We start from the raw sequence: 53,929 nt of genomic DNA, 5'->3' as shown, positions 1-53,929 counted from the left end.
ATAAGGCTTGTCATTTGCAAAATGGGTCTCATTTCCACCACTGAATACGGCTAAAATATGATACAATAGTTCCTATATGTTAAAGTAGCAAAAGATTGATCTGTCCAATAATCAGGAACAGATTCTTAAACGCGAAAGGAAGACCATGGCAAGTAGAGCAAGCAAGAATAAACAACAAAAATCAGGCCTTATGCGCCAAATTTTCGACACCCTCATCTTCATCATTCTCATCGGTGCTATCATCATTTCCCGCTTAATTTTTTGGCAAGCTGTCACCGTTGAAGGGCATTCCATGGATCCTACCTTAGCAGAAGGTCAATACTTGATTGTCTTCAATCAGAATCACATTGATCGCTTTGATATCGTCGTTGCATCCGAAACCGATGAAAATGGAAAAGAAAAGAAAATTGTCAAGCGGGTCATCGGGATGCCAGGAGATCAATTAGAATTCAAACAAGATACCCTCTTTATCAACGGAAAAGAAGTTGCTGAAGACTACCTAGCTGATTATCAAGCAGCTTTTCAAGCAGATAAACTACAGGATACCTATTCCTACAGCCAATATTTCCAAAATCTAGCCCAAGCGTCCCCAGCTTTTACAGCCAATCGTGAAGGTCAGGCAGATTTTACCGTAACAGTTCCGGAAGGGGAATACTACCTTTTGGGAGATGACCGAATTGTCTCAAAAGATAGCCGTGATGTAGGTGGTTTCAAGGCTGATCAAATTGTCGGAGAAGTCGTTCTCCGTTTCTGGCCTATCACTGACTTTAAAGTACTACATGAATAAGACACTAAGCTGAAAAAAAGAGGCTGAGACAATAAGTCTCAGTCTCTTTTTTCAAGGATATTTCGCTTTTACCCATGAAAGGGACTCTATGGAACACTACTTTTCTGGTCGAGTAGACCGTGTTATTTTTGAAAATCCAAATAATTTTTATAAAATTCTGTTGGTTGATTTAGATGAAACAGACTCAGATTATGTTGGCTCTGAGTTGATTGTCACCGGTACCTTTGCAACCATCGTTGAAGGCAGTGCTTATCGTTTTTACGGGCAATTAGTTCAACACCCTCGCTATGGAGAACAAGTGACTACCAGTCGCTATGAGCGGGAAAAGCCAAGTCCACAAGGACTGATCAAATTCTTTTCGGGACCTCAATTTAAGGGAATCGGAAAACAAACCGCTAAGCGTATTCTGGACATCTATCGCTCTGAGAACCCCATCGATGAGATCCTCAACAATCCTCAACGGCTGGAAGAAGTAAAGGGGTTATCTAAAACCAATCGGCTGGCTCTCGTTCAAACTCTGAAAATCAATTATGGTCTAGAGCAGGCCTTGGCCCGCTTAGCAGACTTGGGAATTCCTAATCGACTGGCTGTAGAAATTTATGATACCTATCAAGAAGCAACCCTAACTGTTATCCAAGAAAATCCCTACCAAATGGTTGAAGATATCCGGGGTATTGGCTTCGTCATGGCCGACCAAGTCGCTGAACGCTTAGGAATTGAAACCAACTCTCCCGAACGCTTTCGAGCAGGGATTATCCACAGCCTTTTCCAACACTGTATGGAATCTGGGGATACCTTCTTAGAGGCGGCTCCGCTACTGGAAAAAACCTTGGTGCTGCTGGAAGAAGCGCGGCAAGAACCGATTGATCCCCAGGTCATCGCCCAAGAGTTAACCCGCCTGTTAGAGGAGGATAAAATCCAAAATATAGGGACTAAGATTTTTGGCAATTCTCTCTTCTTCGCAGAAGAAGGTATTGCCAATCATCTCCTGAGACTCTTAGAGACTCAAGATCAAAAAGAAGCAGCAAAGAAAGACGAGCACGTTCAAGACTTGATTGAAGAAGTCGAAAACGAGTTAGGAATCCAGTACGACAGCATCCAAAAAACAGCCATTGTAAAAGCGATTCAGGAACCTATCTTTATTCTCAGCGGGGGTCCCGGAACCGGAAAAACAACTGTTTTGAACGGAATCATTTCCGTCTATGCCAAACTTCACAACATTAACCTAAATTCCAAAGATCTCCCTATCCTGCTAGCCGCCCCCACCGGTCGAGCTGCCCGTCGGATGAATGAATTAACTGGACTACCCGCAGCAACCATCCATCGCCATTTAGGGATGGTTGCTGATGATGAAGTCAGTCATCTGGAGGAGTACTTGGATACGGATTTTATCATTGTTGATGAATTCTCCATGGTCGACACCTGGTTGGCACACCAGCTCTTCCAAAATTTAGCCAATCATACTAAGATTCTATTGGTCGGCGATGCCGACCAACTCCCCTCCGTCAGTCCTGGACAGGTCTTAGCAGATTTGCAAACAGTTGAAGCTATTCCTAAAATTCACCTCGAAAAAATCTACCGTCAAGACCAAGATTCAACGATTGTCCATTTGGCCAATGACATCAAACACGGAAGACTACCAGAAGATTTTCCACAAAAAAAAGCAGACCGCTCTTACTTTGAAACTCAAGCCGAATATATCCCACAAATGATTGAGAAGATTGTCCAAGCGGCACTAAGAAGTGGTATTGAGGCCGCCGATATTCAAGTCTTAGCCCCTATGTATCGAGGAGTAGCTGGTATCGATGCCATTAATCAGCTCATGCAAAATCTCCTCAATCCCCTAAAAAAAGGACAACAAAGTTTTGAAGCTACTGACTCTCAATACCGATTGGGAGACAAGGTTATCCACTTAGTCAATGATGCAGAAGCTAATGTTTTTAATGGTGATATCGGAACCATCACAGAATTAATTCCAGCCCAGTATAGTGATAGTGAGCAAGATGAACTACGGATGGACTTTGACGGCAGTGAAATCAACTACCCGCGCAAAGAATGGTATAAAATCCGTCTGGCCTACGCCATGAGTATTCATAAATCACAAGGTAGTGAGTTTCCTGTGGTCCTCCTTCCGCTAACCCAAGCCAATCGTCGGATGTTGCAACGTAATCTGCTCTATACAGCCATCACACGTGCCAAAAGCAAACTCATTCTTTTAGGACAATCCACAGCCTATACTTATGCTGTGGAAAACGAAGGAACCCAACGCCAGACCTACCTTTCCCCAAGGTTTTCCACAGATTATCCACAAGTTGTCCACAGAACTGTGGATAACTCTGTGGATACAGTGGAAGAAGAACAGCCAATTTTGGAAAACCATCGTTTAACAGAGGAAAATTGGGAAAACATTGATCCTCTAATTGGCTTAACCGAGGCCGACCTAACTGAATTTTTTAAGATAGATCAAACCGCTACAAAGTAAAGACTCCCTATTTTACAAAGGAGCCTCGCTTGTAGCGGTTTCTTCTTTATCAATCCATAAATCTTCTTCCTGCTCTTTTCCCAAATTGGTCAAAGTTATCCCCAATAGACGGATAGCGGTCTGACTTTGCTCAATGGAATCATACAGTTCTAAGGCAGCAGCCAAAAGCTCCTCTTCCTTAGATAGAGGACGATCTAAAGTCATACGCCTGGTTAGGGTCTCAAAGTCCTCCCAGCGAATTTTTAAAACAACAGTTCTACCTTGGACATTCTCAGCCTCTAAAGTAGCCGCTAAACTTCTGGCCAAACTCTGTAACTCCTGGCGAACATCCGCCTCTTGTCGTAGAAACTTGCTGTAGGTTTTTTCCTTGCCATAGGACTTGCGGATTCTATTCGGTTTAACAGGGCTAGTATGAATCCCTCTAGCTCTCCGATAGAGATCATAACCAAAGCGTCCAAAGCGATCAATCAGAGTCATTTCAGAGAGCTCTAAAAGGTCCGCACCTGTCTCCACTCCCATATTTCGAAGTCGCTCGGCACTCTTTTTTCCCACTCCGTGAAATTTTTCAATTGCTAAAGGAGCCAAGAAATCAAGAGCCTCCCCTGGCTTAACTACCGTCAAGCCCCGTGGCTTTTGATAATCACTAGCCAGCTTGGCTAGAAATTTGTTATAGGAGACACCTGCCGAACAAGTCAGCCTCAACTCCCTCCAAATATCCTCTTGAATCAAGCGAGCTACCTTAACCGCTGAGGATGTCCCAATCTTATTGATTGTCACATCTAAATACGCCTCATCAATGCTCATAGGCTCAATCAAATCTGTATAACGATAAAAAATCTCTCTTACCTGCTGTCCAATCTTCCTATATTTAGCATAGTCTCCTTGGATAAAAATTGCTTGGGGACAAAGTTGATAAGCTTCCTTGGCACTCATAGCTGAGTGAATACCAAAACGTCTGGCTTCATAATTAGCGGTTGAAACAACTCCTCTTCCCCCCGTAATCCGTGGGTCCCGAGCAATGACCACAGGCTTTCCTCTTAGAGTGGGATTATCCCTCTCTTCAACAGCAGCGAAAAAAGCATCCATGTCTATATGGATAATTTTGCGGGACTGATCATCTAACAGTGGAAATATGAGCATAATCCTTAACCTCCTTTCGTAAGCTAAGACAGAACTAATACAGTTTTTCTTTTTAAACAAAACTGTATTACATCAGAAACCCCTTTCAAAGCACATTTCTAGTATTGAAAACGATTACTTTGTGTTATAATCTAATTGTAATTATAACAGTTCTCGAACTGCTTGAAAAATCGATCGATGTTCCCAATGACTTGTCAAAATCCTGTCAGCTAATCGATTGATTTTTCGATGTGTCGCAAGACTAGAAAGATGATGAGGTACCCTAGATGGTCGTAAAAACAACCGTTGACACTCAAGACATTTTTGAACAAGCCTGGGAAGGCTTTAAAGGAACAGACTGGAAAGAGAAAGTCAGTGTATCCCGCTTCGTACAAGCCAACTACACTCCTTATGATGGAGATGAAAGCTTCTTGGCAGGACCAACTGAACGCTCCCTCCACATTAAGAAAATCATTGAAGAAACAAAGGCTGGTTATGAAGCAACTCGTTTCCCAATGGATACTGATCGGGTAGCATCTATTGCAGATATTCCTGCAGGTTATATTGATAAAGACAATGAGTTGATTGTTGGTCTCCAAAACTCTGAATTATTCCGTCTTAGCTTTATGCCAAAAGGTGGAATTCGGATGGCTGAAACAACTCTTCGTGAAAATGGTTATGAGCCAGATCCACACCTACATGAAATCTTCACTAAATATGCGACTACTGTAAATGACGGTATTTTCCGTGCTTATACAACGAATATCCGTCGTGCACGTCATGCCCACACTGTTACAGGTCTTCCAGATGCCTACTCCCGTGGACGAATTATCGGGGTTTATGCACGTCTTGCCCTATACGGAGCAGACTTCCTTATGGCTGAAAAAGTGGATGACTGGAATGCTTTAACAGAGATTGATGAAGAAACTATCCGTCTTCGTGAAGAAGTCAATCTTCAATACCAAGCTCTCAAAGAGGTCGTTGCCCTTGGAGATCTCTATGGCGTTGATGTTCGTCGTCCTGCTATGGATACAAAAGAAGCTATCCAATGGACTAACATTGCCTTCATGGCAGCAGCTCGCGTCATTAATGGTGCAGCTACTTCCCTCGGACGTGTTCCAATCGTTTTAGATATTTATGCAGAACGTGACTTGGCACGCGGTACTTATACCGAATCCGAAATACAAGAATTTGTAGACGACTTTGTCCTCAAACTACGGACTGTGAAATTCGCTCGTACCAAAGCCTATGACCAACTGTACTCAGGTGACCCAACCTTCATCACTACATCAATGGCGGGTATGGGAGCAGATGGTCGCCACCGGGTAACCAAGATGGACTACCGTTTCTTGAACACTTTGGACAATATTGGAAACTCACCAGAGCCAAACTTGACTGTACTTTGGACCGATCAGTTACCATATAGCTTCCGTCGCTACTGTATGGACATGAGTCATAAACACTCCTCTATCCAGTACGAAGGGGTGACCACAATGGCTAAAGAAGGCTATGGCGAAATGAGCTGTATTTCTTGTTGTGTGTCTCCTTTGGATCCTGAAAACGAAAACCAAAGCCACAATATCCAATACTTTGGTGCGCGTGTTAACGTCCTCAAAGCCCTTCTCACAGGTCTCAATGGTGGTTTCGATGATGTTCATAAGGACTACAAAGTCTTCGACATTGAACCTATCCGTGATGAAATTCTTGATTTCGATAAAGTCAAAGCAAACTTTGAAGAATCTCTTGACTGGCTCACCGATACTTATGTGGATGCTCTCAATATTATCCACTATATGACAGATAAATACAACTATGAAGCAGCTCAAATGGCCTTCTTGCCAACTCATCAAGGGGCTAACATGGGATTTGGTATCTGTGGTTTCGCCAATACTGTTGACTCCCTTTCTGCTATCAAGTATGCAACTGTTAAACCAATCCGTGATGAAAATGGCTACATCTACGACTATGAAACAATCGGAGATTATCCACGTTACGGTGAAGACGATGACCGAGTTGATGCAATCGCTGAATGGCTTTTAGAAGCCTTCCATAGCCGCTTAGCTAGCCACAAACTCTACAAGAATGCTGAAGCAACTGTATCCTTGTTAACAATCACTTCAAACGTAGCCTACTCCAAACAAACAGGTCACTCACCTGTTCACCGTGGAGTCTACCTCAACGAAGATGGCACTGTCAACACAAGTGAACTTGAGTTCTTCTCACCAGGTGCCAATCCATCTCCAAAATCAAAAGGCGGCTGGCTACAAAACTTGAACTCCTTGTCAAAACTTGAATTTGCTCACGCCAATGACGGTATCTCTCTCACAACCCAAGTATCTCCACGAGCACTCGGTAAAACTCGTGATGAGCAAGTAGACAACTTGGTTACAATCCTTGATGCCTACTTTGAAAATGGCGGGCAACATGTCAACCTAAACGTAATGGACCTCTCCGATGTTTATGACAAGATTATGGCAGGTGAAGATGTCATCGTTCGTATCTCTGGTTACTGTGTAAATACAAAATACCTCACTCCAGAGCAAAAAACAGAATTAACCCAACGTGTCTTCCACGAAGTTCTTTCTATGGATGATGCCTTGAATTAAGCAAGTGCCACTCAATGAGGCTGGGATATATCCCAGCCTCATTTTTAGCTTCCTATTACCAAAGAAAAAAGCGGGCAAGGGCCACGCTTTCGATATTGCTTAGAAATGTCCCTGACGAATCAAATCCATTAGGGCATTCCGATCTTGAATCCATTGAGCTCGCTGATCCTGCCAATAGGTTCGATTCGATAAAAAAATGACAGCTTCCTGAGTTGCTCGGTTTAACAGTAGAAAAGTCCCTGTATAACCCGTATGATCAATCCAAGCTCCCTCTCGTCTCCAGGCCAAACTACGAGGATTGTCTGGATCAGAACCGTGAATCTGATCTAAGTACGGACTCTCTTCCCTCAACTGACTTTCAACATATACCTGTAAATCAGATAAGGTTGAAAACAAACCTGCACTCCCTGTATGAGGCCCTAAAACCCGAGCCTTGGGGTCATGTACCTGTCCCGAGTAATCCCCTTTAACAGTTGGGACAGCCCCTTGTCGGGGTCCCATACTAGTATTCTGCAACCCAAGAGGAGCACACACACGCTCCATTACGAGGGTCTCAAAATCTTTCCCTAAAAGAGCCTCTAAATAAAAGCCTAGTAAAATATAATTCACATCTGAATAGAGATAACGTGAGTCTGGTCGTAGCTGTAACTGGAGCATGGCCTGTCGGAGCTGCTCCCTATCCATAGAATCTCGATTGGGAATAAAAGGATCTAGGCCAGAAGTATGCGTCAGTAAATCAACAACTCGCAAATGCTTATGAGCAAATTCAGGAAGCTGTGATTGTATCCGATCTTCCAAGTGCAAGTGACCTTCTTTCAAAGATTGAAGCACCAAGGTACCAACTCCCAAAACCTTTGTCACACTTGCTAGATCATACACTAAATGCTCCTGACTCACAATCCCAGAGTCAGGATTTGCCAATCCCACATAAAACTCTTGCCACTGTTCCTCACGAAAGATGCCTATACTCGCTCCTGGATAAACTTGTTGAGAGAGATGCTCCTGGATTTTTGAGGCAAATTGCTTATTCATAGGCTTGAATCCATAATTCCAACTGATTGTACGGATCTTCCGTCAAGAAGAAATTCTCCCGTTTCGGAACAAATGTTTCCTGATCTGTAAAGATCTCCTTCAAACGGGGTAAATCCCAAGACTGCTGGAAGAGGCGTAGCTGATAGAGGTCCCAAGTTTCACCTGCAGCAGCCGTCAGATACTCACCTTGTTCCTCATGAAACACAAAGGTAACAGACCAATCTAATTGTTGATAAAAAGCCTGCGATTTCTTCTTGTCCATTCCGTTAATATGAATCTCTTCTAAGATAACCTGGTCTAATTTTTCAGGTCCAGGCTTAAAAACTTCGGGATAATCCGCTACTTCAACCTCTTGGAGATCAGTTACCCTTTGTTCAGCATGAATTAGAATTCGATCCCCTTCAGGTGAGGTCGCCAGATAAGCCCAACCTCTAGGACCTTTGTATAATTGATCAATCTGTAGTCCCCTCGCCAATCCTGCCTCAACCGCTCGTGGATCTTCTACTCGAAAGACTAATAAATCTAACTTTTTCTTTCCCTTTGGCTGTAAGGCACGATTTGAAGGGAGTTCTTCAATTTCTAAACACGTTACTTTCCGAGCATCCCCTAAGCTAGCCAAACCAGCATCCTCTAGTAACACCGTTAGGCCGATCTTCTCGACATAAAATTCAAAATTTAAGCGACGATTATTTGTCTTTAGTACAGGTACAAGCCTATCTTTATTCATGTTTTCCTCCACAATAACTCTTGTTATTTTAAAAGAATTTTTAAAAAAAGACAAGTAATTATACAAAAAGAGATCAAGGCAAACGGCCTCGACCTCTTTTCAACATGGAAATCAGCTCATTAACCCTCTCATCGGGTGTGGCTCTCCATTATAGATAAATCATTTTAAAGACAGCGACAGCAATAATGGATGCCACAATAGGTGCTACAACCGGCACCCAAGCATACCACCACTTAGAATCTTGCTTAGCTTCACCAAGAACACTTGTTGGTAACAAGAAGTGTAATAAACGTGGACCTAAATCACGAGCAGGATTCAAGGCTGGACCAGTAGGACCTCCAAGAGCTGCAACCAAGGCCATTACAAGGAAACCAATAGCAATGTGAGCTACTGCTAAACTTCCAGCTGTATAAGGGCTAGCAGCTGTTTCAGCCATTGTCTGATCAAATCCATTATCGATCAATTTACCAACCAATTCTGCTCCAAAGAAGTTCTTAGTAAGTCCCAAAGCCCCAAAGAAAAGAACGAAGGAACCAATGAACTCGTTAATAAAACCATTAATCATAGAAGCTTTTTGAGAGGCTTTAGTACCATCATCCAAAGCTGAAATTGTTGAGAAAGAACCTAAAACGGCATTTGGATTTGTAGTTTTCTTGAAGTATGGGTTATAGGCAATAACCACCAACAACTGACCAAACATTGCACCAAGAACTTGAGCCAAGATGTATGGTGCTACATGAGCCCATGGGAAAAGTCCACTAACTGCCAATCCTAGCGTGAAAGCAGGATTAATATGGTTCCCAGATACATTCCCAAACATCATAGCTGGCATCATTACAGCCAAACCATAACCTAAGGCAATCACAATCCAACCAGAATTATTTCCCTTAGTTCCCTTCAAATCCACATTGGCAACAGCACCATTTCCTAGCACAAGCAAAAACGCTGTCGCAATAAACTCGGTTAGGTATTTGATACCCCAAGATACATCCATTGTCATTAGTCTCCTTTTTTCAATTAAGTATACTTGAAGATTATAACAACTATCCCTTGAAATGTAAAGCTAATCTGAAAAAAGCGGAAAATGAAAATTCGTTTTCATTGACAATTTTTCATTAGTTTCTTAGGTTCGATTCAAACACTCAAAAAGAGGCTGGACTCACGTCCCAGCCTCTTTTTAGGTGGCCCTTATTCCTGACCTCCGTAATTGATTGGAAGATTATTCGTATTTCACACTCAAAATCTGACCCAATCAACCCGCGGTGGAGGAGAAGAAAAGCTCTTTCTCCTCCACCTTTCAATCATTTATGATTATAAGGAATCTTCTTCCCGTTTTTTAGCGGCCAATCCAAGACCTGCTAATCCTGCCAATCCTCCAGCTAGAAGGAGACCTGCAGAATCGCTAGTACCTGTATTTGGAAGAACCTTAACCTCAGCTTCTTGAGGAGCTGCCTCAACAACTGGGGCTTCTGGTGGGCAAACTTCTGCCACCTTGGTACCTTTGCGGACAAGACGAGTCACTGCCGCAACCGTCTCAACTGTCTCATGAGCTGTAACCTCACCTGTCTCAGGATCAAGAGTATAAGTAATCCGCTTGATTTCTTTACCAGCTACACCCTCAACTTCAACACAGATTTGACCCAATGGAAGTGTCGGATCTTCGACGACTTTCTCCTCAAATGGAATCTCAACAACTGTCTCAACTGGTTTTAGACCAACGCGAATCAACTGATCAACTGCTTCTTTCAAAACAGATCCATCTGGATGGCGGACTCCCTCTTGACCTTCTTGCTCTACAAGACGCTTACCAGCTTCCAGAGTCACATCACCTTTATAGATAACCTTAAAGGCGATTGGGCTAGTTTGACCAACACCACGTTTCACCACACGGTTCACTGCCTCGACCCGTTCAACCAGTGGCTCTTGGGCAGTCACTTGACCTGTTTGAATATTCAAGACATAACGAGTTGTCCGTGTCTCTTTACCAACGCGACCCTCAACAAGCACAACTTCTTTATCTGTTGGCAACATCTTCGGATCTTCTTGGTAAACAGTCTCAAAGCCTAACTCAGTCTCAACCACCAATGGCTTCACGCCAACTCGAACAAGCTGAGTAACTGGTTGAGTAGTTCGCTCTACTGTTTCTGGTTGAGCGACAGCCTGACCAGTTGCTGTATCCAAGACATACACTGTCGTATAGGTATCAAGACCTAACTGACCTGCCTGTGCCACCGACTGCTTGCCAGCTTCCATCTCAAGGTCTTCTTGGTAGACAGTTGCAAAGGCTACATCTGCTGTTCTTGTAGAAGGTTGTACACCAACTTCAATCACTTCCGCCACTGCTTTCATCGTCAAGGATTCGGTTTCTGGTTGAGCGGTAACTTCACCTGTCGCTGAATCCAAGACATACAAGACTGTATAAGTCTTCTGACCAGTCTGACCTTCAACCAAGGTACGACGGCTATTCGCTACCATATCCTTAGCTTCTAGGTAGCGAGTTGAGTAAGCTACCGTTTCAGTCCGTTGACTTGGACGAATTCCCACAGCTACAACCTGAGCGACCACTTCCTTGATGATGCTGCCGTTTGGATGGCGAAGACCAGCTTGGCCAGCAATCCGAACACTCTTCTCACCTGCTGCTAGACTAGCGTCTGCTACATAGTGGGTTGCAAATGGAAGTGTTGTCGTTTGACCAACACCACGCTTAATGACACGGTCAACCGCTGCTGTTTCTACAACAACTGGTGCCAAGGCTTTCACCTTACCAGTCGCAAGATCCAAGCTATAAGCCGTTGTGCTGACACGTTGACCAGCTTGACCGGCTTGCACCACAACTTCTGGATCAGTCGCTAACATGCTAGCATCATCTTGATAAACTGTTTGGTTCTTCAGAACCTCTGTCACCACCAGTGGTTTCGTACCCACTTGAATCATAGCTGGAAGCATTTCTCGTGTCACGCTACCATTTGGATGACGAAGACCAGCTTGACCGGCTACTAGAACTTGTTGCTGACCAGCTTCCAAGTCTGTTGTTGCCAAGTAAACTGTCGTAAATGGAATTTCTGTGTTTTGACCAACACCACGTTTGATCACTTGATCACGGGCTGCTGTTGCTTCCACTACTGGTGTTTGAGCTGTAACCAAACCTGTTTTCTCATCGAGAACATAGGTTGTTGTTGTACGTCTCTGACCTGCTTGTCCAGCTTGAACCAAGACTTCTGAATCAGTCGCTAACATGCTGGCATCTTCTTGGTAAACCGTTTGGTATGGAAGTGCTTCTACAACTACTAGCGGTTTCACACCGACTTGAACCAACTCAGCTACTGCTTCTTTCAAGACACTGCCATTTGGATGGCGAAGACCAGCCTGACCAGCTACTAGAACTTGCTTCTGACCAGCTTCTAGCTCTGCTGTTGCCAAGTAAACTGTCGTAAATGGAATAGCAGTCTCTTGACCAACACCACGCTTAATCACTTGATCACGGGCTACCACTTCTTCAACTACTGGGGTCTGAGCTGTAACCAAACCTGTTTTCTCATCGAGAACATAGGTTGTTGTTGTACGTCTTTGACCAGCTTGTCCAGCTTGAACCAAAACTTCACCATCTGTCGCCTTCATCTGGCTATCTTCTTGGTAAACCGTTTGATATGGAAGTGTTTCTACAACTACAAGAGGTTTCACACCGACTTGAACCAATTCAGCCACCGCTTCTTTGGTGATGCTTCCATTTGGATGGCGAACGCCCTCAACTCCAGCTGATACAACTTGCTTCTGACCTGCCTCTAGGCTAGTTGTAGCCAAGTAAACTGTCTTGAATGGCAAGCTACTGTCTTGACCTGTACCACGGCGAATCACTCGATTCACTGCTGAAACAAGAACTTCTGTTGGAGCATTGTCGCTGATTTGACCAGTCTTGCTGTCCAAGCTATAGGTTGTTGTAACCGTCTTCTGACCGTCTTTACCTTCTGTGACAACCACTTCTGGATCGGTTGCCTTCATGCTGGCATCATCTTGATAAACCGTCTCAAAGGCAATAGTCGTCACTTCAACTTTTGGTTTCACACCCACTTGGATAACCTGGTTCACAGGAAGCAGGGTCACTTGACCATTTGGATGACGGATACCTTCAACCCCAGCAGTCACTACCTGTTGTTTACCAGCTTCTAAATCTGAACTTGCCAAATAGAGAGTCTCAAAGGCAATCTTGCTTTCTTGACCAACACCACGGCGAATAACCCGATTCACTGCTGCTACAACTTCTTCAGTTGGAGCATTTGGTGTCACAGCTCCTGTCTTTTCATCCAAGCTGTAAGTTGTCGTAACCGTCTTTTGACCCTCTTTACCTTCTGTGACAACCACTTCCGGATCGGTTGCCTTCATGCTGGCATCATCTTGATAAACCGTCTCAAAGGCAATAGCAGTCACTTCAACTTTTGGCTTGGTTCCAACTTGAACAACCTGAGTGACAGGAGCTTGAGAAACTGTACCATTTGGGTGGCGAACACCTTCAACTCCAGCAGTCACTACTTCTTGTTTACCAGACTCAAGTCCCTCATTGGCCATATATCTTGTTTCAAAGGCAATCTTGCTTTCTTGACCAACACCACGACGAACAACCCGGTTCACTGCTGCTACAACTTCTTCCGTTGGAGCATTTGGTGTCACAGCTCCTGTCTTTTCATCCAAGCTATAAGTTGTTGTAACGGTCTTTTGACCCTCTTTACCTTCTGTGACAACCACTTCTGGATCTGTCGCCTTCATATTTGGATCTTCTTCATAAGTCGTCTCAAAGGCAAGCGCAGTCACTTCAACTTTTGGCTTGGTTCCAACTTGAACGACTTTTGTAACAGGTTCTTGAGAAACTGTACCATTCGGCTGACGGACACCTTCCACACCTTCTGTCACAACTTCTTGTTGGCCAGCTTCCAAATTCTCATTGGCTACATAAGTGGTTTCAAAGGCAATCTTGCTTTCTTGACCGACACCACGACGAACAACTCGGTTCACTGCTGCTACAACTTCTTCAGTTGGGGCATTTGGTGTTACAGTTCCTGTCTTTTCATCCAAGCTATAAGTTGTCGTAACCGTCTTCTGACCGTCTTTTCCTTCTGTGACAACCACTTCTGGATCTGTCGCCTTCATATTTGGATCTTCTTCATAAGTCGTCTCAAAGGCAATAGCAGTCACTTCAACTTTTGGTTTTGTTCCAACTTGAACAACCTTAGTCACAGGCTCCTTAAGAACTTCTCCATTTGGATGGCGTGTTCCTTCCACACCTTCTGTCACAACTTCTTGTTGACCCGCTTCCAAATTCTCATTGGCTACATAAGTCGTTTCAAAAGCAATCTTGCTTTCTTGACCAACACCACGGCGAACAACACGATCCACTGCTGCTACAACTTCTTCAGTTGGGGTATTTGGAGTGACAGTTCCTGTCTTCTCATCCAAACGATACGTTGTAGTCGTTGTCTTTTGACCCGCTTTTCCTTCCGTGACAACCACTTCTGGATCAGTAGGGTTCATACTTGGATCATCTTGATAAACTGTCTTAAACTCGATTGTTTCTGTTACAACAGTTGGCTTCGTACCAACTTTGACAATCTTCGCAACCGGTTCTTTGGTAACAACTGGCTCACCCTTGGTTTCAACAATCTCTTTACCTTCTTTTTTGTAGGTAGTCGTGACTGTCTGTTCACCGTCTACACCCTCACGCTCTGTCACCTGAGTATTGACTTCTAGGCTTTCATCTGCCTTGTATTCTGTTGTAAACGGAATTGCAGAAGTTTCAACTTTAGGCTCTGGTACCTTAGGACCTTCAATTTCCTCAATCGTTTCCTGGAATGTCTTGGCATCAAAGCTTACAGTACCAGTCGTTGTATTCCGAACAATAGCATCACCTGATAGAGGATAGAAGAAACGGTTGTAGTTCCCTGTATTGGCTGTACCAATCGTTGGGTTAACATTACTATAGCGAATTTTTTCTGTAACTGCTTGCGCTACAAATTCTACTCTATTTTTTTGACCGATACGGACTTTCTGACTAGAAGACCAGTACCAATCAGAACCATTATCTGACTTATAATACGGAACTGTTTGCCCATTTACTTTAAGGCTATTTGGCAATAGTTTAAAGTTAGCCGAATAACCAATCCCAAACACAAAGGGAACCTCTGTCGTCCGTCCAGCCGCAATTGTTGGCGTATAATCAAATTCAAAGCGGATATTATCTGTTGTCGGCGTATGGGCACTCTTTATCACATAACCCTTAAAGTCCGAAATCGTTCCGCCCGGTTTATCAGAGAAACTCTGAGCCTGACTATAGACCTGAACTTCACCTGGCTGTGCTGCCCGTAACACTGCAGAACGGAAAGCCGAAGCCCCTGCTGGCTGCTCCTTGTCAGTCGCTGTTTCAACACTATCTGAGTTTGCAGCTCCAGATGTAGCTTCTACATTCGCAGTTTCTTTCACAGACTCTTCTGTCGTTTCAACAACAGACGTCTCCGGAGCAAGTGTAGCTTCTACTTCTGAAGCCGTAGGACTTGCTGGTAATACAGGCTCTGCCACATATACAGTTGCCTCTTGAGGGGCCATCGATTCTACAGCAACAGCAGCTTCCGTAGAGGCTGATGCTGGTGTAGAATCTGTGTCTACTGGTGCAGCACTATCTGCTTGAACATTTTGCCCTGCAAAAAGGAAAGTCCCTAATAGTACAGATGCTGTACCATAAGAGTACTTCCGAAGCGAGAAGCGCTGAACCTGACGGTTAAACGTATATTTCTTCATATGTGTAATATACTCTCCTTCTATCCATTGATTGGTGATGCAATATAAAATTGGAGCCTAAGCTGGCAATTCTACAGTCTACTTTATAATAACATTTGATACTCATTCTGTAAATAATTTATCTTTAAACAAGGATATAAGTGCCATCTTATTCAACTCCGACTTAGAAGAAAAGGAGTCTATTCGCCTCACAAACAAAAAACAGCTAGGAAAATTTCCTAGCTGGTCTAGCTTAAAAGCGTTTATATCCTAGAGCATCCTGTGCTGCAAGATTCAATAAACTCCATTGACGATCAAATCCTGGTTGGAAGAAGAAGTCAGCTTCTGCTAAATCTTCCAAAGTCATTTTCTGAGCAATGGCTAGAGACAAGACATTTCCTTGAGCCGTTACATCTTGACGAGATAACACAGATCCCCCTAAAATTTGATGAGTTTGTGGATGGAACGTTAAGCTCACAAAAACTTCTGGGTTGTCTGACTCAGGAATATAGGCTGGACGTACACGATCAGCATAGAAGCTAGTTGCAAATTCTACACCTACACGGCCAGCTGTATACTGGTTCAAACCAGATGTCGCAAATTTATAACCAAAAATACCTAGGGCTGATGATCCAACAACACCTTTGTAAGCACGGGCTGGTTTTTGATCAAACAAAGTATTGGCTAGGTAGAAAGCAGAACGACGAGTCGTTGTTGCCAAAGCGATTGGAAGAGCTTGATTAGCTGGAATTGATGGTTGTAACGTCGCATCTCCAACTGCATAGATATCTTCTACATTTGTACGAAGGTAGGCATCTGTTTTGATGTAGCCACGCTCATCCAACTCCAAAGTACCTTTCAACCAAGCTGTATTCGGATAAACACCAACAGCTACAATCACGAGATCTGCTGGTACTTCACCTTTATCTGTTTTAACTGCACGAACGGCTCCATCACCAATAAAGGCTTCAACACTTGCACCCATATGCAAGTTCACACCGGCATCCACAAAAGCCCGCTCCAAAATCTCAGTTGATTCTGCATTGAGGTAGTTCCCCAACGGACGCTCAAGCATGTCAATCAAAGTAACGGATTTACCAGCTTGAGTGAAGACCTGAGTCGCTTCCACCCCAATATAGCCAGAACCAATTACAACAACATTCTTGATAGTGTCATCTTTTTGAGCAGCATTGATCTTGCTCGCCCAGTCATAACCGTGCATCAAGTAGATGTTTTCTAAATCTTTACCAGGAAGATTCAACTCAATCGACTCAACCCCTACACTAAGGATCAATTTATCGTAAGCAACAGACTCTTCTGCACCTGCAGCTAAATTCTTAACTGTAATTGTTTTAGCTTCTGGTTGGATCGCTGTTACCTGGTGATTGTTCACCACGCGACCTCCACGCGCTTCCAACTCTTCAGGTGAGAAGTTGCGAACAGTATCCTGACCTAGAGTTTTGCCTTCTAAAAACAATTCCATTCCACAGGACATGAATGAAACAAAATCCCCTGCTTCATAAATCGTCACATCCACATTCTCATACTTATCAAGAATACGAATAGCTGATTCATGACCACCGTGGGAAGCACCAACAATGACAACTTTTTTCTTAGACATAAAATATTCCTTCCTTTCTATTTCCATCCTACATAAATGTTCGAAAAGTCACAAACATTTAGCTTGGAAATTTTATCTTTTTTCTTTTTATTCAAAAACATGGTAAAATAAAGCCACATATTAAAAAAGAAACGAGAATAACCTTATGATGAATATGCAAAGTATTATGAAGCAAGCACAAAAAATGCAAAAGGATATGGAGAAAAAACAAGCTGAATTAGCTGCCAAGGACTTCACCGCTTCATCTGTACAAGATTTAGTCACTGCTACACTATCTGGAGATCGTAAGGTCAAGGCCATTCAATTCAATCCCGCTGTAGTTGACCCAGAAGATTTAGAGACTTTGGCCGATATGACTGCCCAAGCAATCAACAAAGCTTTAGAACAAATTGATCAGGAAACACAACGCAACATGGGGGCTTTAGCTGGAAAACTGCCTTTCTAAAAAGTAGTCTCATTCTTCAATATCTACCCGATACAACTAGCAATAGGGGTAGCCACCCATCTGGTTAGGACATCTTGTCCTAGCCTTTTTATTTTTTAAGAAAACCTAAGCTTTCCTTAAGAATTTCTTTAGAATTAGCTTACAGTTGCTTAATAAAAATACTCTATACTCACTATAGATTAAAGAAAAGAGGTTCAAATACTATGCCAACAGAATTTTATAGAATTCCGGAAAATAAAAAACTCGCTTCTCTCGTACTAGTCAGTGGTAGTCTCTTCCTTCTCGGACAAGTTCCCCAAGTACAAGCAGATGAGATCGAGTCCGAAAGTTCTGCTACACAAGTCACCATCCTAGAAAAGCCAGCTGAAGCTGTGACAGAGAATCTTGACCAGCTTGAAGAAGCTGTTTTCTACCAAGAAACTCCTCAAAGTAATCCCCAAGGAGAAACACAGTCTCTCGCCACCCCATTGCCACCGATGGAAGTCGTCGTTCAGCCAAAAACAACTAGTCCACAAGAAATTGCGGCTTCTCTCCCAACGAATCTCAAAAAAGAAGTTCATGTCCCAGAATCCTATCTAAAAGCAGCTCAGAGCCCTGGGCCTTTCACTGCTGGAGTAAATGAAGTTATCCCTTATGAAGCTTTTGGGGGTGATGGAATGCTAACCCGCTTAATTCTCACAGCCGCAGACCAAGCACCTTGGTCCGACAATGGTTCGGCTATGAACCCAGCTCTAGCTCCACTAGACCAACTCGAAAAAGGTCGTTACTTCTACGCCCTACATTTAGAAGGGGCTGCTAAAGATAAAGTTGGAGCAGAACTTCTCAACGTATTACAACAACAAGCACAGATCCCTTATCAAGGACAAGTAACTATTTATGACTCTAAGAACGGCATGGCTGATCTTACCAAAGTTATTGCTAGCCAAGCTGTCCGTGTCACCTTCCAACCACTGCTATTGCCAGAAGACCTGCGTAACGCCGTACTTGGGAACACCAAAAACAAGGTGCATATTCCTCAAGATTACCTTAAAAAAGCCCAGTTCCCTGGCCCATTCACAGCTGGTGTCAACCAAATAATCCCTCTCGAAGCCTTTGGGGGTGATGGAATGTTGACCCGTCTGATTCTTACAGCCGCAGATCAAGCACCTTGGTCTGATAATGGCACTGCTATGAATCCAACTTTGGCAATTGCTGCAAATCTACCAACTGGACAGTATTTCTACAGTGTATCCCTCACTAAAGCAGGTAAAGGTCTTATGGACCAGGAACTCCTTACTTTCCTCAAACAATATCAGGATGGAAACCTTTCTGCAACCATTACAATCTATGGATCCAAAGATGGAAAAGTGGATCCTGCACAAGTCCTAGCAACCAAGGAGGTCTCACTATACCTTGAAAAGATGCCTCACACTATGCACTCTGCCCCTTCTTCTCAAGCCCCTGAGCACCTCGTTGTACCATCAAGCATGACTAAAAACCTAGTAGAGAACCTTTCTAATACTACTAAGTCCATGCATATGGCTTCGTCCAGGGCTACTTCCTCCCAAAATAAGAATCCAAATCAAGTGATGAATCCTGAGCAGAAACTCCCATCAACAGGAGAAACAAGTTCAGCTTCACTTAGCTTACTAGGACTCTTGGGCTTGCTTAGCGGTTTTCATTTCCTTAAGAAATCCCCCTTCACAAAAAATAAGCAAAACTAAAGCAAGTACTGATTGGAGCTAGCCTATCCTCTTTGGCAAATAGTGTTATACTAAAACTAGTATAGGGCTATTTGCCTTTTCTTATCGCGGCCATTTTAGAAAGGAAAGCTATGACACATACCATCTTACTCGTTGATGACGAACCCGAAATTATTGACATCAACCAACGTTATCTCCTTCAAGCTGGCTATTGTGTGTACACCGCAACAAATGGTCAAGAAGCACTCCAGCTTTATAAACAACACACGATTCATCTTATCATCAGTGATATTATGATGCCAGAAATGGATGGCTACGACTTTATTTCAGAAGTCCTTCATCTAAATGAAGAGCAGGCCTTTCTATTTATCACTGCTAAGGTTTCCGAAAGAGATAAAATCTACTCCCTTAGCATCGGAGCAGATGATTTTATCACCAAACCTTTCAGCCCTAGGGAACTTGTCCTACGCGTCACCAATATTTTGAAGAGACTCTATGGGCGAAACAAGCCTGCTGAATCCATTCTTCAAATAGGAGATCTTTCCATTAACCCTATGACCCACGAAGTCTTTGTAAACCAGCACCCTCTCATCCTCCCCAATAAATCTTTTAATCTCTTATGGCTACTAGCCACTCAAAAACAACGTGTTTTTTCAAAATCGGAATTATATGAAAAAATTTGGGGAGAAGAATATCTTCAGGATACCAACACCTTGAATGTCCATATTCACTCTCTGCGTCAAGATATTGCTAAATTCAGTACCCCCAACACACCTAAAATTACAACAGTCTGGGGCCTAGGCTATAAGTTAGAGGAATAATATGACTTTAAAACAACACTTACTCATCGGCCATCTTGTCACCTTACTTCTGACACTGATTGGCGTTTTTATCGGCATTAATTACATGCTTATCGAGCAAGAAGAAAGCTTGACCATTATGGTTATCGTATCCATCGCGAGTTTACTAGGACTACTTCCAAGTCTCTTCATCAACCAAAAAGTCCTCCGCTCGCTCCAGCTCTTGGTCAACAAAATGCAAGCCATTTCATCAGGGCAGTTTCAAACCACATCCCAAATTTCATCCCCTCTTGAATTTCATCAATTAGATACAAAGTTCAATCATATGGCTCAAGATTTACAAATGACCTTTCAATCTCTCAAAGAAAGTGAGCAAGAGAAAGCATTGATGGTCAGCCAATTAGCCCACGATATCAAAACCCCCTTGACTTCTATTCAAGCCAGTATTGAAGGCATCCTAGACGGTATCATCCAAGGCGATGAAGTTCCCCACTACTTAAATACAATGCACCAACAAACCAAACGTCTCAATCATCTAGTGGATAAATTGGACTATCTTTCCTTGGCGATTGAAGAAAATCCAGCACCTCCACAAACCGAAGCCGTCTACCTTGATCAGGTCATTGTCGCCATCTTAGCCGAACACCGCTTGCAGCTAGAGCAGGAAAAACGTGAAGTTTCCATTCAAATGGATCCCGAATCAGCTCATATCCATAGCCACTATCACAAGCTCTATCGCATTTTAGATAATCTTATCCACAATGCTCTAAAATACTCAGCTCAGGCTAGTCCCCTGCACATTCAAGGTCAGCTACAGGGCCATACCCTAACCATTCACATTATCGATCAAGGTCAAGGCATTGCTCCAGAAGATCTCCCTCATATCTTCAAACGGTTTTATCGTGTGGAAAGCTCACGTAATATGAAAACTGGAGGTCATGGACTCGGATTAGCCATCGCTCAAGAACTCGCCCAACAACTAGGAGGTCACATCCAAGTCAAGAGCCAATTAGGAGTAGGAAGCCAATTCACCCTTGTTCTTCCCATTTCATGATTCCTAAAGCCTATTCCCATGCTGATACCGCAAGAATAGCAAATTCTCTCATCCTTCCAATAATGAGCAACTATTAAAAAATGGCTTAGGATGCTATCAAAAGATAGCATCCTAAGCCGTTTTAAAGTAGCAGCACCCTCCGATTAGCTACATGCACAACAGGTACTAAAAAAGAGGCCTGGCCTCTTCTTACGTTGCTCTTCCAAATAGTCGAGCCCAAAAACCCTTTTGGGTCTGCTCTTCAGCCTTTTTCTTCGCTGCGTCTAATTCCAACTTCAAGGTGTCCTTGTCATTCATCGCTTGTAGTGTCAATTGTTGTTGCTGGTCTAACTGCTTATCTTTTTCAGCAATCTGGGAGTCCTTCGTCCGAAGCTGTTCATCTTTGGACTTCAACTGCTCATGCAAGCGTTCAATTTCTCTCTCTTGGCGTATGATTTCTTCGTTTTTCTCGTCAACCAGGATTTGTAGGATTTCTTTTTCTTTGGCATCTTCACTAATAGGCTCATCTTCAAAGATGGTTTTCTCATAGTGTTTTTCTAGTTTAATCAAGCCGCTTTTCGTAACAACCGTCACACCTCTTTCATTCTTGGACAAATCCTCCGGTGGTAGAGTTTTAATACGATCATTGACGGCTTGGCGGCTGACTCCTACAATTTCAGCAATTTCCCGTACAGTTTTCTCAATCGCCATATTACCCTCATTGTACTTTTACTTTTTCTTTTTTGGTATCTAAATCTTAACACATCCCACTTGGACTGTCAAATAATCCGAAGTTTCTTCAAACCTATGATACAATGGCTATATGAAGCATTTTGAAACTATTGTATTAGGTGGCGGACCTGCGGGGATGATGGCCACCATCGCGAGTGCCTACTATGGCCAACAAACCCTTCTCATCGAAAAAAATCGTCGCCTAGGAAAGAAGCTAGCTGGAACTGGTGGCGGCCGCTGTAATGTCACCAATAACGGGACTTTAGAAGATCTCATTACCAACATCCCTGGTAATGGCCGTTTTCTATACAGCGTCTTTTCCCAATTTGATAACCACGACATTATTCGTTTTTTTGAAGAAGAAGGAGTGGAACTTAAGGTCGAAGATCATGGGCGGGTCTTCCCCAAAAGCGATAAATCACGGACCATTATTGAAGCTTTGGAGAAAAAAATCAAGACACTAGGGGCTTCCATTCTGACCCAAACGGAAATTGTGTCGGTTAAGAAAAAAGACCAGCTTTTTCATCTACGATCCGCTGATCAAGAGTGGACTTGCCAACGTCTAATTGTCACAACCGGTGGAAAAGCCTACCCTTCCACAGGATCCACTGGATTCGGTCATGACATCGCTCGCCACTTCCAGCATCATATCACGGAATTAGAAGCTGCCGAGAGTCCTGTTCTAACCGATTTTCCCCATAAAGAGTTACAAGGAATTTCTCTCGATGAGGTCATCCTTAAACTAGGCAAGCGAGAAATTCGTCACGACCTCCTCTTTACCCATTTTGGTCTGTCTGGCCCAGCCGCTTTACGAATGTCATCCTTCATCAAGGGCGGAGAAACCATTGAAATTGATCTACTCCCTGATCACTCCAAGGAAGAACTGCTCTCTCTCTTGGAGCAGAACCGAGATAAGCAAGCCAAGAATTTCTTCAAAACGCTCTTACCCGAACGGGTGGCCCTCTTCTTACTTGGAAATCTAGCCGAACTGCCTATCAAACAAATCCCTTCCAAAGAATGGGAGCAGGTTCTACTAAAAGTCAAAGGCCTCCAGGTTCCCGTAACAGGGAAAATGTCTCTAGCTAAGTCCTTTGTAACCAAGGGGGGAGTTGACCTTAAAGAAATCAACCCTAAGACCCTCGAAAGCAAGCTTATCCCAGGCTTGCACTTTGCCGGTGAAGTCATGGATATCAATGCCCATACGGGAGGCTTCAATATTACCAGTGCTCTTGCCACCGGTTGGGTAGCTGGTAGTTCCATCTCCTACGACTAAAACCTAAAAAACAGATGTTTCAAGGTGCTGATGAGGGCACCACATGAGACATCTGTTTTTTGATACTACTCCTCTGACATCGCCTGTTCCCGAAGAACTGGAAAGGCCAAACTTGGTTTCGCATTCAAATCCCAAGAAGCCAAACGTCCTTTATTCCATTCGCTCACACTCGCATAGGCAATCATTCCTGCATTATCACCACACAAGCGTAGAGGAGGAATCACCACCGGAATATCCTGTATTTCCTCAGCTAGACGCTGACGTAAACCGGTATTGGCTGCGACACCACCTGCAACAACCAACATCTTCACAGGGTACTTCTCTAAAGCTTTTTTCGTTTTTCCGATTAAGATATCCAAAACCGCTGCTTGAAAACTTGCTGCAAGATCCACTTGACTGAGTTCTTGCCCCTTTTGTTGTGCATTATGATAAAGATTGATAAAGGCTGATTTTAAACCTGAAAAAGAAAACTCCAAATTATCTTCTTGCAACATCGCTCGAGGAAAATTGTAAACATCTCGACCTTGATGAGCCAACTCATCAATCTGTCGACCCGCTGGGTAAGAAAGACCCATCACACGTCCCACCTTATCGTAGGCTTCACCGACAGCATCATCGCGCGTTTCGCCTACAATATGGTATTCCCCTGGCTCTGTTACATAGACCAATTCCGTATGGCCACCACTGACCAAAAGAGCTAGTAATGGAAATTCTAAGTCTACCTGGTCCTGCGCTGCCATGAGGTGACCGGCCATGTGGTTCACAGGAATCAAAGGAATCCCATGCGCCCACGCAAAGGCTTTAGCCGCAGATAGCCCGACTAACAGAGCTCCAACTAAACCTGGACCATAGGTCACTGCGACAGCATCTACATCTGTTGCTTCAATCGCAGCTTCCTGTAAAGCCTCCTCTATACAGACCGTAATAATCTCCACATGGTGACGACTCGCAACTTCGGGCACCACACCACCAAAGCGTTTATGACTCTCAATTTGGCTGGCAATGATGTTAGATACGAGTTCTCCATCTTTTAACACAGCCACACTGGTTTCATCACAAGAAGTCTCAAACGCCAGAATAATCGTTTCTTTCATGAAACTCTCCTTTCATCACTAAGGCATCCTCGAGTGGATTCTGGTAATAGGCTGGACGTCGACCTACTTCCACAAATCCTACAGATTCATAAAGCCTACGAGCAACTTGATTCGACTCCCTTACCTCTAAAAAATAGGGTTGTCCCTTGGGAAGCGAGTCCAACAGACGCCGAGCAAGGCCGCGGCCACGATAGGTCGGTAAAACCCCCACTTGTAGAATCTCTCGCTCCCCTGTCAAGTCTTGGAACACACAAAGCGCCACCAAATCGGCTCCTTCTCGTAGAACATAGAAATGAATATCCTCACGCTCCAAATCCTGAGCAATCATTTTCTGAGTCCAGGGAGCCCCCTTCGGATACACCTGATTTAAAAAATCAAATATCTGCTGACTAGATAATGACTTCATACGCGTCGAATATAGGACTCCCCGTGGTCCTCAACTCCCTGCTTCTCCAGCCATTGCTCCTCTGCCTCTACCCGTTTTAAATAATTAGGAACGAGAGCATGAGGTAAGATCGGCTGTGCATCTGATACCTGAGCTAGAACCCCTGCATCCGGTAGGGTAGCGCGAATCCTTGCATGGGGCAAGGTCTGATGAATCAGCTCTTCAAAAGCCGCAACCTCGCCAACAAAAGTGACCTCAGACCAATCCTTAACTAGCTCTAAAACAGATTCTATCGCATAATAGCCTTCTTCATGCAACACCGTATCCCCCTGATAGAAACCAGCATATACATGGTTACGCCGAGCATCCACTAAAGACACAACCGGCTTCAGTAGATCTGCTGGAACTAGTGCTCTTAAACTCGAAACTGCGACTAGCTCAATTCCAAGCGTCTGAGCCAATACTTTGGCTGTCGTCACGGCAATACGCACCCCTGTATAAGAACCGGGGCCATAAGCTACCACAATCCGATTCAAGTCCGCCGGTTTTACATCACAAGATTGGCATAAAAAATCGATGGTCGGCATCAAGGTAATACTGTGATTTTTCTTCATGGCCAAGGTGACTTGTCCGACCATTTTATCACCATCCAACAAGGCTACCGACAAAGCTTGATTGGAGGTATCCATGGCTAAAACTTTCATATGATTCTATCGTCCTTACTTGATTATCCCTTTTATTTTATGATATAATCAGCATTATTGCAACGAAACAAAATCTAATTATACTGAGAGGAAGGAGTTGGTTCTTCTGTATATCGCTCCTTCCTTTTCCTATGAAATTCGCAATACTAGAAAGGATAACCTATGATTTTTAAAGTCTATTACCAAGAAGTCAAAGATCGGAGTCCCCGTCGAGAAACTACCCGCTCTCTCTATCTAGACATCGATGCGCAGACAGAATTAGAAGGCCGCATCAAAGCACGGCAATTAGTAGAAGCCAATACCGCCTATAATATTGAGTTGATTGAAGCTCTCTCCGAGAATCACCTAGCCTACGAGCAAGAAAATGAACACTTCGCATTAACGGAGTTCCCATCATGAGCTACCAGCTAAAAAAAGAGGAAGTAGGAGTCTTTGCCATTGGTGGACTCGGAGAAATTGGGAAAAACACCTATGGTATTGAGTACCAAGATGAGATCCTCATTGTTGACGCTGGAATCAAATTTCCCGAAGATGATTTACTCGGTATTGACTACGTCATTCCAGACTACTCCTATATCGTCGACAATATCGATCGTGTCAAAGGAGTCTTAATCACTCATGGTCACGAAGATCACATCGGAGGTATTCCTTTCCTCCTCAAACAAGCCAACATTCCTATCTATGCAGGACCTTTGGCACTGGCTCTTATTCGCGGAAAATTAGAAGAACATGGATTGCTACGGGACGCTAAGCTCTTTGAAATCAATCACAATAGTGAGCTACAATTCAAGCACCTCAAAGCTACTTTCTTCCGTACAACCCACTCCATTCCAGAGCCACTAGGAATTGTTATTCACAGTCCACAAGGTAAGATTGTTTGTACCGGTGACTTCAAATTTGATTTCACCCCTGTCGGTGAGCCTGCTGATTTGCATCGAATGGCTGCCATCGGAGAATCTGGAGTCTTGGTCTTACTCTCTGATTCGACCAATGCCGAGATTCCAACCTTTACAAACTCTGAAAAAGTGGTGGGACAATCCATCATGAAAATCATCGAAGACATTGAGGGACGTATTATTTTTGCTTCCTTTGCTTCCAACATTTTCCGACTCCAGCAAGCTGCTGAAGCTGCTGTCAAAACCGGTCGTAAAATTGTTGTCTTTGGTCGTTCGATGGAGAAAGCAATTCTTAACGGAATTGAGTTAGGATACATCAAAGTTCCCAAAGGAACCTTTATTGAACCTAACGAAATCAAGGAATATCCAGCAGAAGAAATCCTCATCATGTGTACCGGTAGTCAAGGAGAATCCATGGCTGCCCTATCACGAATCGCGAATGGAACCCACCGTCAAGTACAACTTCAACCTGGAGATACCGTGATTTTCTCCTCCAGTCCTATTCCTGGAAATACAACCAGCGTGAATAAATTGATCAACAAGATCATTGAAGCTGGAGTTGATGTTGTTCATGGAAAAATCAATAACATCCATACTTCCGGACACGGTGGTCAACAGGAGCAAAAGCTCATGCTTCGCTTGATTAAACCGAAATACTTTATGCCCGTACACGGTGAGTACCGCATGCAAAAAATCCATGCCCAACTAGCTGTTGACACAGGCGTAGAAAAAGATAATGTCTTTATCATGAAAAACGGAGATGTGCTCGCTCTAACGGCCAACTCTGCTCGTATCGCTGGCCATTTCAATGCTCAAGATATTTACGTAGATGGAAACCGAATCGGGGAAATCGGAGCCGCCGTACTTCGTGATCGCAAAGACTTATCAGAGGATGGTGTTGTCTTAGCTGTTGCAACTGTTGACTTCAAGAGCAAGATGATTCTAGCAGGTCCAGATATCCTTAGCCGTGGTTTCATCTATATGCGTGAATCAGGTGATCTAATTCGCCAAAGCCAACGCATTCTCTTCAACGCTATTCGTATCGCCTTGAAGAATAAAGAAGCCAGCATTCAATCCGTTAATGGTGCGATTGTCAATGCGCTAAGACCTTTCCTTTATGAAAACACAGAACGGGAACCAATTATTATCCCAATGGTCTTAACACCAGACGACGAAAAGCAGTGAGTTCAACTCACTGCTTTTTAGCTTTCTAAACAGGTAATCACCTGCTCCAGAGCGTCTACTTGGACGTCAACTCCAAAAGGAAGGATACAGCGTGGGGTCGCATGCCCGATATTGAGATTGGCCAAAATTGGAAAATCTGGATTATCGATGACATCTACCAAGATTTGATGATACTCCTCCATATAGATCTGATCCTGTGGTTTTCCAAAAAGAAGTCCCGTGACAACCTCAAAAAGACCATAATCCTTCAAGGTCCGAAGCATCTTCTCAAAGTCCTTTGGACTAGGTTTTTCCTCACTGGTTTCCAAGAGAAGGATTTTCCCCGACCAATCCTCCAAACTTGGGAAGAGTTGGTATTTTTGACAAAGTTCTACCTGATCTGGGAAGCGACCACCCTCAAGTATTTCATAGAGAGACTCGAGACACCCTCCAAGGATGGAGCCCGTAAAAGTACTCGGACCTTGCAAGTGGAGAAAACCTTGATTTGGCTGAGAAGGCATGGCTTTCCCCAGACCAGCGGGACTGAAGTCTTCCCTTTCTTGATACCAAAGCGTGCTTGGACGAATCTCTTCAATCTTCCCTTTTTCCACAAGTTCTTCAAAATAAGAACGCGTATAGGGGAGCATATCATCGGCTAATTCACAGACGTCTGGCAGAAAAGCTTGCCCATAAAAAGTCTGTAAGCCGAGCTGATGCAACATGAGGTGGTTGATAGTCGTATCCGAAAATCCTAAGAAAATTTTAGGAGATAAGACCTGCTTGAGTTGATCGTCTGCCAAAAGATACGGGAGCAGGCGATACGTATCGAAACCTCCAATGGCACAAAGGATCATATCCAATGAAGGGTCTGCAAATGCATCCAACAAATCTTGAGCACGCGCCTCTGGATGTTGGTCTAAGTAATCCACTCCCTTCAAAGCATTGGGCAAAGTCACAACTTCTATACCTAAATTTTGCAAGCGACGCAAGCCTAGCTCCAGTTCATGTGCAATAAAATCCTCCCCGAGTATCCCACTCGAAAGGCTCACAATTCCAATTTTCTTTACTCTCATCTCGAAATCCTCCAACTCATAAAACTCATTTCAAAACAGCATTAATCAATATCTGTCTCTCCTCCTTCAAAAGTAGAGACCTGCTGCACAACTACCTTCAGTTCCTCTAAGCCATACTCTTTTTGGCGATGTACAATTTCTTGAACATCGGCGGCTGTTAACTTAGGACCTATCACAATCAGCCGCAGTTCTTTCTTCTCATCATCAAAACGTTGGCTTAAGACGCTTTGTTCAGGCAATTGATGTTCCACAAACAATCGAATATTCTCCTCAACCATCCGTTTATCTGTCGCAACTTTAGCTGGGATAGCTAACAACAAACTTAGTCCCATCACTATAACGTATACCGCGTAAGTTAACGTGCAACGTTTTCCAGTCTGCTTAAAAGCTTGAGACACAAGATAATGACCTAATAGAATAAAGAAAACATTGATACCAAATAAATAAAGACTTCCCTTTACATAGGCTAACTGACCAGTTGCAATCCCATAACCAGCTGCACAAAGCGGGGGAACCAAAGAGGTCGCAAGAGCCACACCAACCGCAAGATGATGGACTTCCGTCCGACGAACTCCAATAGCCCCGACGATTCCACCGATAAAAGCCACTAGAACATTCCCAATAGTTGGAGCCACCTGACTCTCTAACTCTGAACCAGCTAGCTTCAGCGGAGACAAGCAAAAATAGAAAACAGCCAGAAGGACAGCAACTACCACTTGTATAAATACCAACCAGCAGGAGCGTCTGATAAGAGAGAGATCTACATACGATAAACCAACACCTATGCCAATAATTGATGGCATTAAGGGGGATAGGAGCTTAGCACCCAAAATCATCGGTATTGCATTTAAATTCAACCCGATACAGCCCACCAATACTGCAGCTACTAATAGAACCCAGTGTTGCTTTTCAAACACTAAATCCGACTTTAGCCTCTCTAGGTAGTCCCTCTCTATTTTTCTATGCTCCATCCTCTAACCTCTTAGCTTTCAAAGAAAGGCCTAGCAATGACACTAGACCCTCAGATTCTTAATACATCTCTAAGTAATTCTCAATCTCCCATTGCGAAACATAAGTTGCATAGCTTGCCCATTCAATCCGCTTAGCTTCTAAGAAATTGGTATAGATATGCTCTCCCATAGCTGCCTTCACCACTTCATCTTCCGTCAAAGCCTTAAGAGCATTATGAAGAGTCGACGGTAAATCCGTAATTCCCGCTTCCTTACGCTCTTCTGGTGACATGGTATAAATATTGGACTCAATTGGTTCTGGAGCCTCAATACGGTTGGCAATCCCATCCAAGCCTACTTCCAATAGCACTGCCATAGCAATATATGGATTTGCCATTGGATCTACTGAACGAAGTTCCAAACGAGTTCCCATCCCACGACTTGCCGGTACCCGTACTAATGGCGAACGATTACGACCTGCCCAAGCAATATAAACAGGAGCTTCATAACCTGGAACTAAACGTTTGTAGGAATTAACGGTCGGATTCATCACAGCAGTATAATGATAAGCATGTTTCAACAAGCCGCCTAAGAAGTAGTAGGCTGTTTGCGATAGCTGCATACCATTTGGATCTTCTGGATCAAAGAAGGCATTTTGACCATCCGGTCCGAATAGAGACATATTGCAGTGCATTCCAGAACCCGCAATCCCATGCTTAGGTTTTGCCATAAAGGTTGCATACATACCGTGTTTCCGAGCAATCGTCTTAACAACTAGCTTAAAAAGCTGAATTTTATCACAAGCTCGTAGAACATCGTCATATTTAAAGTCAATCTCATGCTGACCAACTGCTACCTCATGGTGACTTGCTTCTACTTCAAAGCCCATCTTGGTTAAAACATTGACGATCTCCCGACGGGTATTATCTGCCAAGTCTGTTGGGGCTAAATCAAAGTAGCCTCCCTTATCATTGACTTCCAAAGTGGGTTTCCCTTGTTCATCCATTTTAAAGAGGAAGAACTCTGGCTCTGGTCCCAAATTGAAAGAAGAGAAACCAGCTTCTTGCATCTGTTTCAAAGATTTTTTCAAATTAGAACGAGGATCTCCTGCAAATGGTTCGCCTTCAGTGGTATAAACATCACAAATCAAACCACCAACACTACCATTCTCATCTCCCCATGGGAAAACAATCCACGTATCCAAATCTGGATAGAGGTACATATCTGACTCATTGATCCGTACAAAACCTTCGATTGAAGATCCATCGAACATAGCTTTATTGCTGAGAACCTTATCTAATTGTTCATCTGTGGCTGGAATCTCAACATTCTTCATTGTTCCCAGGATATCCGTAAACATCAGACGGATAAAGGTAACATTCTTTTCTTTTACTTCTCGACGAATTTGCTCTGCGGTAACAGACATAGGAAACTCCTTCTTATAAATGGTTAGGTCCTAAAGAGTGAAAAGTGCCGCCTCCGGAAGCAAATGGCCCTTCGCGCACAATATCTCGATGTAGTGCTTTGCGAACAGCCTTATCGCTCATCTTCTGACGTGACTTTTGTTCACGTTGATGAAAGCGATCTTTAATCTCCGCAATGGAATAGCCCTCCGCTAGCAAATCTTTGATTTCCAATAAGCGATCCATATCATTTAATGAAAAAAGACGACGATTCCCCTCGTTTCGCTCTGGTTTAACCAAACCATGCTCTTCGTAATAACGGATTTGACGATCCGTGAGATCCGTCAATTTTCTTACACTCGACATAGGAAAAACAGCAAGATGGCGACGTAATTCTTTTTCTTTCATCATTCGAACCTTTCTGTTATCCATTATAAAACCAGGCAAGACATCTGTCAAGATGTCATGTCAGTTTTTCTAACTTGTTCTTTTTAGTAGTATGCTCCGTATTCGATTAATATCATAATTCACCAAAATCGCCACAAATACACCAAAAAAAGTTTCCAAAACTCTAGTAAAAACATAGAGCACCGATTCACCAGATGGAATCGATAAACTAATAATCAAGAAAGCCGCGGAACCTCCAATAATCGCACCACCTGTATTTGTCGCCACACAAGTCATGATTGTCAACATGACCCCTATCGGAACACCTAAAAGAAGAACCCAAGAATTCCCTGGAAAAGCCCGCTCTAAAACAAAATAAAAGAGGGCATAGAATCCACCAATACTATTCGCAATCACACGGGACATCCCAAAATGAACACTCTGATTAAAATCCTCCCGCAAACTAAAAATTGCTGTTAAAGCTGCAATCTGCATACCGTCCCATCCAAACCAATGAAAACAGAGCAAGACTAGAAAAACCGATAAACCGGTTTTAAAAGTCCGCATACCTAGACGAAATTTCTTAGGATCAAAACGGTAACGTTTAAAATAACGAAGTATATTCATAAATGATTTACCCAAAGTAAAAAGTTGGGGGACTACCGTCCTCCCAACCTTAGCGATCATTCTTATTTTTCAGTCAAGGCTGCCAAACCTGGAAGTACTTTTCCTTCAAGCAATTCCATTGAAGCACCACCACCAGTTGAAATCCATGAGAATTTATCTGCACGGCCAAGATTGATTGCTGCTGCAGCAGAATCACCACCACCGATAATTGATTTCACTTCTGGCTGTTTCACAATGGCATCCATAACACCGATAGTACCTGCTTGGAAATCAGGGTTTTCAAAAACACCCATTGGTCCATTCCAGACAACTGTCTTAGCCCCTGTCAAAGCCTCGTCAAATTTAGCAATAGACTTAGGACCAATATCCAAACCAAGGAAGCCTTCAGAAACAGCTTCACCTTCTGTATCACGAACTTCTGTATAATCTGCAAAAGCATTTGCTTCTTTAGAGTCTACTGGCAAGATCAATTTACCGTTTGCTTTTTCAAGAAGAGCTTTTGCCACATCCAACTTATCTTCTTCAACAAGTGAATTTCCAATTTCAATCCCTTGTGCTTTGAAGAATGTGTAAGTCATTCCACCACCGATCAAGACTTTGTCAGCTTTTTCAAGCAAGTTTTCGATAACACCAATCTTATCTGAAACTTTTGATCCACCAAGAATTGCTACGAATGGACGGACTGGATTATCCACTGCCTCTTGAATATAAGCAATCTCATTTTCCAAAAGGAAACCTGCTACTGCTTGCTCAACGTTCGCAGAGATACCAACGTTTGAAGCATGTGCACGGTGTGCTGTACCAAAAGCATCATTTACAAAGATGCCATCTCCAAGAGAAGCCCAGTATTGACCCAATTCAGCATCATTTTTAGATTCTTTTTTACCGTCTACATCTTCAAAACGAGTATTTTCAACTAGAAGAACTTGACCATCTTCCAAAGCATTGATAGCTGCTTCTAATTCAGCTCCACGAGTTGCACCAGGAATAAAGACAACTTCTTGACCCAATTTTTCAGCAAGTGCTGCAGCAACCGGTGCCAATGATTTTCCTTCTTTATCTGCTTCTTCTTTTACACGACCAAGGTGAGAGAACAAGATTGCACGTCCACCTTGTTCAAGAATATACTTGATTGTTGGAAGAGCAGCTGTGATACGGTTATCATTTGTAATAACGCCATCTTTCAAAGGCACGTTAAAGTCCACACGAACAAGAACCTTCTTGCCCTTCAATTCAACGTCTTTTACAGTCATTTTTGCCATGATACAAAAACCCCTTTAAATTTTTTATACCTTTCCATTATACCACACTTGCTCTCATTGTGAGAAAGAAAACAAAAAACTTATCTAGGATTTACCTTCAAAAAAACTCTACTCAAATCCCAGTCGCAAAAGATAAGCTTTCTCATCCTTACATGCTCTCCCCTCACCTTTTAGCACCATCCCTTTACTTAATCGCACACTCAAAAAAAGCCCGCCAAGGGCGGACTTCTCACTCATTGATTATTTTGCAAGTTTTGCAAAGTACTCAAGTGTACGAACCAATTGAGCAGTGTAAGACATTTCGTTGTCATACCATGAAACAACTTTCACCAATTGCTCACCATCAACGTCAAGAACTTTTGTTTGAGTTGCGTCGAACAATGAACCGTATGACATACCTACGATGTCTGAAGAAACGATTTGATCTTCAGTATATCCGTATGACTCATTTGCAGCTGCTTTCATTGCTGCATTCACTTCATCAGCAGTTACGTTCTTATCAAGAACAGCTACCAACTCAGTAACAGATCCTGTTGGAACTGGTACACGTTGTGCAGCACCGTCAAGTTTACCATTCAATTCTGGAATAACAAGACCGATCGCTTTAGCCGCACCAGTTGAGTTTGGTACGATGTTTGCTGCTGCTGCGCGAGCACGACGAAGGTCACCACCACGGTGTGGACCGTCAAGAACCATTTGGTCTCCTGTGTAACCGTGGATTGTAGTCATCAAACCTTGTTTCACGCCAAAGTTATCGTGAAGAGCTTTAGCCATTGGAGCCAAGCAGTTTGTAGTACATGAAGCACCAGAGATAACTGTTTCACTTCCATCAAGAATGTCGTGGTTTGTGTTGAAGACAACAGTTTTCACGTCATTTCCACCTGGGGCAGTGATAACAACTTTCTTCGCTCCACCTTTAAGGTGTTTTTCAGCAGCTTCTTTGCTTGCAAAGAATCCAGTTGCTTCAAGAACGATCTCAACGCCATCGTTAGCCCAGTCAATTTGCTCTGGGTCACGCTCAGCAGATACTTTAACGAACTTACCGTTTACATCAAATCCACCATCTTTAACTTCAACAGTACCGTTGAAACGACCTTGAGTTGTATCGTATTTCAACAAGTGTGCAAGCATAACTGGATCTGTAAGGTCGTTGATACGTACTACTTCAACACCTTCTACTTCTTGAATACGACGGAAAGCAAGGCGTCCGATACGTCCGAAACCGTTGATACCAACTTTAACTACCATTCGTGATTTCCTCCTTATGAAAATCAAAAAATTTATTGTGAAAAGAGTAACTTGTATGGTTACAATCTCTTTCAACAAGTCTATTATACCCTTAATTCAATAAAAAGGCAACAACCGATTGCAGTCTCGCAAAAGTTGTGCTCTCCTAGCAAATTCCAAGTCAAGTTCTTTTACAGACCGACTGGGAGGTGTTATACTATTACTTGTAAGCGCTATCAAATAAGGAGGTTTTTATGGAAACCAAAACAATTTCTAATAAGACGGGTATCTTAATGTTCTATACCCTCTTACTTGCTTATATTACTTTCGCGGCTAGCTGGGTTGGTGGCTCTACCCTCGGTCCGCAAATCGTTGCTACTTTCTTCGGAGATAAAGGGGTTGACCCAACCATCTCTGAGATGGTTAACTACACTATCACCGTAGCACGTGTTATTGCCAATTTCTTAGCTGCAGCTGTGCTCGTTAAATTCGGAATCAAGCGCTCCGCTTTAATTGCTATCGGGCTGCTCTGCTTTGCTCTTGTTGCAGTATGGATGCCTAATTACTGGCTCTACATCATCGCACGCATGATCATGGCTCTAGGAGGATCCATGATTATGGTCTATATGAATCCGATCGTTGTTCGCTTTGTAAGTCAAGAAAACAAAATTTTCTACTCTTCGCTCATTACAGCAAGCTACAACATTGGTGCTTTCATCATTGCGATTGCTTTCGTTCTATGGGCTGATGCTCTTCGTTTCGATTGGCGAATCACCTTGTCCGCAGTTGCCCTCGTAGCAGTTGTTCTATTTGTACTTTGGTTCTTAAAAGCTCAAGACTTTGAAACAAGTACCAATCAAGCACAAACTCAAGAAACTCCATATTCTTATGCGCAAGCTGTCAAAGATCCGTTTGTTTGGCGCTTTGCCACTGGGTTTGCAGCCTTCCTCATTCTCTATGTTATGTCCTTGAACTCTATTCCAGGACAACTTGCAAAAGAATTTCCTGAAATCTTTGTCTCTGGTTATATGATCTGTGCCATTTCAGGTGGTGGAATTGCCGGAACCTTGGTACGCCTCAAGAGCCCTGTAAACCGTCCTCGGAAACCTTACCTTATTCAACTAGGAATCCTTGCTGTTCTTGCTATGGCTTTGGGAATTGGGAGCATTGCCCTACTTAGCCTCCCATGGCTCGGTTACCTATTCTTTTTCATCACAGGTTTCCTCATTTTCTACCAATATGCTGTTTACCTCAACATTCCTCATGAATTACCAAATATGAATCCACAAAAAGCCACACTAATGTTTGGAATCATTTGGGGACTCACTTACGGACTTTACACCGTCTTAAACTACTTCTGGAGTTGGATTTACGGACACATCGGCTATTGGCCATCAACTCTCTTTTACCTAGCCGTACCACTTATCTACTTACTCATGATTCTAACCTTACCAGAAACCTACAAAAAATCGGTATAAATTGATTAACAAGGCTAAGCAAAAAGTCCTAAAATTAGAAAACAGCTTAGAATTACGTCATTAAAACGTTGATTCTAAGCTGTTTTTTCTATTCAAATTTCAAGCGAAGCCGGAAATTGTTAGTTTTTGCCTAGCCTCGTATTTTTATAAAATGAGCAGTTGGGGTAGCCATATCTATACAAAAAGGTTGGGCTCAAGACCCAACCTCTAAATAAAAAACACTAAAGACAAGCAACAACAGGGTACTACAAACTATTTTTCCAATTCTGCTACAATTGCATCCAACAGTGCTCCCTCTTTCAAACTGGTAACCTGTGTCACAACTTCTCTCAAAGGTTTTGTAGCCATAAGTTCCTGTAATTCAAGAGCTTGTGGATCGTTTTCATCACGATAAGCAAACACAGAGGCAACCGTTTCTAACAAATGCTGGTAAGACAAATCACGCTCTGCTAATTCACGAATAGGACGAATAAAACGTTCGTCATATCCTAATTTTCGGATTGGCGTCCTAGCTACACGCGCAACGTCATCAACAATATATGGATTTTCAAAACGATTGATAATAACCTTGTGGTAATCTTCTAAACTAGCTTGATCAAAGCCCCATTTAGCGACCAACAAGCTGCGGATTTCTGCCAAAACGGCCTCAACTTGATGTTTGACTTCTGAATTTTGCAAAGCTTCAAGAATCGTATCCGCACCAAACTTAGCTCCAGTATAAGCAGAGGTAGCATGTCCTGAGTTTACAGAGAAGAGTTTCCGTTCAATAAAAGGTTCCAACTCTTCCTCATAATGAACCTGCTCTAACCGAAGTTGAGGATTTTTCATGCCTTTCGTTTCCACAACCCACTCTTTAAAGGGTTCTACCACCACATACAGAGGATCTTCATGGCTTTGAGCTGGAACAATCCGATCCACAGCTGCATTTGGGAAACCAACATGTTTCCTAACATAAGCTCGTCCTTCTTCAGATAGATAGGTATCTACCTCCTTAGCAAGAAAACTTGATCCATCAATCATATTCTCACAGGCTAAAACATCTATATTTTGATGGTTATGTTGAGCTAATCGCTTTTCTAAGCCACGAGCAAGAAGCTCTGCAATAAAGGGAAGGATATTAGGACCAATAGCAGTCGTAATTAAATCTGCCTCGGCAATAGCTTGGATAACTTGGTCCGGATTCTGAGCATTATTGATACCACGAACATGTGAAACATGAATCTTGGGTTGACCTTCTTGAGCAATCTCGATTGTATAGCTTTGTTTCTTATTCAGTGCACCGATAATCTCTTCATTGACATCCACAAAGGCAATTTCAAAGTCGTTATCATGTAGAACTTGTCCAATAAAACCACGACCAATGTTTCCGGCACCAAAATGAACTGCTTTTTTCATAGCTCGTTTCCTCCTAGGCTACACTTTCTAATAATTTTCTAATCTCTTCTACACTCTGAGCATCTGCTAATTTTACAACGTTATCAACATCGGCACAAAAGATTGAGATTTTCTGAATCATTTCCAAATGATCATCCCCTAGACCCGCAATTCCAAATAAAATCGTTGCGATATGAGGATCTTCCTCTGTTCCAAAATTAACTCCCCCAGGTACTTGAACAATCGTAATACCCGAAGATAGAACTTCCTTCTTAGCCGTGTCCGTTCCATGCGGAATGGCAATAAAATTTCCCATATAAACGGAAAGATCTTCATTGCGTTGAATCATAGCTTCAATATAAGCTTCTTGGACGTGTCCAGCATTCACCAATTGACGTCCACAATAGCGAATAGCGTCCTCCTTATTGGCAAACGATTGGTTTAGATGAATGAGTTGGTTTTGAAGTTCCATAATTATTCTCCAATTTTTTTCATTTTTTCTGCAAAGATCGTATTCAAAAGTTGATAAAGAATTTCTTGATTACCTGTGCGGTAAATCTCTGTGTAAAGTTTATTTTCAATAATTGATTGGCTAATAGCTGTCATCAAATCACGAACCTCTTCCAATTCTCCCACTGGTGTCACCATCATCAACAAGCGTGAAACAGGCTCCCTCTCCTGGTTCATCGAAAGGGTGGAAACAGAATTTGGCAATTGTGCAATCAAAAACTGACTGGTCCCCACTTGACTCGTCTGGGTATGAAGAAGTGCCAAATTGGTGTGCGGTATCGCCAAGGGACTTTGATAAAAGCGATTCAACAATTTCTCCGTCACATAATTAGAATCAAAAACAGATTCCAATTGCCCAACCACGGTAGCAACTGCTGCCTCAAAGGAAGGTTGAGAAGGCAATTCCACTAAACGAAAAGACTCCAATAAATGACGACTCGCCTCTAGATAAGCTGGCAAATCATAAATCTTCTCCTCCAATGTCCCTCGTTCTCTTACAGTCCGATTTTCTTGAACCTGCTGCAATGTTTCTTGTAATTCTAGCATTTCCTGTGTACTTGGAAAAGTGGAGATAAGCTGAAATTCTTGTTTCGATAGAGGTTTTGTTGTTAAACAATAATCATAAGATTCTAGATGCAACTGCTCTAACTTACTCGAGCTTTTTACATCAATTCCCTCCACAAAAGGAGCAATCGTTTTGATTTTCGAAACTAAAACACTTGCTGATAAAGGACGCTCATCTGTCACAAGTAACAAACGAATTGGGAAAATCTCTGGACTTCTCCGTAAACTCGCTGCAAAATGCAAAGTCACTAATTCATATTCATACTCATTGTGCATGTAAGCTGGAAAGAGCTCCTGTACCAGTAAGCTAACCAAACGGTGCAAAAAAGGATTTCCCTGACTGGTTAAAAAGGCCATATTTGCCGTTTTGGCATCTGGAAATAGAACTGGAACTGCTAAACTCAGCCGTATGTGGTTAAACAAGAAAGAAAAAAGCAACTGGTCCTTCATGAAATCACTCTTACTAAATCGTGAAACGGAATCAATGAGTTGCGAGACACTGTAATAAAAACGACTATCAAAACTCTCTCGAAAGAGAGGAGTCTCTTGACGACGAATGATCACTTCATCAATCATCGTAGCAAAATAGACAATTTCTTGGACATTATAAAATTGCTTGGTTGCTAAAGAGAGTTTTCGAAACAATTTTTGGGAAAATTCAAGAGCTTCTTTAGATAATTCAAGAGACTGCTCTAGTTGCTCTTGACCATTAGCTAGAGACAAGAGTAGGATGAAAAACTGCTTGAGTTTTGCATCCACTTCTCCTAGTAGCGGAACAAATTCTTCAAATAATTGCCGACAAACCGCTACTCTTGAGGGGTCTAAAATAGCATACTCTGCATAATGATCCATCCAAAAATCTTGTACACTAATTGCATTTGCTAGAAGAATTGCAAGAAGACGACGTTTCTGCGAAGCTGTTCCTAACAAAGTATAGCCCTGTGTACGGGATAATTGGATTTGAAAATCCCTTAGTCTAACTTCAATAGCTGCTATATCCTGAATCACCGTCACATTAGATACTGAATATGTTTCTTGGAGCTGCTCGTTTGTCACAACTTGACTGGCTAGCAACAAATCGTAAGTCATTAAAAGTTGACGACGACTCGGACTATGGACTTCTTGAGCATGAGACTCCGTGAGCTGAGCTAAATCTCCTTCCAAATAATATTTTCGTCCCTCCTTCAAGAGCTCTATTCCCTTGGAATCCAAATAAGGACTTAAATCCGATAAGGTTCGGTAGACTGTCCGTGAGGAAACTTGTAAAATTTCGGTCATTTCCTTCAACGAAAGCTTTCCTATTTGAAGGAAAGCTTTTAGAAGATCTTCTTCACGTTTGCTTAGTATCATAGCTTTATTATACTAAACTTTTTACTTATTGATGGATACGATCAACCATCTTGTCATATTCTGGAGTAGTCACCAAACTATCTACTACCAACAGTTGAGCTTCTGGTGCGGCTTGTTGAACCGCTGACTGTTGTGAAATCGTGGTTACTAATAAAATATTTTTAGCATTATGTTCTGCTAATTGAGTTAGAGGAACAGTCGCAACTGGAATACCGAGACCACGATTTTTGAAGATGGCACTCAAAGTAGCTTGCCCCATTGTTGCAGAACCTTGAGCTTGACCATAAGGAAAGACAACTTCATCTACATAGTTTAAGTCTACTTGCCCTCGTGCCTGAGGTTGTGGATCGACTTCAAAAACAACTGCTGGCTGTCCTGACAATTTACTAACAATGTCATCGTATTTAGGAGATGTTAAAAAATTATCTACAGCAACATGAATTGCCCGTGGAGTTCGTTGAGCAGCACGATCTGCCAATTCCTCTTGAGTAACAATCAAGGTGTTCTCTGTGTCTTCCAAGGCTGAGATAGCCTTGTTAGAAACTGGAATATCCAATCCAGCTTTTTTAACCTTGTCACGAAGGAGAGAAGCACCCATAGCGGAGCTACCCATCCCTGCATCACAGGCGAAAATGATTTGTTTTACAGTTGCAGAAGAAATTTCCTCAGCAATTGGAGCCAGAGGTTGTCCTTTTGATGCAGCTTTAGCAGCCTTGCTTGCTGCTTGTGCCTCTTCCAAACTTTCCCCAGCAGATTTATCAGCCTTTAAAATAATAGAGGCAACTAAGAAAGAAGCAACTGCTCCAGCAAAAACACCTGCAAGAACTGCAAGAAGGTTAGCAAGGTAGCCATCCCCTTTAGGAACCATACCCATAATGGCAATAATAGAACCTGGAGAAGCTGCTGCTCCAAGACCTGCATTTAAGAATTGAAAAGCAAAAGTACCTGAGACACCCCCAGCAATAGCGGCTAAGAATAGAGCTGGTTTCATCATAACGTAAGGGAAATAAATTTCATGGATTCCACCAAAGAAATGAATAATCATCGCACCCCAAGATGATGATTTAGCAGAGCCTTTTCCAAACATGGCATAGGCTAAGAGGATACCCAAACCAGGACCAGGGTTAGCTTCCAAGAGGAATAGAATCGATTTACCAGTCTCTAGTACCTGCTCAGCACCTAGAGGTGTAAAGATACCGTGATTAAGAGCATTATTCAGGAAGAGAATCTTAGCTGGCTCAATGATAATATTGGCTATCGGTAATAGCTTCATAGCTACAATCGCCTCAACACCATTTCCAATCATCGCTGTCATGCTCTCTACAAAAGGTCCTACAATCTTGAAGGATAAGAGCATTAAGGCAAATCCAAGTAATCCAGCTGAGAAGTTATTAACCAACATTTCAAAACCTGGACGAATCTTAGGTTGCACAGCTTGGTCAAATCTCTTGATAGCCCAGGCACCAAAAGGTCCTACTACCATAGCACCAATGAACATCGGAACGGTTGTTCCAGCAATAACCCCCATTGTAAGAATAGCTCCAACTACTCCTCCCCGTTGACCGTAGACATTAAATCCACCTGTATATCCAATTAGCAGGGGCAAGAGGTAGGTAATCATTGGACCAACAATAGTCGCAAAGGACTCATTTGGTAGCCAACCTGTCTCAATAAATAAAGAAGTCAATACACCCCAAGCGATAAATGCACCAATATTCGGCATAACCATATTGGACAAGGTTGTCCCTAACTTCTGTAGACGTACACGAAATGATTGCGATTCCATGATACGACCTCCCATCTTTGATTTCTATCCTTAGTATACCGACAAAAATTCAGACAGGGAACTCAAATCTTGTCACAGTTTTTGTGACACAATCAAAAAAATCGGTGAGTTCACCGATTTCTTACTATTTTTAAAAAAAGCCAAATTCCCACAAGGATGGTCGCTCCATTGATAGCCAATCCAAGCATTTGGATATTGTCATATATGCTAGGGATTAATAGACTGAGAATGGCAAAAAAGGTATAAAGAGTAACAATAGCAGAATTCACTAAGGATAACTCATCATAATTGTAACTTGCATAAATCAATTTATTAAACATATTCCCTGAGATACCAATAATCACAAATCCCAGAAAGAGAAAGAACAGTTTAAATTGAGGAATTGGTATCAAAAATACCGACACAAAGGACAGGCCTGACAAAATATAATCTAAAGGAAAAAAGACTCGAGGATCCATCTTGATATAAGGTGCAAGGATTGCTCCTAAAAGATCAGCTCCACGTTGTAGGCCTAAAACTAAACCCAGATAGGCTACCGAATAACCTTGAGAAATCAGGTAAATCGGTGTAAGGGTCAGAAGTAAATCTGTCCCACCACTCAAGGCAGCTTCTGTCAAAACAATATAGAAAGAATCTTTGGATTCTAATAAAGCCTTAAATGATGCAGCTCGTTCGATTGTCACTCCCTGAACGTCTTCCTCAATTTCATTCCCCTTAGAATCTGGAATGCGAAGGCGAAATAGAAAATAGAGGGCCGCGATAAAGAAGGGCAAACTTAGTTGCATTAAGACCAAGTAAGAAATAAATCCTAAAAGTACAGATGCAACAAAATTACTGGTAATATCCAAGACATTTCCTGCCAAATATTGGACATCTACTGACTTGTCAAGCAAATCATCATTATTATCCAAGACGGAGGGAATGACCTTCATTTGCAAGTTATTCAAACAGACAGTCACAAAGCTAAAAAGTAAATTCAGACTCACCATCCATGGGAGTGACCAAGCCTGTAGCAAACAAAGTAGAATACCAACCATGATGAGCAACTGAACCAACTGTAAACCCAATATCGCCAATCGATTCCTACGAATAGCTTGTAAATAAGGGCCATAAGCAGCCGCAAATAAACGCGGTAACATCCCAACTAAAGTAAAGAGGGATAGACTCGCAGCATCCACCTGATAAACCTGAACTAAACCAAGTGATAAAGCAATCAGGTAAAAAGAATCCGCAATATTCCTGCTCGCTGAACTTAGAATGAGTCGATAAAAATTAGGGGTGAGATTAGCCCACTTCTTCTTCATTTAAAGTCACCACCTTCCAGTCTAAACAGTCTAATTGCATGTAAAATGGTAGCTTTATTCACTCAGGTAAAACACAAAATATCTTCAATGAAATTAGACTGACTGATATATATAAAGTTAAGTGTATCAAATACCACTATTTCCGTCATGAGTAATTTGTGCAAAATTCTGAATTATTTTACAAATAAACTGTTGATTACCTAAACCTTGTGATATACTACTGTAAATATAGTACGTTGAGAGGGGGGTATGATGACTGTACTCTTTATAGGACGCCGTGAATTCTTAGCCCATGCACTCATTAACATTTATAAAGAGTCAAACTTCACGGTTCAATTAAATGACTGGAATGATAAATACCTGGACCACATTATCCTCTCAAAACCTGAACTCATTATTCTTGAGATCACCAGACCTGAACGACGAGCCTTCAATGCCTGTCAAAAGATTAAACAGCTTTGTCCAAAGCAGCCAATCCTTCTCTTTTCCACTCATTATCGAGAATATTATTTCCAGCTGAGCCAAAGCTGCCAAGCTAGTGGTTATCTTCATCAGGATTTACCTATGACTACAATCACTCAAGGTGTTCAACAAATCCTAAAGGGGAATACCTATTTCCCAAGGCCAGAAGTGTCTAACTACCAAAGCTTAACACAGAGAGAAATCCACATCCTTCAACTCTTACGACTGTACTATAAACAGGAAGAAATTGCCGAAGAACTAGCAATCAGTCGAAGAACTGTAAACAATCACTTAGCCAACATTCAAGAAAAACTAGGGACCCATTCTAGCTTAGCCTCCGTCTTAAGAGCAATTGAGCTAGGAATACTCTAACCTCTCATTCATTCTGTAAGCCTATTGACACAGGCATCCTATTCATCTTTCAGACATTTCCACGATTCAATTTTGAAAACAGATTTCTTTTCAAGCCAGACTCCCCTCTTTTTGCAGCAAAAAAAGAGGGGATTTTTCATCTCCCTCTTTTTATTGATTATTATTCACCTTTTGCTTTCGCAACGATAGCTTCTTGGACAGACTTCGGTACATCTTCATAGTGGTCAAATACCATCATGAAAGTACCACGTCCTTGTGATGCTGAACGAAGAACAGTTGCGTATCCGAACATTTCAGCAAGTGGTACATAAGCACGAACGATTTGGCTATTACCATGTGCTTCCATACCATCTACACGTCCACGACGAGCTGTAACGTGACCCATAACATCACCAAGGTTCTCTTCTGGAACTGTGATAGTTACAAGCATCATTGGCTCAAGGATAGCTGGTTGAGCAGTCTTAGCAGCTTCTTTCAATGCAAGAGATGCAGCGATCTTGAAGGCTGTTTCAGATGAGTCAACATCGTGGTAAGAACCATCGTAAAGTTTAGCTTTCACGTCAACAAGTGGGTATCCTGCAAGAACACCGTTAGCCATTGACTCAACCAAACCTTTTTCTACCGCTGGTACAAATTCACGAGGAACCACACCACCGACGATAGCATTTTCGAATTCGAATCCTTTTCCTTCTTCGTTTGGTGTAAATTCAATCCAGACGTCACCGAATTGTCCTTTACCACCAGATTGACGTTTGAAGAATCCACGTGCTTGTGTAGCAGCACGGAAGGTTTCACGGTAAGATACTTGAGGAGCACCTACGTTCGCTTCAACCTTAAATTCACGTTTCATACGGTCAACAAGGACATCCAAGTGCAACTCACCCATACCAGAGATAACTGTTTCACCTGTTTCAACGTTTGTTTCAACGCGGAATGTTGGATCTTCTTCAGCCAATTTTTGAAGGGCAATACCCATCTTATCTTGGTCTGCTTTAGATTTTGGTTCAACCATCAATTGGATAACTGGTTCTGGAACGTTGATAGACTCAAGAATAACTTTTGATTTCTCATCTGTCAATGAGTCACCTGTTGTTGTATCTTTCAAACCAACAGCAGCAGCGATATCACCAGCGTAAACTGTTTCAATTTCTTGACGGCTGTTCGCGTGCATTTGAAGGATACGTCCGATACGTTCACGTTTACCTTTTGAGGTATTCATAACGTAAGAACCTGAGTTCAAGACACCAGAGTACACACGGAAGAATGTCAAACGACCAACAAATGGGTCTGTCATGATCTTGAAGGCAAGGGCCGCAAATGGCTCTTCATCAGATGCAGGACGAGTTTCTTCTTCTTCAGTATCTGGGTTGATACCTTTAATCGCTGGGATATCAAGTGGACTTGGAAGGTAGTCAAGAACCGCATCCAACATCAATTGAACCCCTTTATTCTTGAAGGCAGAACCACAAAGAACTGGGTAGAACTCTACGTTGATTGTTGCTTTACGAATCGCAGCCTTCAACTCTTCATTTGTGATTTCTTCCCCTTCAAGGTATTTCATCATCAAATCTTCATCAGTTTCAGCAACTGCTTCAACCAATTTTTCACGGTATTCTTGTGCTTGCTCAAGGTATTCAGCTGGAATGTCTTCTTCAAGAATATCTGTACCAAGGTCATTAGTATAGATTTCAGCTTTCATCTTGATCAAGTCAATGATTCCACGGAAATCATCTTCAGCACCAATTGGCAACTGAATTGGATGTGCATTTGCTTGCAAACGGTCATGAAGAGTGCTTACTGAGTAAAGGAAGTCAGCACCGATTTTATCCATCTTGTTGGCAAATACGATACGTGGAACACCATATTCAGTAGCTTGACGCCATACAGTTTCTGTTTGTGGCTCAACACCAGATTGGGAATCCAAAACGGTTACGGCACCATCCAATACACGAAGAGAACGTTGTACTTCGATTGTGAAGTCCACGTGTCCTGGGGTGTCGATGATGTTAACGCGTGTGTCTTTCCATTGAGCAGTTGTCGCAGCAGAAGTGATTGTGATTCCGCGCTCTTGTTCTTGCTCCATCCAGTCCATTTGGGAAGCCCCTTCGTGGGTTTCACCGATTTTGTGGATTTTACCAGTGTAGTAAAGGATCCGCTCAGTTGTTGTAGTTTTACCAGCATCAACGTGAGCCATGATACCGATATTACGAGTTTTTTCTAGTGAAAATTCGCGAGCCATTTGTCTCTCCTATATTTATTTTTTTATTATTATACCATATTCCAAGAAAAGCAGATAGGTAAGACCCACCCGCTTCTCCTGATATTTTGTTGGTACGTCCTCGTACCTTCTAATTAAACTCAGGCCAAGCGTTTAGCAAAAAAGATAAAATTTCCTAGAGTCTGTAGACTCAGCACAAATTTTCCTATTTTGGCTAATATTTGTTTAACGCTAAAATAGCCTATCTTACCAACGGAAGTGTGCAAACGCACGGTTTGCTTCAGCCATACGGTGAGTATCTTCACGTTTCTTAACAGCTCCACCAGTGTTGTTTGCTGCATCCATGATTTCTTTTGCAAGACGATCTTGCATTGTGTGCTCACCACGGTCACGTGCGATTTGTACCAACCAACGTAGACCTAGAGTTGTACGACGCTCTGGACGTACTTCAACTGGGACTTGGTAGTTAGATCCACCAACACGGCGTGCACGTACTTCAAGTACAGGCATGATATTTTCCAATGCTTGCTCGAATACTTCAAGTGCATCGTTGCCAGTTGCTTCTTTGATTTGATCGAAGGCACCATAAACGATAGATGCCGCTGTACCACGTTTACCGTCCATCATAACACGGTTAATCAAACGTGTTACCAATTTAGAATTGTAAAGTGGATCTGCTAATACTTCGCGCTTAGGCGCTTGGTTTTTACGACTCATTCTCTCTTATCCCCCTTCTTATCCTTTAGGACGTTTTGTACCGTATTTAGAACGACCTTGCTTACGATCGTTAACACCGGCTGTATCCAAAGCACCACGGACGATATGGTAACGTACCCCTGGAAGGTCCTTTACACGTCCACCACGGATAAGCACAACACTGTGCTCTTGCAAGTTGTGTCCGATACCTGGGATGTAAGCTGTAACCTCGATCAAGTTGCTCAAGCGTACACGAGCAAATTTACGAAGAGCTGAGTTTGGTTTTTTAGGTGTCATTGTACCAACACGAGTAGCAACACCACGTTTTTGTGGGGAGTTTTCACGAGTTGGAACACGTTTCAAGCTGTTATAACCAACGTTCAAAGCTGGTGATTTAGATTTTTCTACTTTTGATTTACGCGGTTTGCGAACCAATTGGTTAATTGTAGGCATCTACATTCTCCTGTGAATTTTTATTTTTGGATATCAGGCACTGGTGACAGCCCTGAGACGGTGTACTTTTGCAACATTTGTCAGCACGTCTCTGTACACTTTTGAGAGACCAAAAGTAAAAAGTACCGTCAACTATGATACCAAATCACCCCCAGCCTGTCAATTGTTTTTTTAGAAAAAAACAGTCCCTCTGTGTTCAAAAGGACTGAATTCTATTTCTTATTCTGCTGCAGGAGTGGAAGCTACTGGTGCCTCTGGCACTGGTTCTACAACAATTGGCTGAGTTGGCTGCTCTACAACATACTGTGGTTGTGAATATACAGGCTGTTCTACTTGCGGTGCCACCTGACTTGCTGCAGGAGTAACCGGTGCAGCAGATGAAGCAGCTGGCACTACTTCTTCTTGGGAACTAGATGAAGATGGTGCACTAAGACCTTGAAGATCCAATCCAAGCGCACTTGCGACAGCCTGTAAGCGATTCATCAATTCATTTTTCCGATCACCATCTGGTAAATCGTCAACTTTCTCTTTGGCTGTCCGTAAATTGCCTTCATTTTGTTCATCTTCAGCCTTTTTCACAGCCTCTTCTGCTTTCTCCATAGCCTCTTCCTCTGGAGATTTACTACTTGTGGATGTTGAGGATTTAGATGGTGCTGTAATCGTCGTTTTAGCCTGCTGGCTCCGTTGCATACTACGTGCCACTACTAATCCCATCATCAAAACCAACATCAGAAGGGCCAAGATAAAAATCCGAACCCAAATCGAACTTTGATCAAATCGATCTAAAAACTGCTTCACTCTGCAACCTCATTCATACTTTCTGTAAAAATATTTCCAAGTTCTACATCTACTTGCATAGAATCCACATCAATCTTCGTCACCCGTAGAAGAGAACGATACTCTAGACCGTCCCGTTTTTCTTGAGCATTGTCCGCAAAAACAGCAACTCCGGCCAAGCTAGAATCAAATTCATCTAAAAGACTGATCATTCCACGAATCGTTCCCCCGCCTTTGAGGAAATCATCTACTATTAAAACGCGACTTCCCGCAGGAAGACTTCGTTTAGACAAAAACATCTTTTCAATCCGGGAACTAGACCCTGATGCGTAATTGACACTAACTGTAGAACCTTCTGTAATTTTCAAATCTCTACGGACAATCACAAAAGGAACGTTCAAAACATTGGCAACGGCATTCGCCAAAGGAACCCCTTTAGTCGCAACCGTCATGACTGCATCAATAGGCTCATCTTGAAAAGTCTTCGCGATAATCCGCCCAATACTCTTCAACAAAATCGGATTACTTAACAAATCGGATAGGTAAATATAGCCACCCGGTAAAATCCGATCACTAGCGGATAGTTGAGTCCGTAGTTCTTCTCCAATTTGAAGACTCTCTTCTTTAGAGATAGAAGGTTTAAAGATGACACCACCACCGGCACCAGTGATAGTCTCGATATGGCCCACCTCCATCTCCTCAAAGGCCCGCTTAATAATCACGATGTCTTCTGAAATAGAAGATTTAGCCGTTTGGTATTTGGAGGCAAATGTATTAAGACCTGTTAGCTCATAAGGATGATTGATCAAATAGTTGGAAATGACTACCATCCGTTCACTTCTTCTTAATTTCATTTTCCTAACCCTGTTTTCTATTTTTTACAATTATATCATATAAACTAAAAAAACGTTCGGCTTTTTTGAAAGTATCTACTCGTCCAATTGCGGTTTGTAGAAATTTCGATTATCCAAGGCGAAAATACGAGCGGTCATTTCTCCAGGGCCTACTTTTTCCAAAGCACTGGTCATCATCATCATCCCCGCATCCATATTGTCAATCATATGAATGATCTCCGCTTCCATCAGTTGTGGTCGAACAGGGCTACCGTATTCCAACAGCCCATGGTGACTGAGGACAACGTGACGAAGAAGAATCACCTCTTCCTTCTCATCATCAATCCCCAATTCCATCAGTACCTTGGTAATTTCCTCATCAATCAAGGCTATATGCCCAATCAAATTTCCTCGAACCGTATACTCTGTATGGTCAGGGCCACTTAACTCGATAACCTTGGCTAAATCATGTAGCAAGATACCCGCAATCATCAAACTAAGGTTGAGTTGTGGATAGATTTGTGAAATAGCTTGAGCCAAACGAACCATGGTCGCAGTATGGAAAGCTAATCCTGTCTCAAAAGCATGGTGATTGGTCTTAGCTGCAGGATAGGTATAGAAGGCTTGATCATATTTTTGAAAAAGTGCCCGTACCACGCGCTGCCAAACTGGATTTTCAATTTGAAAAACAACCTCAGAAATATATTCCCGTAATTGGACTGGATCTACCGGTGGCTGCTCCTTATAAAGACCTGGATCGGTTGGTTCCCCCACTCTAGCTAACCGCATTGATAGCTGATTGACTTGCGGTGTATTGTTGTAAACTTCGCGTCGACCACGCATAAAAACCACGCGTCCAGCTTGAAAATCTTCAACATTTTTTTCTTGTGCATCCCATAGCTTACCTTCAATTGCCCCTGTGTTATCTTGGAAAGTAAAGGCTAAATAGTTTTTACCAGCTCGGGTTTGTCGTAAATCAGCGCTTTTAATCAGGTAAAATCCTTCAAAAAGCTCGTCCTTTTTCATTTGATTAATCTTCATCCTCTACCTCCTCGGTCCACATGAGTAATTGATTCAGGTCTAAGGCTTCCTCTACCTCGATCTGACGTAGGCTACGTTCAATGGCTCTAGTTCTCACGCCAATTAACTGCTCAAGGCTACCACTAGCCATTCGCAACTGATCCTGAGTCTTATCCAAGACTCGGCCAAAGTTTTGAAACTCCTTTTTTACCGCAGAAAGAACAAAACTGATGTCCTCAGCATTCTTCTGTAAATGTAAGGTTTTGAAACCAACCGCCAAAGAATTTAGCAGAGCTGCCAAGGTCGATGGGCCAGCCAAGACTACATTTTCCTCTTTTCGCAACTGGTCCATAAACTGAGGTTCTCGTACCAGCTCTGCGTAGAGAGCTTCTGTTGGTAAAAATAAAATTCCAAAATCCGTTGTTCGGGGAGGAGCCAAGTACTTATTTTTTATATCCCGGGCAAATCCTTTAACTGCACGTAACAAATCTTTACGAGCGGCTACTACAGCATTCTTATCCCCCACTTCAAAAGCCGACTCCAGACGATAATACGAATCCATCGGAAATTTAGCATCAATCGGGAGATACACCACCTCATCCGCTTGTCCAGGAAACTTGATGGCATACTCAACTCGATTCCGCGACTCAGGTACCAAGACAAATTCTTTCTCATACTGATGCGGAGCTAGGATATCTTCTAAAATCTGTCCTAATTGAATCTCCCCCAAAATTCCTCGACTTTTATTACCCGAGAGAATTTTATTGAGATTGCCTACATCTTGAGCTACCGTTCGCATTTCTCCCAAACCTTTATTGACACTTTCCAATTGTTGGGAAACTGTTTCAAAAGATGCCCGCAAACGACTTTGAAGCGTCGTTTCCAATTTTTCTTCTACGGTTTGGCGCATAGCCTCCAAGCGAGCTTCATTAGATTCTTGCAAGCGTCGCATCCCTTGCTCCGTCTGCTCTCTATTTTGAGCCAGGCTCATTCGCACTTCTGCACGCAAGTCCTGCATTTCCTCCTGGATTCCAGCTTGTTGGCTAGCCAATCGATCGCTCAACTGCAATTCCAACTTTCCTTCCCGTACTTGAGCATCCTTCGCCAATTCCGCAAAACGATAATCAATTTGATCCGACATGCGGTCCATATGATTGTCCCATTCCCGTTTTTCCTCTTCTCGCCCCCGCAATAACCATTGGTAAAGCTGGTAACCCAAGAAAAGATTGGCTACTCCCAACATAATCAGAATAATTTCCATGACTACTTCCTATCCCGTGAATAGATGATGATCACATAGCCCTTTTGGACCCTCACAGCAATCGGACGGTCTAAGAACTCATTAGATCCATAAATTTTTTTAAAAAAATAATTAGAAGCATTTAGAGGATACTTGGCTCCCTCTATCTCAAAAGCACTTCCCTGTTCTGGTAGAAAGGAAATATAGTCGTAACCTAGTTCCGGCTCAAGTTGCTGCCAACCAGATCCTCGATAAACCACTAAGTTTTCAGCATCCAACAAGCGAACTCTCCCCAACAACGGAGTAAACTCTGCCTGACTAGGCCAAAATAAATTAGCCAAACTGTGATCCAAACGACCTCCCAAGGCCCCATAAACCACTACATCTCCCTCTGGAAAATGCTCTAACACCACGCGAAGAGCAACCTCTAAATCCGTATCGTTCTTCTCAGCAGGTAACTCCACCACATGCTGGGCCACTTCTAAAATCTGTTGCCTCTCTTCAGCCGTAACTGAATCAAAATCGCCAACAGCCCAATCCAGCGATAAACCTGCTTCCAATAGTGTTAAGCAACCGCGATCAACTCCAATCGTCACCTGATTCTCAAGTGGCAAAGAGAGCCCCAAAGGCCCTCCTGCGACAATCACAATCTTAGTCATGCTCAGCTAACGTCTGGCGGAGCTTGTCCATCCCCTCTTCCAGACCTCCATTAAACAAATAGCTACCAGCCACAAAAACATTGGCTCCTGCCTCTGCTACTAGTGCAATGGTCTTATCGTCAATACCTCCGTCAACTTCAATATCAAAATCCAAGCCTTTACTCTCACGTAAAGCTGCCAATTGACGAATCTTATCCAGAGTCTCTGGTAGGAAAGCTTGACCTCCAAAACCAGGATTGACGGTCATTACCAACACTTGATCGACCAAGCCTAGCACGTGCTCAATAGCTGAAACGGGTGTCCCAGGATTAATGACCACACTCGCTTTCATTCCTAATTGACGAATACGCTGCAAGGCCCCATGAATATGAGGAGTAGCTTCCACATGAATGCTGATGATATCCGCTCCCGCACGCGCAAATTCTTCCAGATGACTCTCTGGATTGCTCACCATCAGATGGCAATCAAAAACCAACTGACTATGGCGGCGGAGACTGGCAACAACTCCTGCACCAAAACTAATGTTGGGTACAAAGTGACCATCCATAATATCAATATGCACATACTCCGCACCACTAGCTTCAATTCGTTTCATATCCGACTCAAAATTCGCATAGTCTGCACTTAGAATCGATGGGGCGATTAAGAATTTTCTCATTTTTTTCCTCCCTTTTTGTAGGTCACACGGCGCTGCTCCACCTCGCTTAGGAGCTGCAAGTAATTGTCATAGCGGAAAGGTGCAATAGCACCTTCCTCCACGGCTGGCTGCACGGCACAAGCCGGTTCGTGGCGATGGGTACAAGTCCGGAATTTACAATCATGGCTAAACCTTCGAATTTCCGGAAAGGCGTTATTCAAGTCTTCTGCCTGATTGATTTCATAATCCAAAGAAGAGAAGCCTGGCGTATCCGCAATCTTACCTCCAAAGAGATCATAAAGGGTTACAGCCCGCGTTGTATGGCGGCCACGTCCAAGACTAGAAGAAATCTCTCCTGTCTCTAACTCCAGATCTGGAGCCAAGCGGTTTAGCAAGGTTGACTTGCCGACCCCAGTCTGACCCATAAAGACCGTCAGCTGATCATGCAAGAGTGGCTCCAGATCCTCTGGCCGACTAACCACCGGGTAGCCAATACTCGCATAGATTTCCTGGATTGGAATGAGCTCTGCCGAATCCTCCAGTAAGTCTGTTTTTGTCAAGTAAATAATCGGAGAAATTCCCTTGTGCTCTAACAAAACCAGAAACCGATCCAAGAGATTCAAGTTCAGATTTGGCTCTCGAACAGATACCAGAACGACCGCCTGATCAATGTTAACAATCGGAGGCCGAACTAGTTCATTTTTACGCTCTAAAATTGCCAAAATGTAACCTTCCGACTGCTCCTCCGCAGAAAACTCAACCCAATCTCCCACATAAGGAGTCTGGCCTTTTTTCCGGAAATTTCCTCGAGCTCGAGTTTGATAGATCTGACCTTCCGCCTCTACATAATAGAAACCAGCCAAGGCCTTGATAATGCGTCCTTGCAAATTCGTTCTTATCCTTTCTGATCCTCAAGTGCTTTCGCTAGGCTAGCAAATTCTTCCAGCCCAAGTGTCTCTCCCCTTACACTTGGCGCAATGCCAGCCGCATCCAAAGATCGGCTAAGCCAGTCCTTAGTTTCTGGATCTTTACCAAAATAGGCCTGCAAATTATTCCAAAGTGTCTTTCGGCGATGGTGAAAACTGGCCTTAACCAGCTTAAAGTAAAAGTCCTCATCGGAAACTTCTACGGCCGGTTGAGGGAGACGTGTCATTTTTAAAATAGCACTATCCACGTTCGGCGCAGGAACAAAAACCGTCCGTGGAACAATAAAGGCCACCTTTGCCTCCATATAGTACTGGACAGCGACCGATAGGGAGCCATAATCCTTCGTCCCCGGCTGCGCCGAGATGCGATCCGCTACTTCCTTTTGCATCATCACAATAAATTCCGCAAAAGGGATACCACTTTCCAAAAGGTGCATAAGAATAGGAGTTGTGATGTAATACGGCAAATTAGCAACAACCTTAATCGGCAGGTCTGGATTTCGGAAACGACGCAACTGCTCTGTCAAATTAACCTTGAGAATGTCAGCCTGTACCACTTGAACATTGTCAAAATCAGCCAAGGTCTCTCCCAAAATCGGAATCAGACGCTCATCAATCTCAAAAGCCATAACTTCTGCTGCTTGTTCTGCTAAAAATTCTGTTAAAGCACCAATCCCTGGTCCAATCTCGATGACGTTAACTTCCTTGCTCAACTCAGCAGTATCTACGATTTTCTGCAAAATATTGGTATCTGTCAAAAAGTTCTGCCCAAATGATTTCTTAAACGTAAAGCCGTGACGTTCCAAAACAGCACGCGTCACACTATAATCTGCTATCCTCATATCTATATCCCATCTGAATCTTTTACTACTATTATACCCTAATCTCTATCCCAAACCAAACAGAGTTCCTAAATAATCAAATGGAAGAATTGTAACGTATCACTCATCAGCTACATTCAGATAAAGTATCGGCAATAACTTCCATCTAAATCGAT

Annotated in this window: 45 protein-coding genes; 12 read left to right on the top strand and 33 right to left on the bottom strand. The window is 42.8% G+C overall.

Annotated elements, in window-relative coordinates; translation table 11 throughout:
- Window positions 1-190 precede the first annotated feature (190 nt).
- Window positions 191-787, top strand: coding sequence for a signal peptidase I (gene lepB / locus ACXM1Q_RS03000; RefSeq protein WP_458516046.1), 597 nt, complete (start codon window positions 191-193; stop codon window positions 785-787).
- 88 nt (window positions 788-875) lie between these two features.
- A complete protein-coding gene (gene recD2, locus ACXM1Q_RS02995; protein WP_458516040.1) occupies window positions 876-3,269 on the top strand; it encodes an SF1B family DNA helicase RecD2 in 2,394 nt (797 codons plus the stop codon).
- Between the two features lie 12 nt (window positions 3,270-3,281).
- Here the strand turns inward: recD2 and dinB are convergent, their stop codons facing one another.
- On the bottom strand, window positions 3,282-4,409 hold the full coding sequence (gene dinB / locus ACXM1Q_RS02990) for a DNA polymerase IV (RefSeq protein ID WP_458516038.1): 1,128 nt from the start codon (window positions 4,407-4,409) through the stop codon (window positions 3,282-3,284).
- Window positions 4,410-4,675: 266 nt separating this feature from the next.
- Here dinB and pflB point away from each other — a divergent pair, with 266 nt between their 5' ends.
- On the top strand, window positions 4,676-6,994 hold the full coding sequence (gene pflB, locus ACXM1Q_RS02985; RefSeq protein ID WP_458516036.1) for a formate C-acetyltransferase: 2,319 nt from the start codon (window positions 4,676-4,678) through the stop codon (window positions 6,992-6,994).
- A 99-nt stretch (window positions 6,995-7,093) separates the two neighbouring features.
- Here the strand turns inward: pflB and ACXM1Q_RS02980 are convergent, their stop codons facing one another.
- From ACXM1Q_RS02980 to ACXM1Q_RS02960, 5 genes are all read right to left on the bottom strand, one after another.
- The gene (locus ACXM1Q_RS02980) at window positions 7,094-8,026 is read right to left on the bottom strand and encodes a serine hydrolase domain-containing protein (RefSeq protein WP_458516034.1); all 933 of its coding nucleotides are present in this window, start codon (window positions 8,024-8,026) and stop codon (window positions 7,094-7,096) included.
- The gene (locus ACXM1Q_RS02975; protein ID WP_458516032.1) at window positions 8,019-8,753 is read right to left on the bottom strand and encodes a CppA N-terminal domain-containing protein; all 735 of its coding nucleotides are present in this window, start codon (window positions 8,751-8,753) and stop codon (window positions 8,019-8,021) included. The genes ACXM1Q_RS02980 and ACXM1Q_RS02975 overlap by 8 nt, the downstream gene beginning before the upstream one ends.
- A gap of 148 nt (window positions 8,754-8,901) precedes the next feature.
- A complete protein-coding gene (gene gla / locus ACXM1Q_RS02970; protein WP_458516044.1) occupies window positions 8,902-9,747 on the bottom strand; it encodes an aquaglyceroporin Gla in 846 nt (281 codons plus the stop codon).
- A gap of 317 nt (window positions 9,748-10,064) precedes the next feature.
- A complete protein-coding gene (locus ACXM1Q_RS02965; protein ID WP_458516030.1) occupies window positions 10,065-15,536 on the bottom strand; it encodes a G5 domain-containing protein in 5,472 nt (1,823 codons plus the stop codon).
- A 232-nt stretch (window positions 15,537-15,768) separates the two neighbouring features.
- Window positions 15,769-17,136 (bottom strand): FAD-dependent oxidoreductase, encoded by a 1,368-nt coding sequence (locus ACXM1Q_RS02960; protein WP_458516028.1) that lies wholly within the window; start codon window positions 17,134-17,136, stop codon window positions 15,769-15,771.
- Window positions 17,137-17,281: 145 nt separating this feature from the next.
- Here ACXM1Q_RS02960 and ACXM1Q_RS02955 point away from each other — a divergent pair, with 145 nt between their 5' ends.
- From ACXM1Q_RS02955 to ACXM1Q_RS02940, 4 genes are all read left to right on the top strand, one after another.
- Window positions 17,282-17,581: a YbaB/EbfC family nucleoid-associated protein gene (locus ACXM1Q_RS02955; RefSeq protein WP_458516026.1), complete on the top strand. Its 300-nt coding sequence runs from the start codon at window positions 17,282-17,284 to the stop codon at window positions 17,579-17,581.
- Window positions 17,582-17,784: 203 nt separating this feature from the next.
- Window positions 17,785-19,284 (top strand): SSURE domain-containing protein, encoded by a 1,500-nt coding sequence (locus ACXM1Q_RS02950; RefSeq protein ID WP_458516024.1) that lies wholly within the window; start codon window positions 17,785-17,787, stop codon window positions 19,282-19,284.
- A 110-nt stretch (window positions 19,285-19,394) separates the two neighbouring features.
- Window positions 19,395-20,084, top strand: a complete 690-nt coding sequence (locus tag ACXM1Q_RS02945) for a response regulator transcription factor (protein ID WP_458516022.1) — start codon at window positions 19,395-19,397, stop codon at window positions 20,082-20,084.
- A 1-nt stretch (window position 20,085) separates the two neighbouring features.
- Window positions 20,086-21,117, top strand: coding sequence for a sensor histidine kinase (locus ACXM1Q_RS02940; RefSeq protein WP_458516020.1), 1,032 nt, complete (start codon window positions 20,086-20,088; stop codon window positions 21,115-21,117).
- Between the two features lie 189 nt (window positions 21,118-21,306).
- Here ACXM1Q_RS02940 and ACXM1Q_RS02935 read toward each other — a convergent pair whose 3' ends face one another.
- Window positions 21,307-21,807, bottom strand: coding sequence for a DUF536 domain-containing protein (locus tag ACXM1Q_RS02935; protein WP_458516018.1), 501 nt, complete (start codon window positions 21,805-21,807; stop codon window positions 21,307-21,309).
- A 112-nt stretch (window positions 21,808-21,919) separates the two neighbouring features.
- On the opposite strand from ACXM1Q_RS02935, the gene ACXM1Q_RS02930 reads away from it, so the two are divergent.
- Window positions 21,920-23,101 (top strand): BaiN/RdsA family NAD(P)/FAD-dependent oxidoreductase, encoded by a 1,182-nt coding sequence (locus ACXM1Q_RS02930; RefSeq protein ID WP_458516016.1) that lies wholly within the window; start codon window positions 21,920-21,922, stop codon window positions 23,099-23,101.
- 65 nt (window positions 23,102-23,166) lie between these two features.
- Here the strand turns inward: ACXM1Q_RS02930 and tsaD are convergent, their stop codons facing one another.
- From tsaD to tsaB, 3 genes are read right to left on the bottom strand one after another with little or no spacing between them, the layout of a single operon-like run.
- Window positions 23,167-24,195 (bottom strand): tRNA (adenosine(37)-N6)-threonylcarbamoyltransferase complex transferase subunit TsaD, encoded by a 1,029-nt coding sequence (tsaD, locus tag ACXM1Q_RS02925; RefSeq protein WP_458516014.1) that lies wholly within the window; start codon window positions 24,193-24,195, stop codon window positions 23,167-23,169.
- Window positions 24,167-24,601, bottom strand: a complete 435-nt coding sequence (gene rimI / locus ACXM1Q_RS02920) for a ribosomal protein S18-alanine N-acetyltransferase (protein ID WP_458516012.1) — start codon at window positions 24,599-24,601, stop codon at window positions 24,167-24,169. Before rimI ends, tsaD begins: the two co-directional genes overlap by 29 nt.
- Window positions 24,598-25,284, bottom strand: coding sequence for a tRNA (adenosine(37)-N6)-threonylcarbamoyltransferase complex dimerization subunit type 1 TsaB (gene tsaB, locus ACXM1Q_RS02915; RefSeq protein ID WP_458516010.1), 687 nt, complete (start codon window positions 25,282-25,284; stop codon window positions 24,598-24,600). Before tsaB ends, rimI begins: the two co-directional genes overlap by 4 nt.
- Window positions 25,285-25,446: 162 nt before the next feature.
- Here tsaB and ACXM1Q_RS02910 point away from each other — a divergent pair, with 162 nt between their 5' ends.
- Both ACXM1Q_RS02910 and rnjA read left to right on the top strand, forming a co-directional pair.
- Window positions 25,447-25,683 (top strand): DNA-dependent RNA polymerase subunit epsilon, encoded by a 237-nt coding sequence (locus tag ACXM1Q_RS02910; protein ID WP_458516007.1) that lies wholly within the window; start codon window positions 25,447-25,449, stop codon window positions 25,681-25,683.
- A complete protein-coding gene (gene rnjA, locus ACXM1Q_RS02905) occupies window positions 25,680-27,365 on the top strand; it encodes a ribonuclease J1 (RefSeq protein WP_458516005.1) in 1,686 nt (561 codons plus the stop codon). The genes ACXM1Q_RS02910 and rnjA overlap by 4 nt, the downstream gene beginning before the upstream one ends.
- Before the next feature lie 17 nt (window positions 27,366-27,382).
- Here rnjA and ACXM1Q_RS02900 read toward each other — a convergent pair whose 3' ends face one another.
- The 7 genes from ACXM1Q_RS02900 to gap form a co-directional block, all read right to left on the bottom strand.
- Window positions 27,383-28,417 carry a S66 family peptidase gene (locus ACXM1Q_RS02900; RefSeq protein WP_458516003.1) on the bottom strand — a complete coding sequence of 345 codons (1,035 nt, stop codon included), beginning with the start codon at window positions 28,415-28,417 and terminating at the stop codon, window positions 27,383-27,385.
- A 41-nt stretch (window positions 28,418-28,458) separates the two neighbouring features.
- Window positions 28,459-29,388, bottom strand: a complete 930-nt coding sequence (locus ACXM1Q_RS02895; protein ID WP_458516001.1) for a DUF389 domain-containing protein — start codon at window positions 29,386-29,388, stop codon at window positions 28,459-28,461.
- A 58-nt stretch (window positions 29,389-29,446) separates the two neighbouring features.
- Window positions 29,447-30,793: a type I glutamate--ammonia ligase gene (gene glnA, locus ACXM1Q_RS02890; protein WP_135036454.1), complete on the bottom strand. Its 1,347-nt coding sequence runs from the start codon at window positions 30,791-30,793 to the stop codon at window positions 29,447-29,449.
- A 13-nt stretch (window positions 30,794-30,806) separates the two neighbouring features.
- Entirely contained in the window at window positions 30,807-31,178 is a 372-nt protein-coding gene (locus ACXM1Q_RS02885; RefSeq protein WP_458516042.1) for a MerR family transcriptional regulator, read from the bottom strand.
- Window positions 31,179-31,247: 69 nt separating this feature from the next.
- On the bottom strand, window positions 31,248-31,784 hold the full coding sequence (locus ACXM1Q_RS02880; RefSeq protein WP_458515999.1) for an FUSC family protein: 537 nt from the start codon (window positions 31,782-31,784) through the stop codon (window positions 31,248-31,250).
- Between the two features lie 62 nt (window positions 31,785-31,846).
- A complete protein-coding gene (locus ACXM1Q_RS02875) occupies window positions 31,847-33,046 on the bottom strand; it encodes a phosphoglycerate kinase (RefSeq protein WP_458515997.1) in 1,200 nt (399 codons plus the stop codon).
- Between the two features lie 240 nt (window positions 33,047-33,286).
- Complete coding sequence (gene gap / locus ACXM1Q_RS02870; protein ID WP_135036440.1) at window positions 33,287-34,294, bottom strand: type I glyceraldehyde-3-phosphate dehydrogenase; 1,008 nt, start codon at window positions 34,292-34,294, stop codon at window positions 33,287-33,289.
- A gap of 233 nt (window positions 34,295-34,527) precedes the next feature.
- Between gap and ACXM1Q_RS02865 the strand changes: the two genes are divergently transcribed.
- Window positions 34,528-35,751 carry an MFS transporter gene (locus tag ACXM1Q_RS02865; RefSeq protein WP_458515994.1) on the top strand — a complete coding sequence of 408 codons (1,224 nt, stop codon included), beginning with the start codon at window positions 34,528-34,530 and terminating at the stop codon, window positions 35,749-35,751.
- Between the two features lie 252 nt (window positions 35,752-36,003).
- Here the strand turns inward: ACXM1Q_RS02865 and ACXM1Q_RS02860 are convergent, their stop codons facing one another.
- The 5 genes from ACXM1Q_RS02860 to ACXM1Q_RS02840 all read right to left on the bottom strand — a co-directional run bounded on the left by ACXM1Q_RS02860 (window position 36,004) and on the right by ACXM1Q_RS02840 (window position 42,639).
- The gene (locus ACXM1Q_RS02860; protein ID WP_458515992.1) at window positions 36,004-37,146 is read right to left on the bottom strand and encodes a mannitol-1-phosphate 5-dehydrogenase; all 1,143 of its coding nucleotides are present in this window, start codon (window positions 37,144-37,146) and stop codon (window positions 36,004-36,006) included.
- A 13-nt stretch (window positions 37,147-37,159) separates the two neighbouring features.
- On the bottom strand, window positions 37,160-37,597 hold the full coding sequence (locus ACXM1Q_RS02855) for a PTS sugar transporter subunit IIA (RefSeq protein WP_458515990.1): 438 nt from the start codon (window positions 37,595-37,597) through the stop codon (window positions 37,160-37,162).
- Between the two features lie 2 nt (window positions 37,598-37,599).
- Complete coding sequence (locus tag ACXM1Q_RS02850; RefSeq protein WP_458515988.1) at window positions 37,600-39,549, bottom strand: BglG family transcription antiterminator; 1,950 nt, start codon at window positions 39,547-39,549, stop codon at window positions 37,600-37,602.
- Between the two features lie 25 nt (window positions 39,550-39,574).
- The gene (locus ACXM1Q_RS02845; RefSeq protein ID WP_458515986.1) at window positions 39,575-41,335 is read right to left on the bottom strand and encodes a PTS mannitol-specific transporter subunit IIBC; all 1,761 of its coding nucleotides are present in this window, start codon (window positions 41,333-41,335) and stop codon (window positions 39,575-39,577) included.
- A 110-nt stretch (window positions 41,336-41,445) separates the two neighbouring features.
- Window positions 41,446-42,639 (bottom strand): MFS transporter, encoded by a 1,194-nt coding sequence (locus ACXM1Q_RS02840; protein WP_458515984.1) that lies wholly within the window; start codon window positions 42,637-42,639, stop codon window positions 41,446-41,448.
- 252 nt (window positions 42,640-42,891) lie between these two features.
- On the opposite strand from ACXM1Q_RS02840, the gene ACXM1Q_RS02835 reads away from it, so the two are divergent.
- A complete protein-coding gene (locus ACXM1Q_RS02835; RefSeq protein WP_458515982.1) occupies window positions 42,892-43,473 on the top strand; it encodes a LuxR C-terminal-related transcriptional regulator in 582 nt (193 codons plus the stop codon).
- A 160-nt stretch (window positions 43,474-43,633) separates the two neighbouring features.
- On the opposite strand, the gene fusA is transcribed toward ACXM1Q_RS02835, so the two are convergent.
- The 11 genes from fusA to rsmA form a co-directional block, all read right to left on the bottom strand.
- Window positions 43,634-45,712: an elongation factor G gene (gene fusA / locus ACXM1Q_RS02830; protein WP_458515980.1), complete on the bottom strand. Its 2,079-nt coding sequence runs from the start codon at window positions 45,710-45,712 to the stop codon at window positions 43,634-43,636.
- A gap of 225 nt (window positions 45,713-45,937) precedes the next feature.
- Window positions 45,938-46,408, bottom strand: coding sequence for a 30S ribosomal protein S7 (rpsG, locus tag ACXM1Q_RS02825; RefSeq protein WP_135038063.1), 471 nt, complete (start codon window positions 46,406-46,408; stop codon window positions 45,938-45,940).
- A gap of 18 nt (window positions 46,409-46,426) precedes the next feature.
- A complete protein-coding gene (gene rpsL, locus ACXM1Q_RS02820; RefSeq protein WP_135038061.1) occupies window positions 46,427-46,840 on the bottom strand; it encodes a 30S ribosomal protein S12 in 414 nt (137 codons plus the stop codon).
- A gap of 219 nt (window positions 46,841-47,059) precedes the next feature.
- On the bottom strand, window positions 47,060-47,638 hold the full coding sequence (locus ACXM1Q_RS02815; RefSeq protein ID WP_458515977.1) for a hypothetical protein: 579 nt from the start codon (window positions 47,636-47,638) through the stop codon (window positions 47,060-47,062).
- Complete coding sequence (gene purR / locus ACXM1Q_RS02810) at window positions 47,635-48,471, bottom strand: pur operon repressor (RefSeq protein ID WP_135038057.1); 837 nt, start codon at window positions 48,469-48,471, stop codon at window positions 47,635-47,637. Before purR ends, ACXM1Q_RS02815 begins: the two co-directional genes overlap by 4 nt.
- Window positions 48,472-48,546: 75 nt before the next feature.
- Window positions 48,547-49,491, bottom strand: coding sequence for a 3'-5' exoribonuclease YhaM family protein (locus tag ACXM1Q_RS02805; protein ID WP_458515974.1), 945 nt, complete (start codon window positions 49,489-49,491; stop codon window positions 48,547-48,549).
- Complete coding sequence (locus tag ACXM1Q_RS02800) at window positions 49,481-50,731, bottom strand: DNA recombination protein RmuC (protein ID WP_458515972.1); 1,251 nt, start codon at window positions 50,729-50,731, stop codon at window positions 49,481-49,483. The genes ACXM1Q_RS02805 and ACXM1Q_RS02800 overlap by 11 nt, the downstream gene beginning before the upstream one ends.
- 2 nt (window positions 50,732-50,733) lie before the next feature.
- Window positions 50,734-51,369, bottom strand: coding sequence for a thiamine diphosphokinase (locus ACXM1Q_RS02795; RefSeq protein WP_458515970.1), 636 nt, complete (start codon window positions 51,367-51,369; stop codon window positions 50,734-50,736).
- On the bottom strand, window positions 51,362-52,027 hold the full coding sequence (gene rpe, locus ACXM1Q_RS02790; RefSeq protein WP_458515968.1) for a ribulose-phosphate 3-epimerase: 666 nt from the start codon (window positions 52,025-52,027) through the stop codon (window positions 51,362-51,364). The genes ACXM1Q_RS02795 and rpe overlap by 8 nt, the downstream gene beginning before the upstream one ends.
- Complete coding sequence (gene rsgA / locus ACXM1Q_RS02785) at window positions 52,024-52,893, bottom strand: ribosome small subunit-dependent GTPase A (protein WP_458515966.1); 870 nt, start codon at window positions 52,891-52,893, stop codon at window positions 52,024-52,026. Before rsgA ends, rpe begins: the two co-directional genes overlap by 4 nt.
- Before the next feature lie 8 nt (window positions 52,894-52,901).
- Window positions 52,902-53,774 carry a 16S rRNA (adenine(1518)-N(6)/adenine(1519)-N(6))-dimethyltransferase RsmA gene (rsmA, locus tag ACXM1Q_RS02780; protein ID WP_458515964.1) on the bottom strand — a complete coding sequence of 291 codons (873 nt, stop codon included), beginning with the start codon at window positions 53,772-53,774 and terminating at the stop codon, window positions 52,902-52,904.
- Between the last annotated feature and the right edge of the window lie 155 nt (window positions 53,775-53,929).

The sequence above is a fragment of the Streptococcus sp. 10F2 genome (assembly GCF_054331515.2).
This window is presented reverse-complemented; position numbering and strand designations above follow the sequence as displayed.

Coding starts and splice junctions, on each gene's coding strand:
- lepB (WP_458516046.1), top strand. CDS start 191: ATGCGCCAAATTTTCGACACCCTCATCTTCATCATTCTCATCGGTGCT.
- recD2 (WP_458516040.1), top strand. CDS start 876: ATGGAACACTACTTTTCTGGTCGAGTAGACCGTGTTATTTTTGAAAAT.
- dinB (WP_458516038.1), bottom strand. CDS start 4,409: ATGCTCATATTTCCACTGTTAGATGATCAGTCCCGCAAAATTATCCAT.
- pflB (WP_458516036.1), top strand. CDS start 4,676: ATGGTCGTAAAAACAACCGTTGACACTCAAGACATTTTTGAACAAGCC.
- ACXM1Q_RS02980 (WP_458516034.1), bottom strand. CDS start 8,026: ATGAATAAGCAATTTGCCTCAAAAATCCAGGAGCATCTCTCTCAACAA.
- ACXM1Q_RS02975 (WP_458516032.1), bottom strand. CDS start 8,753: ATGAATAAAGATAGGCTTGTACCTGTACTAAAGACAAATAATCGTCGC.
- gla (WP_458516044.1), bottom strand. CDS start 9,747: ATGGATGTATCTTGGGGTATCAAATACCTAACCGAGTTTATTGCGACA.
- ACXM1Q_RS02965 (WP_458516030.1), bottom strand. CDS start 15,536: ATGAAGAAATATACGTTTAACCGTCAGGTTCAGCGCTTCTCGCTTCGG.
- ACXM1Q_RS02960 (WP_458516028.1), bottom strand. CDS start 17,136: ATGTCTAAGAAAAAAGTTGTCATTGTTGGTGCTTCCCACGGTGGTCAT.
- ACXM1Q_RS02955 (WP_458516026.1), top strand. CDS start 17,282: ATGATGAATATGCAAAGTATTATGAAGCAAGCACAAAAAATGCAAAAG.
- ACXM1Q_RS02950 (WP_458516024.1), top strand. CDS start 17,785: ATGCCAACAGAATTTTATAGAATTCCGGAAAATAAAAAACTCGCTTCT.
- ACXM1Q_RS02945 (WP_458516022.1), top strand. CDS start 19,395: ATGACACATACCATCTTACTCGTTGATGACGAACCCGAAATTATTGAC.
- ACXM1Q_RS02940 (WP_458516020.1), top strand. CDS start 20,086: ATGACTTTAAAACAACACTTACTCATCGGCCATCTTGTCACCTTACTT.
- ACXM1Q_RS02935 (WP_458516018.1), bottom strand. CDS start 21,807: ATGGCGATTGAGAAAACTGTACGGGAAATTGCTGAAATTGTAGGAGTC.
- ACXM1Q_RS02930 (WP_458516016.1), top strand. CDS start 21,920: ATGAAGCATTTTGAAACTATTGTATTAGGTGGCGGACCTGCGGGGATG.
- tsaD (WP_458516014.1), bottom strand. CDS start 24,195: ATGAAAGAAACGATTATTCTGGCGTTTGAGACTTCTTGTGATGAAACC.
- rimI (WP_458516012.1), bottom strand. CDS start 24,601: ATGAAGTCATTATCTAGTCAGCAGATATTTGATTTTTTAAATCAGGTG.
- tsaB (WP_458516010.1), bottom strand. CDS start 25,284: ATGAAAGTTTTAGCCATGGATACCTCCAATCAAGCTTTGTCGGTAGCC.
- ACXM1Q_RS02910 (WP_458516007.1), top strand. CDS start 25,447: ATGATTTTTAAAGTCTATTACCAAGAAGTCAAAGATCGGAGTCCCCGT.
- rnjA (WP_458516005.1), top strand. CDS start 25,680: ATGAGCTACCAGCTAAAAAAAGAGGAAGTAGGAGTCTTTGCCATTGGT.
- ACXM1Q_RS02900 (WP_458516003.1), bottom strand. CDS start 28,417: ATGAGAGTAAAGAAAATTGGAATTGTGAGCCTTTCGAGTGGGATACTC.
- ACXM1Q_RS02895 (WP_458516001.1), bottom strand. CDS start 29,388: ATGGAGCATAGAAAAATAGAGAGGGACTACCTAGAGAGGCTAAAGTCG.
- glnA (WP_135036454.1), bottom strand. CDS start 30,793: ATGTCTGTTACCGCAGAGCAAATTCGTCGAGAAGTAAAAGAAAAGAAT.
- ACXM1Q_RS02885 (WP_458516042.1), bottom strand. CDS start 31,178: ATGAAAGAAAAAGAATTACGTCGCCATCTTGCTGTTTTTCCTATGTCG.
- ACXM1Q_RS02880 (WP_458515999.1), bottom strand. CDS start 31,784: ATGAATATACTTCGTTATTTTAAACGTTACCGTTTTGATCCTAAGAAA.
- ACXM1Q_RS02875 (WP_458515997.1), bottom strand. CDS start 33,046: ATGGCAAAAATGACTGTAAAAGACGTTGAATTGAAGGGCAAGAAGGTT.
- gap (WP_135036440.1), bottom strand. CDS start 34,294: ATGGTAGTTAAAGTTGGTATCAACGGTTTCGGACGTATCGGACGCCTT.
- ACXM1Q_RS02865 (WP_458515994.1), top strand. CDS start 34,528: ATGGAAACCAAAACAATTTCTAATAAGACGGGTATCTTAATGTTCTAT.
- ACXM1Q_RS02860 (WP_458515992.1), bottom strand. CDS start 37,146: ATGAAAAAAGCAGTTCATTTTGGTGCCGGAAACATTGGTCGTGGTTTT.
- ACXM1Q_RS02855 (WP_458515990.1), bottom strand. CDS start 37,597: ATGGAACTTCAAAACCAACTCATTCATCTAAACCAATCGTTTGCCAAT.
- ACXM1Q_RS02850 (WP_458515988.1), bottom strand. CDS start 39,549: ATGATACTAAGCAAACGTGAAGAAGATCTTCTAAAAGCTTTCCTTCAA.
- ACXM1Q_RS02845 (WP_458515986.1), bottom strand. CDS start 41,335: ATGGAATCGCAATCATTTCGTGTACGTCTACAGAAGTTAGGGACAACC.
- ACXM1Q_RS02840 (WP_458515984.1), bottom strand. CDS start 42,639: ATGAAGAAGAAGTGGGCTAATCTCACCCCTAATTTTTATCGACTCATT.
- ACXM1Q_RS02835 (WP_458515982.1), top strand. CDS start 42,892: ATGACTGTACTCTTTATAGGACGCCGTGAATTCTTAGCCCATGCACTC.
- fusA (WP_458515980.1), bottom strand. CDS start 45,712: ATGGCTCGCGAATTTTCACTAGAAAAAACTCGTAATATCGGTATCATG.
- rpsG (WP_135038063.1), bottom strand. CDS start 46,408: ATGAGTCGTAAAAACCAAGCGCCTAAGCGCGAAGTATTAGCAGATCCA.
- rpsL (WP_135038061.1), bottom strand. CDS start 46,840: ATGCCTACAATTAACCAATTGGTTCGCAAACCGCGTAAATCAAAAGTA.
- purR (WP_135038057.1), bottom strand. CDS start 48,471: ATGAAATTAAGAAGAAGTGAACGGATGGTAGTCATTTCCAACTATTTG.
- ACXM1Q_RS02805 (WP_458515974.1), bottom strand. CDS start 49,491: ATGAAGATTAATCAAATGAAAAAGGACGAGCTTTTTGAAGGATTTTAC.
- ACXM1Q_RS02800 (WP_458515972.1), bottom strand. CDS start 50,731: ATGGAAATTATTCTGATTATGTTGGGAGTAGCCAATCTTTTCTTGGGT.
- ACXM1Q_RS02795 (WP_458515970.1), bottom strand. CDS start 51,369: ATGACTAAGATTGTGATTGTCGCAGGAGGGCCTTTGGGGCTCTCTTTG.
- rpe (WP_458515968.1), bottom strand. CDS start 52,027: ATGAGAAAATTCTTAATCGCCCCATCGATTCTAAGTGCAGACTATGCG.
- rsmA (WP_458515964.1), bottom strand. CDS start 53,774: ATGAGGATAGCAGATTATAGTGTGACGCGTGCTGTTTTGGAACGTCAC.